Genomic DNA, 57,671 nt, shown 5'->3' on the forward strand with positions numbered 1-57,671 from the left:
AGGAAGTGACGACGACGAAGTGGATTTCGATCCAGCACGAACCTCGAGAGTACCCGTTCTGAAGGGGTTTCTCGCAGGAGCCGGACTGAAGCGCTACTCACGCCCCCGAACGACTCTCGTATTGACCCCGTCCGCCAGCTAGTGATAGCCGACTCCATCGAGTGCGCTTCGGGTCCGTCCCGAATCGTATTCGTTATCTGCTGGTATCTCTGAAGACGACTATGAACTCCCCTGGACCCGTCTCCGACGATGGCCGAGCGTTGCAGAGCCGTGGATACCGCATTACCGTCGACGATGGTCGCGACTCGTTTTTCGCGATTTCTCTCGAGGAACCGAATAGTGAGACGGCGTGGATCATGTCGGACACCGTTCGAACGCTCGAGGACATGCAATAGGCCGTCCGTTCTCGCTCACTTCGGTCGACGGGCTGTGATTTCCTGGTTCGAATCTCGACCACCTCAGTCGCCACTCACGAGTGGATCGCGGCGGCATGCGAGGGTTGGGATTTGAACCACCGCCAGACGGTCGCTCACTCCGTTCGCGCTGCGTCTCGCGTACTTCAAATCCCGCGTCTCGTACTCGTCACTCGCGGATACTCGTGACGAATGCGAGGGTTGGGATTTGAACCCAAGGACCCCTACGGGAGCGGGTCTTAAGCCCACCGCCGTTGGCCTGCTTGGCTACCCTCGCACAGAAGGCAATCGATCGTTGTCCCGGGGTCGGGATGTGCGTTTCGGTGTGGCGACGGTTCGTCGGTGGCCGCGACCAATCGAACTCGAGGCAGCGTCCTTCCTCGTGCTACCAGTCGACGCTCAGTGTGCCGTCACCGTGGGGATCCGGCGCGATCTCTTCGTCGGTTCGACGGTCGACGACGTGGATGCAGCCGTCGTCTTTCTTCGCTGGACAGACCTCCGCGGCGCGGACGTTGTGCTCGAGGTCGTCCTCGTCGAAAAAGTACGTTTTCGGCTGGGCCATGCCGGAAGCGATGGACATCTCCCAGTTGTCGCTGACTTCGGCGCACTTGCCCGCGCCGAAGCACTTGTTCGCCTCGAAGATTATCTTGTAGGGCTTCTCCTTGACCGGCGGGGCGTCGGCCGAACCGACGTCGCTAGCGCGTTGAATGGCGTCGTCGCTCATTGGGTTCTAGTTCGATCGGTTGGTCTTTCGCCTTACGGTTGGCGCGAACGGTGTGAACGCTTTCGTCGGATTCAATCAGGCTGGCACTCCCGCTTTCGGCTCGGGCAGGTCGTACGTGACGCCGGTGAGTTCGCTCGAGACGGCCCACAGTCGACGGGCCGTCTCCTCGTCGTAGGAGCGATCCGAGGACGCCTGACGTTCGGGCGTCCCGCGCATGTTCTGGAATCCGCCGGGGCCATAGTACGCACCGCCCTCGGCGTCCGGATCGGTTGCGGCGTACAGCGTCGGGAGCGCGCCCTTTCCCGCGGACTGGGCCAGAACGGTGTTCATGATCCACATCCCGGTTTTCCGAAGCCGGCTGCCACGCTGCTCGGGGCCGCGAAATTGCAGTTGCGTGTCGGCGTAGCCGGGGTGAACCGCGATGCTCTTTGCGTTCGCGTCCGCCGTGAGCAGCCGTCGCTCGAGTTCGTACGCGAACAGCACGTTCGCGAGCTTCGACTGTGCATACGCGTCCCACTTGTCGTAGGACTGTTCGTGCTGGAGGTCGTCGAAGTTGATTTCTCCGCGTTCGTGGACGCCGCTCGAGACGGTTACGATCCGCGAGTCGGGTTCTTCGTCGATGGAGAGCGTGTCGAGTAACAGGCCGGTGAGCGCGAAGTGGCCGAGGTGGTTGACCCCGAACTGGGTCTCGAAGCCGTCTTCCGTTTCCGAGCGCGGGATCGCCATGACTCCCGCATTGTTGATTAGCACGTCGATTACCTCGTCCTCGAGTCCGTTGGCGAACGTCCGGATCGACTCGAGTGAGCCCAGATCACACTCCTCGACGCGGAGGTCTGCGTCGGTGCCGTCCTCGCGGATGTCCCGCGCCGCGTCCTCGCCGCGCTCGAGACTTCGGCAGGCCATGATCACCGTCGCACCGTTGCGCGCGAGTTCGCGGGTCGCCTCGAAGCCGATCCCGCTGTTCGCGCCCGTAATGACGATTGTCCGCCCGTGCTGGTCCGGGATGTCGTCGGCTGTCCAACCCATACCGGCCTTTCGTGGCCCGTGCCCTAAATAACAGCCCTGCGGGCACCACTCGAGGGGATTCCGCCAGTCGCCATCCGATGTATCGGCAGCGGCCACGACACCCGCGGTTGGGCGTCATCGCTCGCGGTCGTCTGAGACGGGGAGCGTAAACGAGAACGTCGATCCCTCGCCGGGTTCGGAGTCGACCCAGATCTCGCCGCCGTGGCGTTCGATGATCCGTTCACAGAGCGCCAGGCCGATGCCCATCCCGTCGTACTCCTCGCGGCTGTGGAGCCGATCGAAGATGGTGAACACCCGCTCCTGATTGTCCGGGGCGATGCCGATCCCTTCGTCGCGGACCGAGATCACCCACTCCCCGTTGCGTCGGTCGGCACCGACGTGAACCCGCGGCGGCTCGTCGCCGCTGTACGTGATCGCGTTGCTGAGCAGATTCTGGAACACCTGGCGTAGTTGATTCTCGTCACCGTCGACGTGGGGGAGTTCTTCGGTCGTGACTTCGGCGCCGCTCTCCTCGATCTGGAGCTGCAAGTCCTCGAGAACGCTCTCGAGTACCGCGTTCAAGTCCGTCGGTTCGAAGGGGTCACCGCGTGTTTCGATCCGCGAGTACATGAGCAGGGCATCGATCATCTCGCGCATCCGTTCGGCGCCGTCGACGGCGAACTCGAGGAACTCCCGGCCGTCCTCGTCGAAGACGTCTTCGTAGCGCTTCTCGAGCAACGTGAGATAGCTCGTTACCATCCGGAGGGGTTCTTGCAGGTCGTGTGAGGCCGCGTAGGCGAACTGCTCTAAGCGCTCGTTCGATTCCTCGAGCTTTCGCTGGTATTCCCGGCGCTCGGTAACGTCCTGAACGACGATCATGCCGGCGAAGATGTCGTCGTTGGCGTTTCTGACCGGCAGGGTATTAGCGTACAGGCGCCGGTCGTACAACTCGAGTTCGAACGAGTGGTGCTCCCCCTCGAGCGCCGCTTGGAAGTACGGTTCGTATTCCTCGATCAGACGATCCGGATAGATGTCGGAGACGCTGTTTCCGACGCGGTCCGCCGTATCGATGCCGATCTCGTCGAGTAGTTGGCCGCCGACGGCCGTATACGTCAGGTCGTCGTCGAACAGTCCGACCGACCCCTCGGGGAAGTTCTCGACGAGTGTCCGGTACCGACGCTCCGATTCCTCGAGTTCCCGTTCACGCTCCTTTCGATCGGTGATGTTCTGCAACATGATCATCCCCCCGAAGATATCACCCGCGTCGTCGGTCACGGGGAGCGTGTGGGCGAGCCAGTCCCGATCGTGGAACGACACCTCGAACGTGTTCGTCTCGCCAGCGAGGGCACCCTCGAAATTGGGCTCGAGTCGTTCGGCGAGCGCCGTCGGATACCGCTCCCAGATGGTCTGGCCAACGATCTCGGTCGCGTCGGTGCCGAGTTCCTCGAGGGTCTCGCCACCTGCGATCTGATATCGCAGGTCCTCGTCGAATAGGCACACCGCACCGTTCGGGAAGTGTTCGACGAGTGTCCGGTACCGTCGCTCACTTTCGGCGAGTTTTTGCTGGTACTCGCGGCGTTCGGTGATGTCCGTGAATGTGATGACGCCTCGAGTCACGGACCCATCTTCGTCCACCACTGGCCGTCCCTGAACTCTGATGATTCGCCGCTCCCCATCGGCGGCCTCGATTTCGAAGACGTCCGGTTCCCGAACGTCTTCGCCGGCGAGGACTCGGGTCATCGTCATCTCTTCGGGCGCGACCGCGTCCCCGGAGTCCGCCCACCGTATCGAGTATTTCTCGTATTCCGAGACGGAGCCGGCGTCGAACACATCCCCGCCCCAGATCTCTCGTGCGGTGTCGTTGGCATCGATGAGCCGCCCGTCGGCGTCGGCAACCACGACGCCGACCGGGAGGACCTCGAACAGCGTCTCGAGCTGATCCTGGTTGCGCTGGCGCTCGAGTTCGGCGCGTTTGCGGTCGGTGATGTCGGTGAGCGTGCCGGGGAAGGTCATCGGCTCGCCATCGTCGTCGCATTCGACGCGACCGCGAGCGACGACCCAACGGGTTTCGCCCTCGGCGTTTCGGACGCGGTACTCCGATTCGTATTCTCCGCAGGTCTCGACGGCTGCTTCGATCCCGGAAACGACCCGTTCGCGGTCATTCTCGTGGATAGCATCGATAAACCGATCGAGCGACACGCCACGATGAGCCGCTTCCGGGTCGACACCGAACGTCTTGGCGAACGATGGGCCGACGACCATCTCGTCGTTTCGGACGTCCCATTCCCAGGTACCGACGGCGCCGGCTTCGGTCGCCGCCTCGAGCTGCGATTTGGCGTCGCGAAGGTATCGTTCTCGCTCTTTTTGCTCGGTGATGTCCTGGGCCATCGTCATTCCAGCGAGGACGTCGCCGCGCTCGTCCGTAATCGGGGCCGCGTGGACCACCCACTCGCGGCCGGCGTACTCGAGTTCGACCGATCGTTCCTCGCCCGCGAGGGCGGCCTGAAACGCCGGCTGAAGCGCGTCGGCCGTTTCGTCCGGCCAGACCTCGTGGAATGTTCGCCCCTCGAGATCGTCGGGTTCGACGGGGATCCGATCGAAGCCCTGGCCGGCGGCCAGCGTGTACTCGAGGTCGTGATCGAACAGGGTCACGAGCCCGTTCGGGAAGTACTCCGCGAGCGTTCGGTAGCGCTGCTCCGATCGTTCGATTTCCTCTTGGTACGTGCGGCGTTCGGTGATATTCTGGGATATTCCGAGCGCGGCGATCACGTCGCCGTCTTCATCTCGAATCGGGACGATTTGGACGTCGTAGACCTGATCCGCGGTCTGGAGTTCGAACGAATTCGCATCGCCGTCGAGCGCAGCCTCGTAGCCCTGGGCGATTTCCTCGGCCAGCGCCGGCGCCCACGCCTCCCGGACCGGCTCACCCTCGAGTTCCGCGTTCGTCGCTCCGGTCTCGTCTATGGGGGTGCCGCCGATGGTCTCGTACCGGAGTTCGTCGTTGACCAGTGCGACCGCTCCGTTCGGGAAGTGTTCGACGAGCGTCCGGTACCGCTGTTCCGACTCCTCGAGTTTCCGCTCACGCTCGATCCGCTCGGTGACGTCGCGAAAGTAGACCGAAAGCCCCGTCTCGGACGGATAGATACGAATCTCGAACCACGCGTCGAGCGGTTCGGGATAGTATCCCTCGAACGAGACGGCCTCCTGGTCGTACATCGCCTGCTCGTACTTCGATCTGAACTTCCGGCCGATCGCTTCGGGAAACGCCTCCCAGACGTGTTCGTCGACCAGCCGGCGGCCGTCGGGGTTGATCAGCTCGTGTGCACGGTCGTTGAGATACGTGAACCGCCACTCTTCGTCGAGCGCGAAGAATCCGTCCGAGATCCGGCCGTACACCTCGTCGCGGTCCACTCGCGCCTGCCCGGTTTGCGTGACCGACGCGAGGATCTCTGCGACGTTCTGGACGAACTCGCAGTCGGCCTCGCGAAACGTCCGCTCTTCGCTTGTGTACGCTCCCAGAACGCCCCACGGCTCGTCGCTCGAGCCGATACGGACGGTGATGCCGCTGGTAACGCCATGTTCGGCGAGTAATTCGGACCCGTCGAACCGATCGGCGGCCTGTCGATCCTCGACGACGACGGGCTCGTCGGCCCGGAGTGTCGCTCCGATCTGCGACTCCGTTCCCGTCGGTAGCGTTGCAGTTCCGTCATCTCCCGTCTTCCACCCATTTCCCGTTCGCAACACGCACTCGTCTTCGCACGACCGCACCTCGAACAGCCCACAGTACTCGACATCCAGCGATTCGGCGACAGCGGCCACCGCTTTGTGTTGCAGTTGCACGTAATCGTCCGTCTCCAGCGCCTGTTTGCCGAGTTCGATGACCACCTCCTGGTGGCGAAGTCGAACGACGTGTGGTGGATCAGTGGATGAAGACGATCCCATTCTACCCGAGTACATCGGTCCAGAGGGTAAAACACATCGGTCGGTACCTGTTCACCTCAGCCGGCGACCGTTCGACCGACCGCCGGACCAGTGAATCGTCAGTAACGCGGTCGTCGACGATTCGCATCGCCGATCGGCGGCTTACTCGTAGTCGACGGAGACCGACTCGAGGACGACGTCCTCCCGCGGTCGGTCGTTGGTGTCGGTGTCGACGCTGCCGATTTCGCGAACGACGTCCATCCCGTCTACGACCTTGCCAAAGACCGAGTGGCGGTCGTCGAGGTGGGGCTGGGCGTCGAGCGTGATGAAGAACTGCGAGCCGTTGGTGTTTGGTCCGGAGTTTGCCATGCTCAACACGCCTTCGTCGTCGTGGCGCAGTTCATCGTGGAACTCGTCGTCGAACTGATAGCCGGGGCCGCCTCGTCCGGTTTCGGTCGGATCGCCGCCCTGGATCATGAAGTCCTCGATAACGCGGTGGAAGGCCACGTCGTCGTACAGTGGTTCGCCCTCGACTTCCTCTCCCGATTCGGGGTCGGTCCAGGTCTTCCCGCCGGTCGCGAGCCCGACGAAGTTGTCGACGGTCCGCGGCGCGCGTTCGTCGTACAGTTCGACCTCGATATCTCCCTCGGTCGTGTGCAGGGTTGCAGTAACGTCTCCCATACGTCGGCGACGACGGGACGACTGAAAACGATAGTGGTCTCGAGTCGCGGGACAGCGAGCCGACACCACCGGCTCTCGCGTCGGCCGTGATCGGTCCGACGCCCGATGGCCGGCCGCAGCTACATACTTCCGGACGTGAAACGAGGACGTATGGGCGACGGCACACACACGGGGGAACAGGTGACGCTCGCGCGGTTACCGTCGGGCGTGGAACTGACGACCACGGTTCACACCTATCGCGGTGACGAACCTGGGCCGACGCTGTACGTGCAGGCGGCCCAGCACGGCCGCGAAATCAACGGAACGGAGGTGCTCCGACGGTTCCACGAGCGACTCCCGCTCGAGACCCTGTCGGGGACTGTCATCGCCGTCCCCGTCGCGAACCCACTGACGTTCGACCGCGTCTCGTACACGACGCCGGAACAACTCGACAGCGTCAATCCGAACATGAACCGGATCTGGCCGGGAAACGGCGACGGCAGCCTCCACCAGCGGATGGCGGCTCGGCTCTGGGAGTACGTCGCGACGGCCGACGCAATCGTCGACCTCCACACGGGGAGCCCCGATATGCTTCCCCACGTCGTCTACCGGGAGGGCGACGAGCGCTCCAGATCGCTCGCCGAAGCGTTCGGAACCGATCTCCTGCTGTCCGAACAGGCAGACGAGGACGCCTCGGACGAGTGGCACCACCGCGGCTTCGCTGGAAAGCTCCGCGTCGCCGCCGCCGAAGAGGGGATCCCTTCGATCACGCCCGAACTCGCCTACAACAAGCAGATTCTCGAGACGGTCGTCGACGATGGGGTCGAGGGACTGCTCGACGTCTGTCGGTATCTCGACCTTCTCCCCGGACCGGTCCCCCGGCGCGACCAATCCATCGCCCGGAACCACCTGGGGCAGGTTACTGCTGGCGATTCCGGCCTCTTTCGGCCGAATCCCTCGCTCGAGGTCGGTGAGTCCGTCTCGGAGGGACACTCGATCGGCACGGTCTACCATCCGACGACCTACGAAACGTTATACGAGGCGACGGCCGACCGAGGTGGGATCCTCTATGCGCTCACGCAGGAGGCGACCGTGACCGCGGGCGACCAGCTCGCGAGCGTTGCGCTGGTTCGCGAAGCATAACCACTTGCAGGCGGCACGTGAGGCGTCGCATGCGACGGTATTTACAGTCGGTGCGACAGTATTCGCAGGCGGTGCGATGGTGTCAGTTAGCTGAAAGAGAGGGCGCTAAGCCCCTGTCCTCGAGGAGCGAACGGCGTTAGCCGCGAGCGAGTAGGGCGGGGATACAGCGTCCGCACGAGCGCCGACTTACTCTAGCCAGAACAGTTAACTAAACACAACTACTAGCAGAGAATAAGTCGCATGGAGTACAGTCCACGATACCGTCTCTTTCCCACCACCACCCAACGGGAGAGTTTGGATTGGACTCGTGACACCGTGCGACAACTCTACAACCACGCCCTCCACGAATTCAACAAGATACCAGAAGACGAGGGGACGCTTCGACAGCGCGTCTGGCACGTCCGCGACGAACTCCCACAACTCAAGCAACAGTGGACTGACCTCAAACAGGTCTACTCAACCGTCTTGCAGAAAGCTGTCGAGCGTATCCGAACCAACATCAACAACCTCGGCACACTCAAAGCCAAGGGCTACGATGTTGGCTCGCTGAACTGGAAAAAGCCCCGAGAGTACAGGAGTTTCACGTACCGGCAATCAGGCTTCGAACTCGACACGAAGAGTGGTCCGAGAGAGCGAGCGATACTCCGCCTTAAAAAAGTACGCGGCGAAACCCTTGAAATCCCACTCCGCCTTCACCGTGACCTTCCCGACCACGATGCTATCAAAGAAATCACGGTGAAGAAAGAGCCCACAGGAGCGTGGTACGCTTCGTTCTGTATCAGCACCGACACGCCAGAGAAACCAGACTCAGGGGACACCGACGCTGAGGATACCGTAGGAATCGACCTTGGCGTCCTTAACTTTGTCCAGGATTCGGACGGACGCTCCGTCGGACGTCTTGACTTGTCTGTGGAGCGTGAGCGCCTCGAGCGCGAGCAACGCGCTCTTTCTCGCAAACAGTACGAGTCGAACAACTGGGAGACGCAACGGCGTCGAGTCGCGACGGTCCATGCTCGCATGTCGAACAAGAAGCGAGATTATAAACACAAACTCGCACACTATTACACGACCGAGCACGATGCCGTGTTCGTCGAAGACCTGAACGTGACGTCACTGCTTGAAGGCAGTGGCAACGCGCGGAACAAGGCCGAAGTCGGCTGGCGTGACTTCATTTCGATTCTGAAACATCACGGTCGGAAGAACGAATGTCACGTCATCGAAGTCGAACCGAATGGCACGACGAAAGAGTGTGCATCGTGTGGCATGGAGACGGCGAAACCGGTGTGGGTTCGGGAACATTCCTGCCCGTCGTGTGGGTTCGAATTGGACAGGGATTGGAACGCGGCGTTGAACCATCCAGTCGCGTGGTCTGGAGAACCTAGGAGTGGTTCACTCCGAAGCAACGCCTGTGGAGACCGCGACCGCTGTGGATACTTCTGAAGTGTCTGCAAGTCGCGTCGTCGAAGCAGGAAGCCCCGCCCTCAAGGAGTCGCCGAAGGCGACGAGTAGGGCGGGGTAGTTCACTACATCACCTTCCCGGCCGAGACGTTCATGTCCTGCCCGGTAATCCGATCCGCCTGATCGGAACAGAGGAACCCGACGAGCGCGGCGACGTCTTCGCGCTGGACGAGTTCGCCCCGGGGGCTTTCCGCTTGCGCATCACGCTGCACTGCCTCGTACGTTCGATCAGTCGCCTCGGCTTTCCGTTCGAAGACCCGCTTGATACGCGGGCCGTCGACCGACCCCGGGCATACCGCATTGACGTTGATATCGTGGGCGCCCACTTCAGCAGCGAGTGTACGGGTAAAGCCGATCAATCCCATCTTCGACGTGGCATAGGGTGTCCGGTCGGCGAGCGGGCGCTTACCGGTGACCGATGCGACGTTGACGATTCGACCGTAGCCGTCGGCTTTCATGTGCGGTAGTACCGACCGACACATCGCGAACGGCCCCGTGAGGTTGATCGCCATCGTCCGTTCCCAGTCGTCAGTCTCGACCTCTTCGCAGGGCGCCGTCGGTCCGGCGATTCCCGCGTTGTTCACCAGTACGTCGACCGTTTCGAATTCCTCGATGGCAGCGTCGACGGTCGACTCGACCGTAGCGATGTCACTGAGATCGGTGTACTGTAGCCGGCCGATCTGGCCTTCGGATTCGACCAGATCCGCCGTCTCGTCCATCCTCGTCTCGTCGATGTCCGCGATGACGATATCGAAGCCGCGACCAGCCAACTCGAGGCAGATTTCCTGTCCGATTCCGCGACCGCCGCCCGTGACGATCGCGGTGTTGTCATGAGTCACGTCCCCAGCATACTCGGTTCAGTGTAAAACCCTTCGGACGTTCGTCCAGCCGCTACCGCCCGCCCCTCCCGACGTCTTCACCCCTTCGAGGCCTGGTTCCTTCGGCCTCCGGCTCCGACCCTCGTGCCCAAAACGCCGCTCAACAGGTCGAGTACCCGCCGTCGACGACCAGTCCATGGCCGCTGACGAACGACGACTCGTCGCTGGCGAGGAACAGGATCGCGTCGGCGATTTCTTCGGGTTCGCCGAGTCGCTTGAGCGGATACTCTGCCGCCATCGCCTCGCGGGCGGCCGCCGGATCGTCCTGTTGCTCGAGGTACCCCTCGAGCATCTGTGTGTCCGTAAAGCCTGGACAGACGGCGTTCGCGCGGACGCCGTAGGGACCCGCCTCGGCGGCGACGGTTCGTGTCATGTTCAACACCGCGGCTTTGGTCGTCGAGTAGGCCGCCTGCTTGGGGAGTCCGAGGATGCTCGCCAGTGACCCGACGTTGACTATCGCGCCGTCGCCCTGGGCTTTCATGTGCGACAGCGCTGCGCGACAGCCGTTCCAGACGCCCTTGACGTTGATATCGATGACGAAGTCCCGAATCTCGTCGTCGAGGTCCTCTAAGCTACTGCCAGGGTGGCCGGTCCCGGCATTGTTGACCATCACGTCGAGACTGTGGTCCTCGGCGACCGCGTCAACGACCGCGCGAAACTGTTCGCCGTCGGTGACGTCGAGTTCGTGAAACTCGGCCTCGCCGCCAGCTTCCTCGATGCTCTCGGCGACGGCCCGGCCGCCCTCGATGTTGACGTCGGTGACGATGACGCGCGCCCCCTCCTCGGCACACCGTTCGGCTGTTGCTCTCCCGATTCCCGAGGCCGCACCCGTGATAACCGTTGTCTTCCCGTCGAGTCGCATGGGTCGGGCATCGAACGGCATCTATATAAATTCGTTCATCATTTATGAGACAATTACTGACGTTGTTTACACAATGTTCTATACTATTGAACACTGGTAACTCTATGCTGTCGTGGTCGTCCCCGCCGATTCCGCTCGAGCGTCGGTGCCGTAGTCGGGTGTCGATACTGAGCTCGAGCGTCGACGGTGCGGTCGGCCGTCGCCGTACGAGCGAGATTCCTCGTCTGGTCCGCCGATGAAAAATGAGGGAACGTTGCCACATGAGCAGTACCATAATTTAGCTTATAAATAACGCAGCGGACGGGTACGACTCCGTTGGCTGGCTTCCCAACGATGAAACGGCAGCCACGCCCGCTATAGCCGGATGGGCCGTCTCGACGCGTGTGATCTCCGTCGCTTCAGTCGTTCTCGTCCTGATCGTGAACCGGACGAGAAGCGACTGTGAGCCGGAATCGGTTGCGGAACCGTGTGGCATAAACGCCGGATCGCCTCTGTGTTCCGCGATTCGTTCGGAACGGCTCGTTGCAGTCTTTCCCGAGCGACGTACTGAGCTGCTGGCTGTCCGACGAGACGCTGTGCCCCGCGAGATAATATTATGAAAGAGTAACTGTACTCGAAACAGTCACATCTGACAGCGCGTTTCCGCTCACGGTCGGTACCGACACGTTGATCCGACCGATTCTCGTTGCCGAACGATGTATGGCCGATCCCGAGATCCGGGTCCGAGACGTGTGGGTTCGGACCGCCTCACTCTCGTGGCCGATTGCGATCCAACAGACGCTCAATACGTTGATGCGGACGGTCGACGTTCTCGTTACCGGACTCTTTTCGCCGGCGGCGGTCGCCGCGGTCGGGCTCGCGGATCTCTACGCCCAGATTCCCCTGCGAATCGGACTTGGACTCGGGACTGGTGCGATCGCCCTCTCGAGTCAAGATACCGGCCGTGGTGCCGAGGCGACTCGCGACCGGGCGATCACGCAGGCATTCGGTCTCGGGTTTCTGGCTGGGCTGCCGCTCAGCGTCGTCGGTCTGACGTTGTCGGCGCCGTTGATCGCGTTGCTCGGGGCCGACCCCGCGGTCAGCGAGGCAGGGGGACGCTACCTCGCACTGGTCTTCGCCGCTGCACCGATGCGCATCGTCGGCATCGTCGGCGCACGCTCGCTACAGGGAACGGGCGATACGCGGACGCCGATGGTCGTCAACGGCACCGCGAACGTGTTCAACATCACGGCGACGGCCGGACTGGGACTCGGCCTCGGTTCGCTCCCCGAACTGGGTATCGCCGGCGTCGGGCTGGCGACGGCGAGCAGCAGAACGATCGAGGCCGTCTCGATGATGGCTGTGATCGCGAGCGACCGGACGACCATCTCGTTCGCCCAGCCACGCCGCTCGCTCGTCACCCGACAGCTCGTCGCTGTCAGCCTCCCGAACTTTGCCGAGGGAATGAGCACATCGCTCGCGAACTTCCCGTTCAACGCACTGTTACTTACGTTCGGGACTGAAGTGACCGCCGCATACCACATCGGTCGCCGGATCTATCAGCAATTCAGCGGCCCGCTGTACCGCTCTGCCAGCGTCGTCGCGAGCATCGTCGTGGGACAGACGCTCGGCCAGGGCCGACCCGATGCTGCCCGGTTTGCCGGACTGGCTATCACGGCGTTGAGTTTCCTGACGCTCAGCATCGCCGGGACCATCCTCCTCGTCGGCGCCATTCCTATCGCACGAGTGTTCACGAGCGATCCGCTCACGCTTGAGCACGCCGTCGCGTTCACCCGCGTCTTCGGCGTCTCGATGTTCGCCTTCGGCCTGTTTTTCCCGCTGTCGGGATGTCTTCGCGGCGCTGGCGAGACGCGCATTCCCTTCTACGCACGATTCAGTGGGACGTTCGGGTTCTTGCTCGTCTTTTCGTATCTCACCGGTATCACTCTCGGTTACGGCCTGTCCGGGGTGTACGCTGGAATCGTTCTGAACTACGCGTGGTGGGTTCTCGTCGTCGGTATCGGATTCCTGCGGGGCGATTGGGCAGAGACCGCAGCATCGATGATGGCCGAACGCGCTGATGCGTTCCGCTGATTCTCGATCAGTCTCGAGACCGTCTCGACCGAGCGATTACTCCAACGCATCTCGCGCTCTCGTACAACCAACGATACCAGGAAGAATTACCGTATATGTCTGATCACAGAGTATGAATCTAGTTTGGTATATTTTTACTGTTCAGTTTTCAAATCTGAGTAGCCTACTAGATACTGATCGTTTACGTGAATAAAACGGAAATATGCAGGTCGTCCGGACCCAACTATAGGGATTCTGTTCAATGTACATGTGATAGTAACTCAAACAAAACACCGTACAATACAGTAGTATTTGCGTGTGTTCGTGGTCGAATGACCCGAATTTTGCGTCTCAACTGTCAGTCATTGAGCGGGCGGAAACGGGGATCCGGCCTCCTGGCACGCCTCTCTAATTACAATGATAGGATTGTAATTTAACTGGTTCCCCTGGCAGCAAGGATACGTGGCGACCGGGCACGCTGGGAATCGCTCGGGGTACGACTCGCCTGATTCGCCGTGCTTTCGTTCTGCTTTGTTCGATCGATGGTATCGGTACTGTTCACTCTGGCCGAACAGCTACGAGAACATGATGTTCACCTCGATCGTATTCGCCGTCGACAACAATCGGTTGCAGAGATCGTTTTCCTTCTGCTCGTTCTCGAGTCGGTGTTCGGGACCGCCGACGGTGACGGCTCCGTAGACTGTGCCGTCGTTGCCCAGAATCGGCGCGCCGATGGAACTAATTCCGGGCAAATACTCCCCACGACTGTGCGCGACACCGTCGTTGCGAACCGCTTCGAGTTCGTCGAAGAGGACCTCTCGGTCGGTGATCGTCTTGTCAGTGAAAGCGGGCAACCCCCACTTGTCGATGACCTGGTCGACGCGGTCGTCGGAGAAGTGAGCGAGCATGGCCTTGCCGCCGGCCGAGATGTGGTGATAGGTGTGGGTTCCGATGTCAATATTGCTCGTGAACGATTGGCTTCTCCCGCTGACGTTGATGACCGTTCCGAGTCCGTTCTGGTGTGTCGAACAGAAGACTCGTTCCCCCACTTCCTCCGAGAGTTTCGTGATCGGTTCGTCCGACGCGGCGTACAGCGGTTCGGCGTGTTTGACGTATTCTCCGAAAGAAAGGAAGCGAAGGCTCAACCGGTATTCGTCGCCCTCCTGGACGACGTATCCCTTCGAGCGCAGCGTCGACAGGTGGGCGTGGACCGTACTCTTTGCGAGGCCGGTTCGCTCAGTGAGTTCCGTCACTCCCGCTCCTTCGGCCTGCCACAGTGCCTCGAGAATGTCGAGCGTTTTGACCACTGCGTCAATCTGTTTCCCACCGTTCGATTCTGATGCTGTCATACTTTACATTCTATGAAACGAAGTAAAACTGTTCCGCTCTGCTGAACGCGCATACTGATCGAAAAAATCCATCTCTCTTTTCTTCTCGAGGTGCAACCCTCGAATCGACCGATGTGAGCGGAATCGATCTAATCGTGCTCATTGAAAGTTAGTAACACGGTAACGCTTAAGTGATACGTTATATGAGATATGCTATGGACTTCAGCGAACCGTCCGAAGCGGTGCAAATCAAGAAAGCGCTCGACGAGTTCATCGATCAGGAAGTCGCGCCCCTCGAGAACGAGTACGATCAGTTCCTCGGCGCAGACTACGAGAAGAACATCGTCGACGACGACCATCGACAGGTCCCTGAGTACCGCACCATCGTCGAACAGATCAGAAAGAAGTCCGTCGAGGCGGGCTTCTATGGGATGACGATGCCCGAAGAAGTCGGCGGCGGTGACGTCGACATTCTCACCCGAGCGATCGTCGGCGAACACATGTCCAACCGTCCGCCGGGCTTCCACAGCGCCATCTTCGGTGGTGCCGGTGGACCGACGCCGATCCTGCTCGCCTGCGACGAGCGCCAGCGTGAGGAGTATCTCCAACCACTGATGGACGGCGAGATCACGACGTGCTTCGCGCTGACCGAACCGGGCCACGGCAGCGACGCCCACCACATGGACACCAGAGCAGAGAAGGACAGCGACGAGTGGGTGATAAACGGCCAGAAAGTCTACATCACGAACGGTCCCTACGCGGACTTCGCGATGGTGTTCGCTCGCACCAGCGGCGAGGACGGTGACCTCGACGGTATCACGTGCTTCCTCGTCGAGGACGATACCACCGGGTTCGAGGTCGGAACGATCCACCGCGCGATGGGGATGACCCCCGGAACGCATGCCGAACTGCACTTCGACGACTGCCGCGTCGGCGAAGAACAGGTCCTCGGCGAGGTCGACCACGGATTCCAGTCCGCGATGGACTGGATCGGTGGCGGTCGGATCAACATTGCCGCGGGTGCGGTGGGGACCGCTCAGTTCCTCCTCGATATGTCGGTGGAGTACGCCCGCAGCCGGGAGACGTTCGGGAAACCGATCGGCCACCGGCAGGGCATCTCGTTCCAGTTGGCCGAACTCGCGACGGACATCGAACAAGTCCGCCAACTGTACCGCTACGCCGCCTGGAAGATGGACAACGGCGAGCGTGCCCGCAAGGAAGAATCGATGGCGAAACTTCGAGGGGCTCAGCTCGCCAACGACGCGGCGGACATCGCCATGCAGGTTCACGGCGGTGCCGGCTTCATGAAAGACCTCCCCATCGAACGGAACTACAGATCGGCTCGCGTCTTCCGCATCTTCGAGGGGACCGACGAGATTCAGCGACGGACGATCGCCCGCGAACTCATCTGAGTGTCGACGATGGACAATACGACGGAGCAAGGGACGACCGCCGCCACGACACAGGTTTCGCGCCTCGACTTCGACATCGAGTGGCCGCCGAAACACGCCGCAGCGTACCTCGTAGACGGGGCCGCCCCGCTCCTGGTCGACTGCGGCGATCCGCAGGAACGCGCCGAAACGACGATCCAGGACGGTCTAGCCGAGACGGGGAACGCACTCGAGGACGTGGCGGCGGTCGTCGTCACCCACCCGCACAGCGACCACATCGGCCAGGTCCCACTCCTACGGGACGCCGGCGCGACCGTGTACGCTCCCCAACCGGTGCTCGAGCAACTCGAGCGCGACGAGGAGGATCTCGCGGAGGGAGTCCGCGACGTCGGCCGGTCCGCGGGCTACCGCGGTGAGGCGATCGAGCGCGAGGTCGAACGGGCGCAGTCGTCCCTGCGTCGCAACCGTCGCTTGCTCGCGCCCGACGACGCCGTGGCCTTCGAATTCGGCGAGCCGTTTTCCGTCGCGGGCCTCGAGTTCGAGGCCGTCCACACGCCCGGCCATCAGATCCACCACGCGGGTCTGCTCACCGAATTAGACGGCGAGCGCGTCCTGTTCAGCGGCGACGCGCTCATCGAATCGTTCCGGCCCGGCGCGATCCACGTCGGCATCGATTACGGGGCCTACGACGCCGTCGACGCGTTTCACCGCTCGATGGACCGACTCGAGGGCCGCCGCGTCGATCGGGTCTACCCCGGCCACGGACCGGTCTTCACCGGCTACGACGGCGCGATCGAGAGCACCCGATCTGCCCTCGAGGCGCTCACGGGAGAGACCTTCGAAGCGGTCACGGGCATTGGCCCCGCCACGCCGATGGAGATCACTCGCTACCGTTCGGGCGAGGTCCGGTATCCGGCGCAGTTGCTCGACACGCTCGGTGCCCTCGGCACGCTCGAAGGGCGCGGCCGAATCCAGTCCACAGAACGAGACGGTGTCCGCTATTATTCGGTCATGAAAGCCTCGCCGTGAGCTACTGGGAGGACGACGCGGTCGGCGATCCCGCCGTAGACGTCCTCGGCCCGCGCGAGTAATTCGTCCGGCGGCGCCTCGATCGCGAACGCCGATACCATCTCGTCGGTGATCAACTCGGTCATCTCGTCCCAGCGCTGTTCTTTCGAGAGGTCGTGCAGTTCCTCGCCGACGGATCGCCAGCCGTGGTGATCGAGGACGTCGTGGTAGGTCCGAGTACTCCCGTAGAAGGCGATGCGCCGCTCTACCTCCGCGCGAGTCTGCTCGCGCTCTTCGTCCGTTTCTCCCGTCACGACGAACGGACTCGCAGAAAGCGACACGTCCTCGAGCGCTCGATCTTCGTGGTCGGCCCCCTCCGCGACGGTCGGCGCGATGACCTCGTCGGTGTAGTCGGGGGTGTTGAACGCGTGCATCGCCAGCCCGTCGCAGAGTTCGCCCGCGAGCCGGATGTTGTACTCGTTGACGCCCGCGATGTAAATCGGAACGTCGGGATGCTCGATCGGTCCCGGATTGAAGTTCTCGGTCATGAGCGAAAACGAGTAGTGATCGCCCTGGTAGTCGAGGTCCGTCTCACCCCTGAAGACGTCGAAACTGTGGTGGAGCGATTCGACGACCTCGCGAAGTCGCGGTCCGGGTGACTCCCAGTCCACGCTGAACCGGCGCTCGTTGTGGCCCTTGACCTGCGTGCCGAGTCCGAGGACGAAGCGGCCGTCCGAATACCGCGCGAGGTCCCAGGCCGTGTAGGCGAGCGCCATCGGGCTGCGAGTGAACGAGAGGGCGATGCGCGTGCCCTGCTGGATTTCGTCGGTTCGGTCCGCGATCAGCGGATGCGGGAGAAACGCGTCGTTGTCCATCTCTGGCGTCCAGACGCCGTCGAATCCCAGTTCTTCTGCGCGTGCGGCCACCGCGCCGGAGTCGGTCGACAGGCCGGGCACCATCGCGTCGATGCGAAGATCTGACATACGTACTGATCGTCGGGCCGACGCTTCAATCTATGGACGAGTTTCGGGCCGTCGACGAAAAGACAGATTCCGGGTTCGTACCCCCCTCGACGCAGTTCTCGAACGTCCACCTCGCACCGCCCAGCCCCCACGTCTCGCTCACACGACGCGGTTCTCGAGGTCCTCGCCCGCGCGGAATCGATCGTAGTTTCGGCCGAAGACGTCGGCACACCGCTCCCAGTAGTGGGGCGTGCTGCCTGCCATGTGCGGCGTGACGAGGACGTCCTCGCGGTCCCACAGCGACGACCCCTCGGGGAGCGGTTCCTCCGCGAAGACGTCCAGTGCCGCACCGCCTATGTCGTCGGCCTCGAGTGCGTCGACGAGCGCGTCTTGGTCGACGACAGCGCCGCGCGCGACGTTGACCAGCACCGCGTCGTCGGACAGCGTTGCCAGCGCGTCGGCGTCGATCAGACCCCGCGTCTCGTCGGTCAGTGGACAGCTGATCACGAGGTAGTCGCTCTCGGACAGGACGGACTCGAGTCCGTCGGGTCCGCGCACCTCGTCGATCCCGTCGGGTGCGTCGGTCGGATCGCGTTTCGTTCCGACCACGTGGGCGTCGAACGTCTGGCAGTAGTCGGCGACCGTGGAGCCGATCGCCCCGACGCCGACGATCCCGACCGTTCGATCACCGAGCTCGCCGGCCAGGTATCGATCCCACTCCTCGCGGCGTTGCTGTGCGACCGCGCGATCGAACCGTCGCTCGAAGTAGAGGAGATATCCGAGGACTTGCTGGCCGATCGGTTTCGCGTGGATCCCCGAGACGGTCGTCAGCGCCACGCCGCGGTCGGAAAGCGCGGCGTAGTCGTAGCCGTCCGTTCCAGCGCTGAGCGCCTGGACCCACTCGAGGTCGTCGGCGGCCGAGAGGACGTCGTCGGGGAGGCGCTGGGTGAGGAGCACGTCGGCATCGGCGACTACCGCGAGCAGGGCGTCCTCGTCTGCGACGTGTTTGAGATCGATATCTGGCCGCCGGTCACGGATCGCCGCCACCAGTCTCGACCCGCCGCCCTCGATGATGTGCGGGCTGACGACGACCGTCACGTCTCACTCGGCCTCCGACTCGTCGCGGTCCTCGAGTCTGTACTTCTGGATCTTTCCCGAGGTCGTCCGCGGGAGTTCGTCGATGAACTCGACCTCGCGCGGGTGTTTGTAGGACGCGACGTTGTCGAGGAAGTACTCCTGTATTTCGTCTGCGGTGACGTCGACCCCGGGTTCGACGTTCGGGGCAGTGACGACGTAGGCCTTCGGCACCTCGTTTCGCCGCTCGTCGGGAATCCCGACCACCGCGCCCTCCGCGACGGCCTCGTGTTCGGCTAACAGCTCCTCGAGTTCGCTCGGGTAGATGTTGTAGCCAGCGGAGTTGATCATGTGTTTTTTCCGGTCGACGATCTCGTAGTAGTTGTCCTCGTCGCGGCGTGCGATGTCGCCGGTGCGGAAGAAGCCGTCCTCGGTGAACGCCGCCTCGGTGGCCTCTGGCATGTCGTGATAGCCCTTCATGATCTGCGGGCCGCGAACCAGGAGTTCCCCCGCTTCTCCGAGGGTGACCGTCTCACCGCTCTCGTCGACGATCTTCGCCTCGGTCATCCGGAGCGGCTGGCCGATCGTTCCGTGTTTCAGGCCGAACGTCGAACCGCTCTGGGAGTGGGTCGCGCCGTTCGTCTCCGTCAGCCCGTACCCTTCGCTCATTTCGACGCCCGCGGTCTCTTCGAACGTCTCCTGAACGGCGACGGACATCTTGGCACCGCCTTCGCTGGCCGACTCGAGGCTCGTGAGATCGTACTCGCCGAAGCGCTCGCTGTTGATCATGTCGACGTACATCGCGGTGACGCCGACGTAGTGGGTGATTCCTTCGTCTTCGATCAACGCCATCGCGGTGTCACCGTCCCAGTTGGCCGCGCTCCGGAGATAGACGCTGCCGCCGCGAATTAGCGGCTGCCACGCGGTGTGGGTGAAGCCGGTGATGTGGTACAGCGGGAGCCAGACCAGGCTGCGAACCTCCTCGTCGTCGATCGCGTATTCCTGAGAGAGAACTGAGAACGTCTGCGCCCGGAAGTTGCGGTGGGTGAGTTCGACGCCCTTCGGTTTCCCGGTAGTACCCGAGGTGTACGGCAGCAGGGCCACGTCCTCGTCGTCGCGCTCGACGAACGTCGCTTCGCCGCGAACGTCTGCGAACGGACGATTCTCGTCCGAATCGGTGTCGACCGAGATGACGATCGGGTCCCACCCGATCTCGGCGAGCGCCTCCTCGAGGTACGGCTCCAGTGCGACGTGGGTGAGGACGGCCGCTGCCTCGGTGTCCTCGAGTTGGTACGTCAGCTCGCGTTTGCGGTACTGCGGGTTGACCGGAGAGACGATGGCACCGGCTTTGAACGCGCCGAGCGCGCCGATCAGGTACTGCGGGCAGTTCGGCAGGTACTGCAATACGACGTCACCGGGTTCGATCCCGAGATCAGCGAATCCACCGGCGACCCGCGAACTTTCGGTCTGGAGGTCCTCGTGGGTCATCGTTCGCCCGTGATATTCGATCGCCTGTGCATCGCCGTGATGGCGTACCGTCTCGTCGTGTAACCGTGCAACGTTCCCGGCTCTGGTGGCCTCGCTAACACTTGCCAAATCCATGGTCCATGATATCATGGAGTGATATAAAATAGTATCCATATCCCAGGGACGACGCGACATCCTGGCCGAGCCGGGGGTTCCCTGCGGCGGAATCAGTGCGAACGGTACCGTTGTGCGTCGTGATGCGCTGGGCGACGAATCACGCAGTCCGAGATTCCACGGCCTCCGCGTCACCGATCGCCCGATCCGCAAACCGCGCGCCATGATCTCCCTTACCACAACCTATTTGCGTTCAGTCACGATACCGGGAGACGATGACCTGGTTTGCAGGACGGAGGGATATCTGTGGCTGAACCGATCCTGGCGGGCGTCGCCGAGAGCGACCTCGGCGAGACGCCCGACCGGAACTGGCTCGACAACGCGGCGATCGCGACCGTCCGCGCTCTGGACGATGCCGGCTGTACGCTCGCGGAGGTCGACGGCGTCGCCGTCGCCGGCGGTGACGACTACATGCCGGCGCTGATTCTCTCGGAATACCTCGATCTCGACGAGCCCTCGTTCCTCGAGGGTACCGAAATCGGCGGCTCGTCGTTCGAACACTTTTGCGGGCACGTCCGCGGCGCGATGGCCCGCGACGAGGCCGACGTCGTGGTCGTCGCCTACGGATCGACGAGCAAAACGGGCTCCGGTAGGGATCGATCGCTCGAGGTCACGCACCCGGTCGACGGGTTCGTCCGACCGACGGGATTGTTCCGGCCGCCGGGGGCGTACGCGATGGCCGCTCGTCGACACATGCACGAGTACGACACGACCGAAGCACAACTCGCGGAAATTGCCGTCTCGACCCGCGAGTGGGCGTCGATGAACCCGAAGGCGGCACAGCGAGAGTCGATCACCGTCGACGACGTGCTCGAATCCCGGCCGATCGCAGACCCGTTCAATCTGCTCGACTGCTGTCTGGTCTCCGACGGCGGCGGCGCGGTCGTCCTCGTCTCCGAGGAGAGAGCGCGCGAACTCGACGTCCCGCGTGTCTCGGTCGCCGGTGTCGCGTCGACCAGCACGCATCGCCAGGACGTAAGCGAGATGCCGGACATGACGACGACCGGCGCGACGGTGACGGGACCGAAGGCCTTCGAGCAGGCAGGGATCACGCACGACGACGTCGACGTCGCCGAGATTTACGACTCGTTTACTTACACTGCGCTGGTCACGCTCGAGGATCTGGGCTTCTGCGAGAAAGGCGAGGGCGGCGAGTTCGTGTCGGGCGGAACGACCGGTCCTGGCGGCGAGTTGCCGATGAACACCCAGGGCGGTGGCCTCTCGTACTGCCATCCCGGTCACTTCGGCGTGTTCGTTCTCATCGAGGCCGTCTGACAGCTTCGGGGAGACTACACGGGTGAGCGTCAGGTCGACGACGCGGAGGTCGCGGTCGCCCACGGCACTGGCGGACTGCTCTCGTCCAGTAGCACGGTCGTGCTACGGAGGGAAGCATGAACGCGTCCGTCGAGGATCGCCGCCAGGAGTGGGAGGGGCCGATTCCCGTCCCGACCGGCGCGACGGAACCGTTCTGGGCGGCGACGCTCGAGGGAGCGCTGTGCTACCAGGAGTGCGACTGCGGCAACCGCCAGTTGTACCCACGAGCGGTCTGCACCGCCTGTGGCGCCGAGGATCCCCCCTTCGAGGAAAGCGAGGGCGTCGGAACGATCTACACCTACACGAGGTGCCACGTGCCCGGCGAACCTGGCTTCGGCGATCGAACGCCGTACGTCGTGGGTGCGATCGAACTGACGGACGGCCCCCGATTGCTCGCGCTGATCGACGCGAAGCCGTCGGAGTTCGCGGTTGGCTCGTCGGTCGCCGTCACCTTCTGGCGGGTCTCCGACGATGCCGCGATTCCAGTATTCGTGCCCGAGTGAGGGCCACGCTGGTATTCGTCCCCAGGTTAGCGGGTGACGGGATTTGAGTTCTCATTCGAGGTCTGCCGTTGCCGTTCCTGTCAGCAGCGTTTCACCGGCCGCCGTGGTCGCCTCGAGGTCCGTCTCGACCGTTCCAGTCTCGGGGTCGACGGTGGAGACCTCGCCGGTCGCGACGACGGTGTCGCCGGGGAACACCCGCGACTGGAACCGGACGCCAAACGAGGTGACGTCCGCTATGTCGAACCAGTTCGTGACCACGCGGGAGGTGATCCCGGCGGTGAACATCCCCTGACCGAAGACGCTCTCGTTGCCCGCGCCCGTGGCGTACGGCTCGTCGTAATGGATCGGATTGAAGTCGCCGCTGGCCCCGGCGTACTTGACGAAGTGCTGGCGCTCGAGGTCCGCGACGACGACTCTCGGGCCCGCCTCGCCGACCGCGAGGTCGTCAGTCGTCCGAACGCGCTCGAAGTCGTCGGCGGTCGGCGATGGCACGTCCGCCTCGGCCGCGGCGGTGCCGCCGTTCGTGGCGGCATCGGCAGTCTCGCGCTCGTCGTCGGTGTCGTCGTCGACCGCGCCCGAGGTCTCGATCGCGGTCGATCGGTCGGTCAGGACGCGGTCGCCGTCCCGATCCCGGTACTCGGTCTCGAGGACGGCGAAGGTCATCGTTCCCGCGCGGGGACCCTCGCGCTGGAAGACGTCGGCGAGCGTGGTCGTCCCCTCGAGGACGTCGCCGACGGCCATCGGGCGCTCGTACTCGTGGGCCTGCTCGCCGTGGAGGACGTACTCCGGCCGAAAGCCAAGATCGAAGCCCTTGCCCTCGACATCGGCGGGCGTGTACCGCGGGAACCTGCCGACCTGACTGTACGTCAGCGGTGCCGGCACGCGATGGTGTCCCCGATCCGTGGCGACGCCCTCGTCTTGGAAGACCGGGTCGTCGGCGGTGATCGCGCGTGCAAACTCCTCGACCTTGCCGGGTTCGATGCGAAAGCTTTCGACCGTAACCCGCGAGTCGCCGACCATCGCCTCGAGTTCCTCGAGGGGTTTAGTCGGCATATCGTCCCTCCGTGGCAACGCTGGTTGATATCACGTTCGTCGTCGCCGTTCGTTCTGTCGTTCTGTGCCATCGATCGGGACCGTATCCGCCTCTCATCGCCACCACGGTTTGAGCACAACAGGCATAACAGTACCTCTCGCGGAACCGAGTCCCTGGGGATCGAGCGTTCGATCCGTCACGGCTGTCCCCGTCACTTCGAGGTGGCAGAGCGTGCCGCGTACGTGGGAGCGTGGTGTTCTGCACTCCGGGTCTCGAGCCGGTTCGTCCACCCACGTTCACGGACAGACCGACGTATGCTCGTCTCCGCTCCGGTCGAATAGCTTATGTCGTCGGTCGATGAATCGGCACTCGCGAATGTCAGATAATCACACGCTTGGGCCGAGAGTACAGGCGACAGGGAACCGGAACACCGCGACCGCGGAGGGTCACCGATGACGACGGACCAGTTCAGTGTGAACGGGCAGACGGCGATCGTCACGGGTTCCTCGAGCGGAATCGGAAAGTCGATCGTGGAGCGGTTCGCCGACGACGGTGCGAACGTGATCGTCACCTCGCGGGAGATGGACAATGTCGCGCCGGTTGCGGACGAGATCAACGACAGTGAACGACCCGGCCGGGCGCTCGCGATCGAGTGCGACGTGACGGACCGCGAGGCGGTCCAGGACATGGTCGCCGCGACCGTCGACGAGTTCGGTGGGCTCGACATCCTGATCAACAATGCCGGCGCGAGCTTCCAGGCCCCGCCGGCCGAGATCAGCGAGAACGGGTGGAAGACCATCGTCAATATCAACCTTCACGGAACGTTCCATTGCTCGCAGATCGCCCGCGAGCACATGTGCAACAACGGCGGTGGCCGGATCGTCAACATCGCCAGCGTCGCTGGGGTGCGCGGTTCCAGGTCGATGAGCCACTACGGGGCCGCCAAGGCGGGCGTCATAAACTTCACGTCGTCAGCCGCAGCCGACTGGGCCGAAGACGACGTCTGGGTCAACTGCATCGCGCCTGGCCTCGTCGCCACCGAGGGCGTCCGCTCTCAGATGGGCGTCGAGGACGACGCCGGCGGGATCGACCGTACGACGCCCGATCGGACGATCGGAAAACCCGAGGAAGTCGCCGATCTCGCGCAGTTCCTCGCGAGCCCGGCCTCCTCGTACCTGGTCGGCGAGACGGTGACGATCAAGGGTCTGCCGCGCCTCGAGTAGCCGGGCCGTCGCCGCCAGCGAACGGTTGCCGCAGGTTCCGCGGATCGTCCCACGATACTCCCGCGTGGCGTCCGAATAACGTCTACTGTTACCACCACCCGTATGTTTTTCATCTTGAACGACAAACGCGGAGCATATGGAACTCGACATCGTCCCCGCAGAGACGCTCTTAGCGTCGCCCTATGACGGCAACGTCGCACATCTCTTGGAGAGAGCGGTCGCGGAACACCCCGACACCGTCGCGATCGAACACGCCGGCGAGTCGGTCACATACCGCGAATTCAGCGATCGCGTCGCACGGTTCGCCGGAGGGCTCCGGGAACTCGGCATCGGGGCCGGCGACCGGGTCGGCCTGTATATGCCCAACGGGATCCCGTTCTGTACCGCTGTCTGGGGCTGCTGTCACGCCGGCGTTATCGCGAGTCCGCTCAACCCCGAATACCGCCGCCGCGAAATCGAATACCAGCTCGATCACGCCGACGCCGACGCGGTGATCGTCGAAGGCGACGCCGAGGACCACGTGCGCGAGGCCGTCGCGACCCTAGAGACCGAAATCGTAAGCGCGACGGCCGACAGCGACCACCCGCCAGTGCTCGAACTTGGCGAAGGCCGCGCCGATGCGGCGGTCGTCGACCGGGCGGACGACGACGTCCTCCTCCAGCCGTACACGTCGGGAACGACCGGCCGGCCGAAGGGGGTCCTGCTGACCCACCGCAACTTCCGGGTGCAGATCGCTCAGAGCGTCTCGAGTTACAGCGCTGGCCCGATCCAGGGCGACGGGGTCATCGCCCTGCCCATGTACCACATCACCGGGATGCTCGGGATGATGGCCTCGCTGTGTGCCGGCCGGACGCTGCACCTGCTCAGACCGGATCAGTGGGACCCGGAACTGGTCCTCGAGACGCTCGACGAACACGACGTTCCGGCCTTCGTCGGCGTCGCTGCAATGTTTGTGGATTTGCTGGCGGCCTACGATCCAGACGAGTACGATCTCTCGACGCTGGTCCGAGCGGGCCAGGGCGGGGACAAACTACCGAAACCGACGCAGGAACAGTTCGAGGAGACGTTCGACGTCCCGCTCTCGGAGGGATACGGCCTGACGGAGACCACCGCGCCGTCGCATACGGTCCGGTGGTCGTCGCTCGGCAATCGGCCGGGGAGTGTCGGCCAGCCGGTCGGCCACACGCGCTCGAAGGTCGTCGACGAGGAGGGGACCGAACTCGAGGCAGGCGAGGAGGGCGAGATCCTCATCGCCGGGCCGCAGGTGATGAAGGGCTACTACAAGAACCCCGAAGCGAACGAGGCGGCGTTCACCGAGGACGGCTTCTTCCGCACCGGCGACGTCGGCATGCGAGACGAAGACAACTACTACTACATCAAGGGCCGGGAGAAGGAGATGATCCTGACCGCGGGCTACAACGTCTATCCGCGCGAGATCGAAAACGTGCTGTACGAGCATCCGGCCATCCACGAGGCGGCCGTCTTCGGCGTTCCAGACGAGCGCCGCGGCGAGACCGTCGCCACCGCCATCACGCCGAAAGAAGGTGCCGATCTGACCGAAATCGACGTCGAGGAGTACGTCCTCGGTGAACTCGCCCCGTACAAGCACCCGCGGATCGTCGAGATTCGTCGCGACCTTCCCAAGACGGGCAGCGGCAAGATCCGAAAGACGATATTGCGTGACGAGTGTATCGACGAATATGACCTGTGATCGTGCCGGGAGACTCTCCGCTATCCCGGCCCGCACGCCGACGGCCGATCGTGGTACAGGAGTGCCGAGTGGCCCGTTTCGCACGGCCGGACGCGTTGACGTGGTCGAGGCGGACCGGCGAGTCTGCTCCTCATCGACCGCTCAGCCGAAATCCCTCCGTGCCGGTCGGAGCCGATGACTGACGAGTCGTCCTACGCATCGTCGGAGATCAGGACGATCGCCCTCGCGGTCATCGCCGGCGTCTTTTTCGGCGGCGTTGCGACGGGGGTCGCGTTCCCGACGCTGCCGCTACTCGACGAGAAACTCGTGATCAGTGCGATCATGCTTTCCGTGATCCTCTCGGCCAACCGCATCGCGCGGCTGTTCGTCAACACGCCGGCGGGAACAATTATCGATCGCGTGGGCGCGCGAAAACCGATGATCTTCGGGCTGTTCACGCAAGCGTTGGCTCCCTTCGGCTATATCCTCGGCCTGTACACACCCCCGGCCAAGCTGGGGACCGTGGCGCTGCTCGGTGACGTGTCGTTGCCCGGCGTCGTCTTCGTGCTCTCTCGACTGTTCTGGGGTATCGGGAGCGCGTTCGTCTTCCTCGGTGCGTTCGCGACGATCACGCACGTCACGACAGCCGACAACCGCGGTCGGTGGGTCGGGTATATGCGCGGCGGCCAGTCACTCGGCTTTCCGACCGGACTCGTCGTCGGCGGTCTCCTGACAGACATCGCCAGCATGGAAGCGGCGTTTCTCATCGCGGGCGGTCTCGCGCTGCTCGCCGGTATCGTCGCGACGCTCGTCCTGCCGGACGTCCACGCCGGAGCTGAGGGTCGTTCCGCGAGTCTCCGCGAGGTCCCGTCGCTGCTCGCCGGCAATCCCGCCGTCGTCCTGGTCGGATACGGAAACTTCGCGGTACGATTCCTGTGGGGCGGCATTCTCCTCACGACGCTCGCCCGATACGCACACGATTTCGGCCTCAAGCTGTCGGTGCTCGACGCTGCCGGTATCAGCGGGATGGTCATGGGGCTCGGCGTTCTCACGTCGGGTTCGATGACGATCGCGACCGGCAGGGTGTCGGATCTGGTCAGCGACCGGACGCTACTAACCGTCCCGGCGTTTCTGTCGATGGGGGCCGGCTTTCTGATCATCGCGTACGTTCCGACGATCGAAGCGCTACTCGGAGCGATCGTCCTCCTCGGGGTCGGGATGGGCGCTGCCGCGCCGTCGCTACTCGCGATCGTGGGCGATCTTACCCCCGGCGACGAACTCGGCCGAATGGGCGGTGCGTACCAGGTTATGGGCGATATCGGGCTCAGTCTCGGCCCACTGGTCGCGATCCCGGCCGTCGACAGCTGGTTCGGGTATCGATTGACGTACGTTCTCTGTGCCGCACTCGTCTTGAGCTGTCTGACTATCGTGTCGGTCCCACTGCTTCGCAATCCCGACGTCTCGAGAACCGGCATGAAAGCGGACTAGCGGTCGCCTTCGAACGAACCGGTTTCACGGAAACTGACCGATTGGAGCCGTCCAGTACCCGTTCTCTGCTTTTGCCCTACCGAACCGATTCGAGGTGTCGCTATCGTCGGTGTACTCGGAACGACTCGGCGCCGGTCGCGAAGCTTTCATATCCGCTCGGCCACCATTGCTACATAATGTCTCCCATGTCAGATCGCGTGCGCCCGTGGGTTCCCTCGGTCGTCGCGGCGCTCGCTGCGGGACTCGCTGCCGTGGGAGGCTCGTACCTGTCCGTCGGCCGACGGCCCCCCTTCGTCGTGACGCCGATGGATCGAGTCGTCCTCGCGGTCAGCCCCGACGCGCTCGTGGCCTTCGCGATCACCGAACTCGGATCGCTCGGCCACCAGTTGGCATTTTTGACGGCCATCGCGCTGACGTGTGCCCTCCTCGGACTGGCGGCCCTGCCCGGCGTGCTGGCCTGTCAGGGTGGCAGGCCCGCCGTCGGCGTGGTCACTGGGGCGGTCCTTCCGGGCGCGGTCGCGTTCGGGCTGACCGGCTCGGCGGTATCGAGCGTCGGCACCGCCGCTGGTGCCGGACTCGTCGTGCTGGTAACGGCCGGGACGGCTGGACTCGGCGCCGGCGAGGACGCCTCCCGCGGCTCTCTCGGTCGGCGGCGCGTCCTCGGCGCGGTCGGGTCGGCAATCGGCCTGAGCGCGCTCGGGCTCTTCGTCCGTGGATCCGGCGAGGGATCCTCCCAGTCCGGCCTCGACATTCCCGAGGACGCCCGGCCTGAGGTTCGACAGTTGCTTACGCAGGCTAAAACCCGATCGCTCGCCGTCGACGGACTCGAGCCGTTGGTCAGTACGGACTTCTACGAGGTCGATATCAACAACGTCGACCCCAACGTCGATCGCGAGGAGTGGACGCTCTCTATCACGGGTGCCGTCGAGGAGGAGGCGGAGTACGACTTCGCGGACATCGAAGCGATGGACATCGAGGACCGGTTCGTTACGCTACGCTGCGTCGGCGATCAGCTCAACGGCCGACAGATGGATACCGCCCTCTGGAGCGGCGTGCCCGTCGCAGCGCTCCTCGAGGCGGCGAACCCCAATGGCGACCGAGTCGTCCTGCATGGGGCCGACGAATACTACAACGAGTTCCCGCTCGAGGCGCTGCGGCCCGGGCTATTGGCCTACCGAATGAACGGTCGGCCGCTGCCGCGGGCACACGGTGCTCCACTGCGCGCCCTCGTCCCGGGCCACTGGGGCGAGATCAACGTGAAGTGGCTCACCGAGATCGAGGTTCGCGACAAAGACACCAGGGGCTACTGGGAGTACCGTGGCTGGCACGGCACCGGTCCAGTCCACACCGTGGCTAAACTCTGGCAGGTCAACCATCTCGGAAGCGGCCGGCTCGAGGTAGCCGGTCACGCCTACGCCGGGACCAGGGCCATCGAGGCCGTCGAAATCTCGACCGACGGCGGCGACACCTGGGTCGAAGCCGAACTGTCCGACAGCCTCCCGGGTGAGGACGTCTGGCGGCAGTGGCGTTACGAATACGGGGCCGCCGGGACACACGAGGTGATCGTCCGAGCGCGCGACGGCAACGGGACCCTCCAGTCCCCCGACGAGGATGGCCCGAAGCCCGACGGTGCTACCGGCTGGGTTTCCGAAACTGTCGGACCGATGTGAGAACGGTATCCCACCGAGGGTCCGTCATCCGCTCTGTCGCCTCCCCATCGAACGCAATTTCCGGTTCCGGACGCGAGATTTGAGCGCTGTCCACCGAGATATATATCGTTGATTCATTTATTATATAAAAACTGAAAACAACTATCGAAAACGTTTCGAAAAAACGTGATGTTTATATAGTTGTAGCAGGATGCTAGCAGTGGACAATCGAGCTTGAGTACAGATGACACGCGACACTATCAACAGGCGACGGGTGCTTTCGGGAGCTGGGACAGGAATCGCAGCAGCCGCGGCAGGCTGCTTGGGTGGCGGTGGGGGAAACAACAGTGATGCCGTCCACTTCATTACGGACTACTACAACAGTACCTGGGAACAGTTGTGGGGCGAGTTGGAGTCGGAGTTCGTAGAGAACAATGACGTCGAGATGAACATCGAAGAAGGTGGGATGTCCGGTACCCAGGAGGGGCGTCTGGCCCAGTTGATCCAGTCGGGCAACCCGCCGGACGCGAACACGTCCACGTTCGATCAGGTGGCGGACATCTGGGCGACTGACCAACTCAGCCCTGTCGACGACGTCGTCTCGTCTATCGAGGAAGTCAACGGGGAACTGAACGCCGGCGGTGCGTTCCTCGGCGGAGACAATATTTATCAGGTTCCGCACGGCGTGTACGTGTCGAACTTCCAGTACCGGGCTGACGTGTACGAGGAACTCGGACTGTCGGAACCGGAGACGTTTCAGGATGTCCTCGACAACGCCAAGACCATCGACGAGTCGGACATGGACGTCCGCGGGTACGGGCTCGCGGGGATGCCGACCGGCAAGAGCCAGGACGAGTTCCAGGTCCTCTTAGCGAGCGCGGGCATCTCCGGGCTCGGGATCCGCTGGAAGGATCCGAGCGCGAAGGAGGAACTCGAGATCCACTTCCCCGAGGACGTGGTGACGACGGTGCTGCAGTTCATGAAGGACCTCGCACAGTACTCGCCCGACCCGACCAGCATCGGCTGGGCGGAGTCACTCGGCGGGTGGATTCAGGGCCAGTACGCCCAGCAGTACCACCTCAATGCCTGGCCGACTGGTCTCACGGCACTAACAGCCGAGGGCGAAGACAGCGACGCACTGCGCGGACTGGCCGAGGCCACCCAGGTCATGGCGTATCCGACGTGGGGAGAGATCGACAAGAACGAGAACTGGCTGTCCGCCCCGGCGCCCGACGGGTACCACATCTTCGCGAACGGCGGAAACACGGAAGGAGCCAAGCAGTGGTTCGAGTGGCTCTACGCCGACAGCATGGAGAAAACGGTGCAGTTCTACGAGGCGGACCCGGGCCGGTTCTTGCCGACCTACTCCAACATAATTGACTCCGACGCGTTCCAGAACCAGGACATCATGAGCGCTCATCCCCACCTGCTCGAGAAGCTCCAGTACGTCCAGGACGAGATCTGGGGCAACCACTACGGCAGCGTCGACGCGGCCAACATCTCTTCGCCCGTGGCGCTATACATGCAGCGTCAGTGGTTCTACGGCGAGATGGTCAACCGCGTCGTCACCGATTCGATGAGCGTTCAGGAGGCGTACGACTGGGGTTACGGTGAACTCGAGAGCGCCTTCGCGGACGCTCAGGAACAGTTCGGATAACCGAGCGTACATTTATCAGTCTCTCGTCCAGGCGTTCGACACGAGAACGAATCGCGTGTGAGCAACCGTGAGATTAACATACATGGATATCGAGAATCGCGTACGTACAACCATGAGATTAACAGACGCGGATGCAGAGGAAACCTAAACATGGCCGGTGAAACTGGAGAATCGGTTCGACCAGGTAGGGAGTTCATCCCATGGGACGACCTGCCCGTGAGTCGAGAGACTATCGTCGGGGTGGGGACCGTCATTCCGGTCGTCGTCCTGTACGTACTCATCGCGTTGCTCCCGATCGCCTTCGCGTTCTGGGCATCGTTACACGACATTCACACGCTCAACCCCGTGTGGGAGTGGACCGGCGTCTCGAACTACTCGGCGGTCCTCGAACTCTCGCGGTTTTGGGGCTCGCTGTGGCGTGGGATCGTCTACATGGTCGGCAGCACGATCATTCAACTCGCCGTTGGCCTCTGGATGGCGCTCGTGCTCAACCGAATCACCTACGGTCAGAAGCTGCTGACCGCGGTGGTCTTTACGGCCTACCTGATCCCGACGATCATCGTCTCGCTAATCGCGCTTCGGGTGTTCGACCCGCAGGGAGGCGTGTTTCAGATGATCGGCGCCGAGTGGTTCAGCCTGTGGGGGGGCGGTGAGGCACCGCTGGGGTCGCGGACGTGGGCCATGCCGCTTCTAATCCTGATCGGCACATGGAAGTTCTCCGTCTTCATCACCATCTTCACGCTCGCGCAGCTGCGCGCGATTCCCAATCGGTTCTACGAGGCGGCGAAGGTGTGCGGTGCGAACCGCTGGCAGATGTTCCGGGATATCACGCTACCGCGTCTCATGGGAATCATCCTGGTCGTCGTCCTGCTCCGGTCGGTCTTCATGTTCAACAAGTTCGACATCATCTGGCAGCTCACGCAGGGCGGGCCCGGTAACACGACGACGACGCTCCCCGTGTTGGCGTACAAGACCGTCTACACGGATCAGGCGTACGGGCTTGCAAACGCGATTTCCGTCGTCATGTTCCTCTTCCTGCTCGTGGCGGCGATCGGCTACTTCCTGGTCTTCAATCCGAGCGAGGAGGTGGAAACGACAACATGAGTCAGAGCGAACCCCCGGGAGGCGTGTTCGGCCTCTCATACGACCGCGAAACGAAGACCTTCGAGGCGCTAAAGCTCGTCAGCACCGCGATCATCGTCCTCGCCGGTGTCTGGCCGATCTACTGGATGACCCAGCTCGCACTCACCGAGTACAGTGTCGTCGAAGACAGGATCACCGTCTTCCCCACGCCCGACATATTCAGCCTCGGCAATTTCGCGATCCTGACGGATCCGAAGATATACACCTACATCTTCAACACGACTGTGGTGGCCATCGGCACCATCGTCACGGTCATCGTCGTCTCGCTCGTCGCCGGGTACGGTCTCGCACGGCTGGACTTCCCGCAGAAGGAGAACTTCGCGCGGATCCTCCTGATCGGGTACCTCTTCAGCCCCATCGTCATCGGCATCCCGCTCTACCAGATCTGGCGGGCTATCGGACTACTCGGCACTCGCGTCGGGCTCATTATCGCACTGTCGGCCATCTCGATGCCCTTCGCAGTGTGGCTGATGTGGAAGTACATCATGACGATCCCGGAGGCCCACGAGGAGGCTGCGTGGGTCGACGGCGCATCGCGCTGGCGGGGCTTCCGCGACGTCGTCGTGCCCCAGTGCCGACCGGCGATCATCGCCGCGGCCCTGTTCGCCTTCGCGCTCGCCTGGAACGACTTCACGTTCGCACAGATTCTCCTGCCGTCGACCGAAACCACGACGTTCGCCCCCGGCATCCTCCGGGAGATGAGCCAGTCGCAGTTCCTGCCGGACGGCTACCTCATGGCAGTTTCGTTGGCCATGACGCTGCCGCCGCTGCTGTTCGCCTACTTCATGCAGAGCTACCTGCTGAAGGGGTTCCAGGTCAGAGCGCTCTGAAAACGCACAGAACTACGACTACATTCACGATCAACACAACAATCCATGCCAGACATCAAGATTCAGAACCTGACCAAAATATACGAGGAATCGGGCAACGACATCGTCGCAGTAGACGACGTAGACCTGACCATCGGCGACGGCGAGTTCGTGACGTTGGTCGGGCCATCCGGCTGCGGCAAGACCACGACACTGCGGTGCGTCGCGGGGCTGAACAAACCGACGAGCGGCACGATCTACTTCGGCGATCGGGACGTGACTGATAAACCGGTCCAGGAGCGCAACATCGCGTTGCTCTTCCAGGACATCGCGCTGTACCCGCACATGAGCGTCCAAGAGAACATGGCGTACGGCCTCAAAATCGCCGGGTTTTCGCGGGAAGAGCGCATCGCCCGCGTCGAGGAGGCCGCAGAGTTACTCCAGATCACGGATCAACTCGAGAAGATGCCCTCGGAACTCTCCGGCGGGCAACAACAGCGCGTCGCGCTCGGCCGGTCGCTCGTGCGCGACCCGGAAGTCTTCCTGTTCGACGAGCCGATGTCGGACCTCGATGCCAAGCTCAAGGCCGAGCTGCGGCCGGTCATCGAGAAGGTGACCGACGAGATTGGCTGTCCAACGCTGTACGTGACCCACGATCAGGAGGAGGCGATGACCATGTCGGATCGCGTTGCAGTCATCAACGACGGCGAACTCGAGCAGGTCGCCCCGCCGAAGGAGATTTACGACGAACCGGACTCCAGGTTCGTCAGCCAGTTCATCGGCCAGCCGTCGACGCAATTCTTCGACGGCAACATCGGGACGGTCAACGGGACCGCCGAATTGGTCGTCGGCGACTACGAGTACGAGCTCGATCGCGCCGGTCTCGAGGGGTGGGACGGCGACGACGTCCACGTCGGCCTCCGGCCGCAGTACATCTCCGTCAGTGACGATACAGGTGCCGGCATCCCGGCGACGCACCTGCTAGACGAGCCCTTAGGCGATGCGACTCACAGCTTCTTCGAGACCGAGTTCGGTGAGGTCGTCGTCGTCACCGACCCGGACTTCGAGGGCGGCGGCGAGGAGTACGGGCTCGTCTTCCAGGCCGACTACATTCAGCTATTCGACTCCAGTTCCGGCGTTCGGATCGCCTGAATCCCCTCTCGGCCCGTCAGTTCTCGTCTTTTCCATCTGCCCGAGCGCCAGCACTCGTGTCCATGCCGGCCGAAACCGCGTCGTCGCGGTTCGTCGGCGCCCTCGAGCGAACGACGACCGTCCCAGCGACCACGTCGCCGAGGCGACGGCCATCCGTCGCGAGGGCCGATACGAAGCCGATCACGAGCGGCGGAACACCGAGTAGATCGACGTACAGAAAGAGGTTCCGCACGGCGCTGGCGCGGTAAGTACACGGGCGACCGTCCGCCATGACGACCAGCAGGCCGCGGTTGACCATCCCCGGCGTTCGACCGTAGCGCCACTCGAAGACGAACGAGTACGTCGCGTAAATCGGGAGGAGTACGATCAGTGAGAGGACGACGACGTACCCTCCGAGCGCCTCGTAGGTTCCGCCGAACACCTCGCTCAAAACGTAGACCAACGGGAATTCGATCAGGACGTAGCAGACGAACAGGTCGATCATCGCCGCACCGCCACGGGAAAGCAGAACGTCGAAATCACTCGCGGTCTCCAGTACCGGTGCTGGTTGCCTTCGACTCGGGAGAAACCCGTCTAACTTCCAGTCGATCACGGTGTCACCGCCCCGCTGTTCATATCGGGGCTATATATCAGGGCGTACAAAGTACCTCTCCCTCCCCCGCCGGCAGCAGTCGGCGACAACCACGGTCACTCCATGCTGACGTCCGTTCGAAGCGTCGCGAGGAAGTAGATCAGCAGGAAGAGGGTGATTCCGCCGAACACCTGTGCGTCGATCGACAGGTACCCGTCCATCCGGAGTAGCATGACGGTCGTTACCGCCAGCACGATGATGGAGCTAGCAGTCCGCCACCGTTCTCGTACTTTCTCGACGGTTATCGCCGCCGAGGACTTCTCCACCGCATCCGACGCCTCGCGGATTTTTTCCAGGCCGCCATCCTTCGATCCCCGCTGCATCGTGTCTCCGCTCATATGTAACGGGTACTCATGTCCGGGGGTAAATAGTTATGGGTGCCAGAAACAGGCGTCGAAACCCGCCCGGACGGCGGTCGAGAGAACGCTCGTACTACGTTGCGATTTCGACCTCCTCGCGGGACGGGTACGGTCGAAGCATTACTCCTCGAGCGCGTCGATCCGAAGGTCCTCGTCGAACTGCAGGGTGTTCTCGATTTCGGCCTCGTCGACGTCTTCGAAGGCCCAGCGAGCGATCGAGCGCCGGTGAACCTCGTCGGCCCCGTCGACGATGCGGAACGCGCGGACGGCCTCGTAGAAGTGCGCGATCGGCAGGTCCTTGCCGATCCCGTTGCCCCCACAGCACTGCAAGGCGAGGTCGATGGTCTCGTTGGTGACGTTCGCGGTGAACATCTTCGACATCGCGACCTCAATGCGAGCGTCGCTGCGGTCGAGTTCGCGTGCGGCGTGACGGACCATCGTTCGCGCAGCGTGCAGGCGTGTCTCGGCGTCGGCGATGCGGTGGCGTAGCGCCTGCTTGTCCTCGAGTTTCGTGCCGAAGGCCTCACGCTCCTGCAGATAGGCCTTCGCGATGTCGAGCGAGCGCTCGGCCATCCCGGAGTAGCGCATGCAGTGGGTGAGTCGGCCACCGCCGAGTCGCAACTGGGCGATGCGGAACCCTTCCCCTTCTTCGCCGATCGTATTCTCGACGGGGACGCGGACGTTGTCGAACTTCACTTCGGCGTGGCCGCCCTCGCGGTCGGTGATCCCGTGGCCGCCGAGGTGAGGGATGTTTCGGACGACTTCGACGCCGTCAGCGTCTCGCGGTACCAGGATGATCGACGTCCCCTCGTACGGGTGGGCGTCCAGGTCGGTCCGAGCCATCAGCAGATAGAAGTCCGCGCCCAGCCCGTCAGAGGTCCACCACTTGTGTGCGTTGATAACCCACTCGTCGCCGTCCTTGACGGCGGTACTCTGGAGCATCTTGGGGTCGGATCCGGCACCGGCCCTGGGCTCGGTCATCGCGAAGGCCGAAGAAATCTCGCCCTGGACGAGCGGCCGAAGGTACTCCTCTCTCTGTTCTTCGGTCCCGGCGAACTCGAGCGTGTGCATGTTCCCCTCCTGTGGGGCGTTCGCTCGAATTGCGAGCGCACCGATGAGCGAACGGCCGACCTGTTCGAAGGATGGAAGCATGTCGCTGAAATCCAGTTCCTGGCCGCCGTACTCCTCGGGCACCTGCGGCGCGAACAGATCTCGCTCTTTGGACATGTCCCACATGTCCTTGATCTCGTCCATCGAGATGGTCTCGCCCGTGGCGAGCGCCTCGCGCTCCCGCGGGATGACGACTTCGTCCATGAAGTCCGCTACGCGACCTGCAACCTCCTTCGCTTTCTCGGAGTCGTGGTACTCCATATCACATACGATCGTATACAGCATTGTAAAGCTATAGGTAACAGATTTCGTAAATTGGCAACCGAGCGAGAAAAAGGACGACTCTCGGTCCGGCGGTCACGTCGCTATTCTCGGATGGCAGTTTCGAGCATCGCCCGTCGTCTCACCCTGAAAATTCTGAGCAGGAGTGACGACTGGATCGCTCCCGCCCATGGTGACCGACGTCCTCGAGTCGATCGGGCGTCGGTTCGCGTCAGTCGCTTAGACCCGTTCTAGGATCGTCGCGACGCCCTGTCCGAAGCCGATACACATCGTCGACAGCGCGGTGTCCTGGCCGGTTCGATCGAGTTCGTGGGCGAGTTTCGTCAGCAACATCGCGCCAGTCGCTCCAAGCGGGTGCCCGTGGGCGATCGCTCCGCCGTTGACGTTGACGTCTTCCCACGACGCGCCGGTCTCTTCGAGCCAGGCGCCGACGACTGACGCGAACGCCTCGTTGACCTCGAAGAGGTCGATGTCGCCGACCGTCATGTCGGCCTTCTCGAGCACCTGTTCGGTCGCCGGGATCGGTCCCCGAAGCATGGTGACCGGGTCGACGCCGACGACTTCCGTCTGGACGATCCGGGCCATCGGTTCCCAGCCGTATTCCTCGGCGGCCGCCTCGCTCGCGATCAATAACGCAGCCGAGCCGTCGACGATTCCCGAGGAGTTGCCGGGGTGGTGGAACCCCTCGCCTTCTTCGCGGAACGAAAGCGGCAGTTGTGAAAGTGTCTCGACGTCGGTCTCCGGTCGCGGGTGTTCGTCCTGCTCGACGACGACCTCCTCGCCGTCGAGTTCGGTTTCGACGGGTACGATCTGGTCGTCGTAGCGGCCTGCGTCCCAGGCCTCCTTCCAGCGGCGCTGGGAGTCAGCAGCGATCTCGTCGAGTTCCGTCCGCGTGAGGCCGTAGTTCTCGGCGATACGCTCGGCGCCTTCGCCCTGCGTGGTCAATTCGTCGAAGTACTCGAAGTACGTGTCCGTCGGCTTGTCGCCGTCCGACCCCATCGGAACGCGGGTCATGTGCTCGACCCCACCCGCGATCAGGACGTCGTGTTGGTCGGCCATGACGTTCGCCGCCGCGAAATTGGCCGCCTGTTGGCCCGAGCCGCACATCCGGTTGAGCTGGACGCCCGGGACGACGTCTCCCCAGCCGGCGACCATCGGTGCGAGCCGCGCGATGTTGAGACCCTGCTCGCCGACCGGCGTCACGCAGCCGTAGATGACGTCCTCGATCGTTTCGGGCTCGAACCCGTTGCGTTCTCGGAGCGCCTCGAGCGGTTCTGCGGCCAGATCTTGTGGATGCGTGTCTCGGAACGAGCCGTCGCGCTTCCCGAACGGCGTTCGGACGGCGTCGACGATGACTGCTGAGTTCATGACGTACACGTGAGTATTCCATCGTCAATCATAGATGTTGTGCATGGGTTCGGTCTCGTCCTCGTTGGAGCCTGTCCGGTGCTATCCGACCTGGCGATGGCCGCGACCATTGCTATCTCTCCGCAACGATTAAGTCAGATACCGAAGTATTCGCTCGGAAGATGGATTTTGGTATCCAGGACAGGACCGCGGTGGTCACCGGTGGTGCCGGACGTATCGGAAGCGCTGACTGTCGTATTCTCGCGGACGAGGGCGCGAACGTCGTCGTGCTCGACGTCGACGCCGACGGTGCGCGAGCGGTCGCCGACGAGATCGACGACACGGCCGACAGCGGTGAGGCGATGGCCCTCGAGTGTGATCTCACCGACCGGGACGACGTCGCCGACTCGATGGACGAGGTTCGCGACGCGTTCGGCGGCGTCGACATCCTGGTCAACAACGCCGCGATGGTCGACGCGCGGTCGCGTCTCGCCGACTACGACGACGACATCTGGAACCGCGACGTCGAAATCAACCTGACGGGGACGTACAACATCAGCGCGGAGGTGTTTCCGCGAATGTGCGACCGCGGCTGGGGTCGGATCGTGAACATGTCTTCGATGGCCGGTTGGTACGGCGGCTTCGGACAGATTTCGTATTCCGCGACGAAGGCGGCCATGATCGGCGTCGGCCGAACGATGGCCCTCGAGGGGGCCCAGTCGGGGGTCACTTCGAACGTCATCGCCCCGAATATCGTCGTCGGGCCGTGGTCGGAGATGAGCCCGGACGAACTCAGAGAAGACGTCGACGAGTACTACGCTCGGATCGCAGAGGCGACCCCGATGCGCCATCTCGGGACCGAAGAAGACGTCGCCAACATGGTCGCCTATCTCTGCTCCGAGCAGGCCTCCTACGTGACCGGACAGATCGTCGGCGTCACCGGCGGCATCGACCTGTTTAGTTTCTGAACCGGCCTTTTACGAGCAGTATCGGAGAACGCTCCGGTGCGTGACCTCGACAATGCACACCTCCGAGTGGGAGTCAGACGTCAGTGCGATCAGTCCATGATCCCCATCGTCTTCGCGATGGTGTTGAGCTGAATCTCGTCCGTCCCCTCCACGATCCGCAGGATGCGCGCCTGGTGGACGAGGTCCATGTACGGATTCTCCTCGGCGAGCCCGTTGGCCCCGTGGACCTGTACGGCGGCGTCGGCGACTTCCCAGAGGACGTTCGTGGCGTACCACTTCAGCACCGAGGAATCCATGATCGTCCGCTCGTCCTGGGCCACCTTCCAGGCGAGTTTCAGGCCGGCCGCGTCGGCCGCGTAGGTCTTTGCACGCCCCTGTGCGAGCTTCGCGGAGACCTGTTGAAAGTTTCCGATCGTCGTTCCGAATGCTTCGCGTTCGGTGACGTACTCGCTCGCTTTCTCGAGTAAATACTCCGAATAGCCGACCGCCTCGGCTCCCAATTCGAGGCGACCGAGCGAGAGGAACTCCATCGCGGCGTAGAAGGCGTCGTCGACCTCGCCGAGGACACGACTGTCGGGGACGCGGACGCCGTCCAGGATAATTTCCGCCTGCGATCCCTCGGCCCCGACGGCGTTGTTGTACGATCCCAGTTCGTACTCGTCGCGCTCGACGATGAAACACGTGATCCCGCCGTAGCGGCCGGCCTCTTCCTGGGGCGTCGTCCGGGCGAACAGCTGGACGAAATCCGCGTAGGGGGCGTTGGTGATCCACTGCTTCCGACCGTTGATCACCCACTCGTCACCGTCCCGCTCGGCGGTCGTCTCCATGTTGGGCGAGTCAGAGCCGTATCCGGGCTCCGTTTGACCGAACGCCGTCGACTTTTCCGCCTTGACGGTCGGCTCGAGGTAGCGTTCTCGCTGGTCGCTCTCGGCCTGTAACAGGAGGGGTTTCGGCCCTTCGGGGCCGGCGAGTACGTACCGCTCGAGGCCGCCGCCGTGGGATGCGAGGTGTTTTTTCGCTCGATACCAGGTTACCGGGGAGATCCCGTCGCCGCCCGCATCTTCGGGCAAGTTCATCGCGTAGAAGCCGGCCTCGGCCGATTTCCGGCGTATCTCCTCGCGAGCCTCGAGTACTTCGTCGGTGATGCGGCCGTTCTCGTGGCGACCCTTTCTGGGGTTCGTGTAGGTGTCGCCGAGGTCCGCGACAACCGGCTCGACCTCGCGCTCGATGAATTCGTCCAGACTGTCGAGGATGAGTCGCGTTTCCTCGTCGGTGGCGAAGCTCACGCCGCTCGTGGTGTCTGCTCCCATAGTGATATCTCCAAGTGGAGAACCTTACCGTTTGGCCTCCGTTTCGCCGTCCGCCTCGAGGACGACGTCGAACTGGTCGCGCAGCGTTTTCTTGTCGAACTTGCCGGTGGAGGTCTTGGGAATCTCCGAGATGAACCGGTATGCGTCCGGTAACCACCACGAGGGGAACGTTTCCGCGAGATGATCATCGAGTTCCGATTCGGTGAGTTCTGCCCCGTCTCTCTCGACGACGCAGGCCAGGGGCCGTTCCTGCCAGCGCTCGTGGTCGACCGCGATGACCGTCGCCTCGGTTACGTCCTCGTGTGCGATGAGTTCGTTCTCGAGTTGGACCGACGAGATCCACTCGCCGCCGGATTTGATCACGTCTTTGTCGCGGTCGACGATGTCGATGTACCCCAGTTCGTCGTGGGTGGCGATGTCGCCAGTTCGGAGATATCCGTCGTCCGTAAACGCCGTCTCGTTCTCGTCGGGCCGGTCGTGATAGTGATCGGTTACCCAGGGGCTACGGACCTGTAGTTCCCCCATCGTCTCGCCGTCGGCGGGCACCTCCTCGCCGTCGTCGTCGATCACACGGGTCTGCATTCCCGGGACGGGAAGACCCGCTTTCGCGCGGTAGGCGTACTGTTCGTCGCTCGGACGCTCCTCTACTTCCTTGCGGAGCGTGCTGAGCGACCCCAGCGGTGACGTCTCGGTCATCCCCCAGCCCTGGATGATCGGCGCGTCGTATTCCTCGTCGTACTTCCGGATGAGCGACTCCGGCGGCGCGGAGCCGCCGACCGTCAGCCGATCGATGTTCGAAATGTCGACTTCGGGATTTTCGTCCAGATACTCGGCCATCTCGAGCCAGATGGTCGGGACGGCCGCCGAGACGGTCACGTCTTCGTCGGCGATCAGGTGGGCGATCGATTCCGGATCGGTGTGAACCGAGGGAAACACTTGCTTCGCTCCGACGAACGTCGCGGCGTAGGGGACTCCCCAGCCGTTCGCGTGGAACATCGGGACGACAGGGAGCGCTACGTCGCTCTCGCCGAGTTGATTCGCGTCGACGTGTCCGCACATGATGCTGTGCAGGTACATCGCGCGGTGAGAGTACGGGACGCCCTTGGGAAGGCCAGTCGTCCCCGAAGTGTGACACATCCCGTACTCCGCGTCCTCGTCGATATCGGGCCAGTCGTACTCCGTCGACTGTCCCTCGAGCAGCGACTCGTAATCGGTCACTGGCTCGAGACTCGTCTCCGGGACCTCGTCGTCGAGGACGACGTACTGTTCGACGGTCTCGAGGTCGTCTGCGTTCGCTTCGACCTTCTCGATGAGTCCGGGATCGACGAACACCACCCGATCATCCGCGTCGTCGATGGTGTGGACGAAGTGGTGGTCGGGGAGTCGCATGTTACACATGTGAATCGACCGTCCGGAACAGGCCGGCCCGAAGTAGAGTTCGAAGTGGCGGTAGTGGTTCGTCGCGACGACACCGACCCTGTCACCCGCCTCGAGACCGAGGTCGTCGAGCGCACCCGCAAGCTGGCAGATACGCTCGTAGGCGTCTGCGTACGTGTATCGATGCGTACTTCCGTCGGGCAGTTTCGTTACCAGTTCTCGGTCCGGAAACATGGTGACTGCCCGCTCGAGGAGCTTGTCAAGTGTTAACTGAACTCCCATCATGGCCGTATACAATGATTCAGTCCACCGACTTATCAGTTGTGCCGATTGCGCCGGTTCGGGGCGCTGGCTCGTCCGTCTTGTGCGGTCGATTCGGGTCCGGATATCCAGGACCCGCCGTGGGCGCGGATACGGGTCGCGAGTATATTCCTCCCGTAACTCCTGTCAACTCGGGGGAAGAATTATGCCCGGAGTCGTTGAGCACTAATGCGTGACATACGATACCATATATGATGCCGTCTCTGACCGATACGAGGACGGAATGGGGTGGGACGAACACGCACACGTCGGCGACGAGGAATCGTTCAATGTCGCCGACGAAGCGCTTGGCCGCCACGCCGATTCCGACGAGACCGGCCTTCGTATCCGGGACTTCGAACGGGGCGAGACCGAGACGTATACGTTCGCGGAGCTGGCCGCGGCCGCGAATCGAGTCAGCAACTATCTGACCGAACATACCGACCGAGGCGACCGCGTCGGCGCGATGCTCCCGACGCGACTCGAGCTGTACGCCGTCGTCTTCGGGACGATCGCGGCAGGACGGATCTACCTGCCGCTCGCACCGGTGTTCGGCCCCGACGCGTTGAACTACCGGCTCGAGGATTCGGGTGCTGCCGCGCTGTTTACGACGGCCGAGGGCTGTGCGGCCGTCGACGGCGACCTGCCGGCGCTCGAGCGCGTGATTTCGATCGACGGCGGATCGATCGACGGAGACACGACGGTGAACGAGTACGACGACGTCCGTGCTCACGACGACGGCTTCGAAAGCGTCGAGATGCATCCGAACGACCCCTACTCGCTGACCTATACCTCCGGCACGACGGGGCCGCCGAAGGGGGTGCCCACGACCCATCGCGGTCCGATCGAACTGTACGCCTACACGGAGTACGTCGTCGACCTCCGTCCGGACGACGTATACCTCGTCGCGGCATCCCCGTCGTGGTCCTACGGACTCACGATGGGAACGATCATGTCCGGCATCCGGGGGACGGCTATCGGCTGCTATCGCGGCCAGTTCAACCCGTACGCATTCTTCGAGACGCTCGAGGCGTGGGATGTCGACAACGCGATGATCCCGCCGACGGCGCTTCGGCAGTCTCGAGCCGCCGGAATCGATCTCGACGGGTACGACATCGACCTCAGGGTGCTGATCTCGGCGGGCGAGTCACTCGACAAGGAGACCGTCGACTGGTGTGAGGACGGTCTGGGCGCCCCGCCGCAGGACGCCTACGGCCTCACCGAGGCCGGCATGGTCGTCTGCAACTACGCGTTCGACGACTGGGAGGTCCGCCCTGGAAGTATGGGGAAGGTCACGCCCGGCGAAGAGGTGACGTTGCTAGACGACGACGGTACCGACGTCGAGCAGGGCGAGGTCGGCGAGATTGCGATCCGCCGCGACGAGGACGCCCACGGGTCCTACTGGGGGCGTCCGGAAGCGACGCTCGAGACCTTTTCCGGACACTGGCTTCGCACCGGCGACCTGGCGCGCCGCGACGAGGACGGCTATTTCTGGTACGTCAGTCGGGCGGACGACGTCATCATCTCGGCCGGCTACCGGATCGGCCCCGCGGAGGTCGAAGAGACGCTGCTCGATCACGTGGCGGTCGAAGAAGCCGCCGTCGTCGGGGTGGACCACGAGACGCGCGGCCAGATCGTGAAAGCGTACGTCACCCTCGTCGACGATCACGAGCCGTCATCGATACTGGCCGACGAACTGAGCGAGTTCGCCCGCGCGGAACTTTCGAAACACGAGTACCCTCGGGAAATCGAGTTCCTCGAGGCCCTTCCGAAGACAGCCAGCGGAAAAATCAAGCGCTCCGCGCTCGCGGAGTGACTGGGTGGGACCGCCGACTGACGCTCCTCCTGTCGGTCCGCCTGTCGTCGCGCGCCCCGACGGGACGCGGTGCGATCACCGGATCGCGCCGGCGCCTCGGAGGTCGTCGACCTCGTCGTCGTCGTATCCGACCGACGCGAGCAGGTCGGCGGTGTGTTCGCCGTGGGCCGGCACCGATTCGTCGTGAGCGTCGGGGACGTTCGACCCGACTGCGGGGAACCCGATCCGTGGCGGCGCGTCGCCGGACCGTTCGACCAGTCCCCGGGCCTCGAGTTGGGGATGTGCGAGGGCTTCGGCCGGGGTACACACCGGTCCAGTCATCGTCTCGTCGCTCAATTCGTCGAGCCAGTCGTCCCGCGACCGACTCGCGAACAGGTCGGCCAGTTCCTCGCGGACGGCAGCCAGTTCGGCGGGGTCGTCGGTGTCGTGGTGCGCAATGAGATCCTCACGACCGACTTCCTCGCAGAACGCTCGCCAGAACTTCGGCTCGAGTGCGGCGAGAGTGACGTATCGCCCGTCGGCGGTCTCGTACACGTCGTACCAGGGGACCTGACCGGTGAGCCTCGTCTCGCCGGGTCGCGGGCGACCGCCGGTGAGCGCCTCGTACGCAACGGCTTGCGAAAAGGATGCAACCACGTCGGTCATGGCCACGTCGACGTATTCGCCGCCGTTGCCCAGTTCGCGCGACAGAAGTCCGCCAACGATGCTGAACGCCGCGAACAGTCCGCCGCCGAGGTCGCCGATCTGGTAGCCCGGAATCTGCGGGGCCATGGATTCGTCCTCGCGGGTCATATCGAGCAACCCTGCGAGGCCGACGTAATTGAGATCGTGGCCCGCGCGTTCGGCGTACGGGCCGGTTCCCCCGTAACCGGACAGCGAACAGTACACCAGTTCCTCGTTGTACTCGAGCAGCGTCTCGTAGTCTATCCCGAGTCGTTCGGCGACGCCCGGTCGGAACTGTTCGAAGACGACGTCCGCGTCCTCGACGAGTCGGTAGAACGCCGCCGTTCCTTCCTCGGACTTGAGATCGAGCGCCACACTTCGCTTGCCCCGATTGATGCTGTCGAACAGTGCGGCGGTGTCGCGTTCGGTCGTCGGGGACGCGTACCTCGCGTAGTCGCCTGCGTCGGTGTCCTCGACTTTCACTACGTCGGCACCCGCATCGGCGAGCAGTTGCGTCGCATACGGGCCGGGAAGGAGCCGAGACAGATCGAGTATCCGTACCGAATCGAGCTGCATAGTGACAGGTCCCGCCCCGACCGCAAAAACCTACTGTCAGTGGCCAGTCGCTCCCTCCCGCTCGAGTGTCGCTCCGTCGATCACGTACACGGGAGACCATACAGTAACGGTCGCCGCTTACCGCCGGCCGATCGCACACTTCGGCGAGGTGCGTCATACGGACTACTGTAAACCATTGCCGGTGCAACCGCAGGACGGTCGCGATTGCACGGTACATCGGTACAGCAGACCGTATCAGTCGTCACTCTCGAGTTGCACCAGTTCGTCGACGTCGGGAATGTCAGCCGCGGCGTCGGTGATCTGTCGCATCCGGTCGGTGTGCTTGTCGATAGCGTAGGCGGCGAGTTCTCCTTCCTCGAGGCCGACGCGTTCGTCGGGGTCGTCGGGCTGGAACCGATCGTCTTCGGTGATCCCCTGGACGAGCGGAAGGAGTTCGTCGACGGTATCTTCGATGATCGCCGGGTCGACGCCCTCGGCGATGAGCTTCTTGAGCTGATTCATGCCGAAGCCGACGTGGCGGCCCTCGTCGCTGCGGATTTTCGTGAACCCCTCGACCAGTCCCGGCAGGTGCGGGAGTTCTTCGAACTCGCCGCCGTAGGAGGTTTGCATGCCGTAGTAGCCGGTCTGTGCGAGGATCCCCTCGACGGTGAGGTGGTAGTGACAGTACGCCTTTGCCCGGTTCTCGGGGGTGTCCTCCTCGAGCAGCCGGAACTGCGCTTTCCGATTGCGGTCGAACAGCTCGATGTAGGGCTCGTTGAACCAGCGATCGTGGCGGGGATTCGACTGCTCCCACCCCATTTCGTCTTCGACCGTCCAGATGACCTCTCGCCAGTAGCGGTCGAAGAAATCCGCATGTTTCGCCTCCTCGTACAGTTGGGTCGTGATGAACAGTTGATCGTCGATGTTGTCGAGGACGGCACCGAGCGGCGCGAGGTCTTCGGTGACTGCATCCTCGCCCGCGCCGAACTTCGCGATCCCGTTGAGAGTCCCGTACCAGGTCTCCTGATCGTATTCTTCTTCCCCCTCGATGTAGGCCAGTAGCTGCTCGACGTCCTGCTCGATATCGATTTCCCCGGGGTCCCAGTGCCGTTCGACCGCGTTACGGTAATATCGGTTCGACCTGGATTCCCGATCCATCATCTCCGTTGGCGCGTACTCAGTTGCCATATACCAAACACGACGATCCAACTATTAAATGTGTTGTTTGTTTGCCATCCTCTCGGCGGCGGTAACGGAGTCGCCTCGGATCGGGAACGACCTCAATCGCCGCTGTGTTCGCCGCCGTTCCCGTCGACGCGCTCGTGGCCCTCGAGCGAGGTCATCCTCTGGTACGTTTCGATTCGATTGGTCTTTCCGAGTCTGTAGCGGTAGTAGACGTACGCGACGGCGAACCAGCCGATGAGAACGACGCCGACGACGGGGCGCTGGAGGAGCGTGACCACCCAGAAGGCGCCGGTGACGAGCGCACCGCCGAGGACCGCGGCGAGGAGGCCGCGGTAGCGCCGGAGTCGGAACGGGGCGTTGGCGTAGTGATCGGGAAATTCTCGCGGGAGGTTCCAGAGACCGATCGCACAGAAGAAGTACGCGGTGAGGCTGGCGAGTCCGATAAACACGGAGAGACCGACGATTTCGCTCGCGAGTGGGACGAGCAAAAACGGCGGCACGCCGAGGATGGCGACGGCGTAGTGTGGCGTGTCGAACCGCGGGTGAATTCGTGAGAGCGATGCCGGGAGGATGCCGTCGCGACTCGCACGCATGAGCGTTCGGGAGAAGACGAGCAGCGTCGTGTTCACAGTGGTGACGACCGCGAAGATACCACCCGCAGCGACGACGTACTCTCCCCACCACGGGAGGAATCGAGAAGCTGCCAGCGCGAGGTCCGCTTCGGAGCCCAGTTGCGTGTACGGAACGACCCCGACCAGGACGGCGATGAGCGCCACGTAAAACAGCGCCACGATCCCGATGCCGAGTCCGAGCACGAGCGGGATCGTTCGACGAGGCTCGTCGATCTCTTCGCCGAGTTCGACGAGCAACCCGAACCCGAGAAACGGATAGAACAGCGCGACGACGGCGAGACCGAACGCACCGTAGTCCGGGAAAAACGGCGTGTAATTGGCGACGTCGATCGCACCGGCACCGGGCACGATGAACGTCAGCAGGACCGCCACGAGGCCGACGAAGAAGACGAGTTGGACCTGTGCGACCAGCCTGAGCCCAATCACGTTGACGAACAACACGAATCCGAGCAGCACGTAGATGAGCAGCATCGACGGCACGTCGAAGAAGATACGCGTGTACTCGGCGAAGCCGGTCGCCGTCACGAGCAACGATGCCCACGCGACGAGCGGAATCGTAAACGGAACCAGGAACCCCCAGTAGGGCGCAGTGAGACGCGAGATGTAAACGTACAACCCGCCGGCGACCGGCATCGCCGAGCCCAGCAACGCGTTGTACAGGACGACGAAGCTCGCGGGAATCGACGCTAGCACGATCGCCAACACGAGTGCCGGACCGGCTGCTCCCGCCAACGGTCCCGGCAGAACGAATATCGGCACCGAAATCGCGTTGCCGACGAGCAGTGCCAGCACTCCGACGATGCCGATACTCGAGGTGAGCTTGTCAGATTCGCCGCTGGCCCGTCCGCTCATTCCCCTGCTGAGCGCTCGGCGCGCCGGCGACGGATCTCGTAGTCGCGAATGCGGCGACCGAGGACGAACCCTGCGACACCACAGAGGATCGGTGCCAGAACCAACAGCGCCTCGACGGTCACTATCGGGAGAACGATCCCCATACCGAGGCCCAAAACCAGCCCACCTTCGGGGTACTGTGCCGCGGCTACTTCCCGTTCGACGTCGTCCATGTCCGCTGGTACATCTCGGTATCGTCCGATTGCCATGAGATAACTCACCACGATCAGCGCAAAATATCTTTCGAACAGTTGATACCTGGACGGACGTCACTTGAGCGCCCGACTCGATCCGTCCACTGCTCGGCCCGTGACCCCGGTTCGGCCTGGACGTGAGTCGACACCGCCATCGGACCGGTAGCCGCTCCGAGTCGGGAGCACTCTCGAGACGTGGGTGGTCGTAAGTCAGTACCGACCTCGAGACGTACGGCGATTTCCGTCGCCGACCGTCCTACTGCAGCGGTGCGGATTCCCCTCCGCGTTGAGAAGAACTAAGTCGGCTCTCGTGCAGGATGGTGTCATGGCACAACAGAGTGCTGCCGTCGTCGGAGGCGGCATTATGGGCGCCGGTATCGCACAGGTACTCGCACGAAACGGCTACGATGTATCGGTTCGTGAAATTAACGAGGAACTGGTCGACGAGGCCCGGGAACGGTTCGTTTCGGGTAATTACGGACTCGACGATGCCGTCGAAGGCGGTTATCTCTCCCCGGACGAATGCGACGATATCCTCGACCGGGTCACGTTTACGACCGATCTCGATGCCGCGACCGACGGCACCGATTTCGTCGTCGAGGCAGTCACGGAGGACCTCGCTATCAAGGGCCAGGTGTTTCGCAATCTCGACGAGGTCACGGACAGTCAGCCGCTGTACTCGAACACGAGCGGATTCTCGGTGACCTCGATCGCGAACGCCGTCTCCGATCCGTCACGAGTCGCCGTGACCCATTTCTTCAATCCGGTTCCAGTCATGGCCATGGTCGAGATCGTCCGGGCCCCGGAGACGGACGACGCGGTCGTCGAACGCGCCGAGGAACTCGTCGACGAGCTCGGCAAGACGAGCGTTACGATCGACGACGATCCCGGGTCCTACGGGTTCATCGCCAATCGATGCTACGGCGCGATGCGCGAAGAGGCCAAGAAGATCGTCGACGAGGGCATCGCGACCGAAGCACAGGTCGACAAAGCGCTCGAAGACGGATACAATCTCCCCGTCGGCCCGTTCTCGCTACGCGGCATCGGCGAAGAGTGGGACTGAGCGACCGTTCACTCGCGACTCGAGCGAGCGGCCACCGAATACCAGCGGGCGGTCTCCAAAGATCGAAGCCGCGATGTAGCGCTACTTGCCTTCGAATTCGGGATCGCGGTCCTCGGCGAACGCCGCTGCTCCCTCGGCGTGGTCTTCCGTGTTGAGCAGTTCCACGAACAGTTGCCGGTCGTATCGCAGCCCTTCGTTCAGGCCTGTCTGGACCGCCATCTGCGCGGACTTCTTGATCGCCTGGACGGCCAGCGGCGCCTGTCCGGTGAGGCCGGAGACGAATTCGTCGACCTCGTCATCGAACTCGTCCGAGTCGAAGACCCGATCGACGATTCCCTCGTCGGCGGCACGCTGCGCCGGGATGTGGTCGCCGAACATGGCCAGTTCCTTGGCGACGGCGGGACCGGCCAGTTTCGTGACGTACTGGACGCCACCGGCTCCGGGGAGAAGACCGAGGTTGACCTCCGGAAAGCCAAACGTGCTGTCCTCGGTCGCCAGTCGGAAATCACAGGCAAGCGCGGTCTCGAAGCCGCCGCCGAGACAGTAGCCGTCGATTTTCGCGATGACCGGCGTCGGGAAGTCTCGGACGACGTCGTAGTGGATCCGGTCGGACGAGCCGCCCGACGAGTCCGACGAGAAGCCGCCGATGTCCGCGCCGGCGCAGAAAGCCTTCTCGCCGGCGCCCTCGAGCACGACGGCGCGCAGCGCGACGCCGTCGGCGTCCTCGTTTTGCTCCTCGAGGAGCCGTAATCCGGCGACGATGTCCTCTCTGAGTTGGGCGTTCAGCGCATTCAGCGCGTCCGGCCGGTTCATCGTGAGGGTGCCGACGCCAGTTTCTTCATCATACGATACCAGGACAGTGTCCAGTGATTCGTCCATGGAGGACGGTCACGGGCAACGATCAAAAAGGTACGTTCGCCGGTGATTTCGATGCACGTTCGCGGGTGATTTCGCGGGGAATCGGTGCCCTCCGAGCATGGTCTCTCTCTCTCTCTTACAGCGTCTTGTGATGCGACCGTTCACGCACTATCTGTCGTCGTGGGGTACTCAACGTGAATACTAATATAATAAAAATGCCTCTTCCGAGTTTGTATAAACACTATTGTATACATGGCTGCGAGTCGATTACGGCCGAGATGCTAGATCTGGATCGATCCTCCTCACTCCCATTGTTCACAGTTGTCCGTCGAGAGGGGGCTTGGAATGCTGTTACTACGAGTTTGACTGGGGCTAGGGGGAATCCCCTCCAATCGAATCGGCCGAGTCAGTCTCTGGTCGTATCTGTTCGTAGCGTCGAATACAGGGGACCGCTCGGTCGATTCGTTCGATCTGCTCGATCGACAGCCTGTTCGGTAGTTCACGATCCCATTCGGCAGACACCGATCCGCCCCACTTCTTCACTGACCACTATCTAACAACTTCAGTACTATTATGAATGTCTGTCAAATAGGATGCCCTGGACTGGTTTGTACGCTATGCTTTTCTTCTGGGTTCAGTTCGGAGCGGCAGACTGAATCAGCAGCTGGTCGGATCGTCGTCACCGTCATATCGAGCGAAAACACCGCCGCTCCGTTCCGATCGGAACTCGAGTGCCGGGTCAGAACGACTGGAGCTGCTCGAGGACGGCTCGCGCGCTACCGTCAGAAACGACCGCGCGGGCCCGTTCGAGTCCCTCGTCCAGACTGTCGACGTCCTGTCGGGCGTACATCCGGAAGGCGCCGTTGAGCGCGATCGCGTCCGCGAAGTGGTCCTCGCGGGTTCCGGCGAGGACGTCCTCAGTGATCGTCGCCGAGTCGGCGGTCACGTCGTCGACCGCGAGGTCATCGCTTTCCATCTCCATGCCGTAGGTTGCGGTCTCGATCTCGTAGTCTTCCAGCCCGTCCGTCTCCGCTCCCCATTCGGCCACCTTCGTATAGCCCGGGCGGATGTCGTCGTAGCCTTCCATCCCCTGGAAGAAGATGGCACGTGAGAACTCGAGTTCCGCGCTCTCGGAGATCGTGTCTGTCATCTTCTTCGCGAACGCGAGGTGGTAGAACGAGCCGAGGTGGACGTCGGCGTTGGCCGGATTCGCGATCGTTTCGACGGTGTTGACGAACGTCCGGACGCCCATCTCGTCGCGCCGGTCGTAGAGGGCCTGGATTCCGGGATTGAACGCGGGCTGATAGTAGAACCCGAAGCCGGTCTCGTCGACCATCTCGGCGCTCTCTTCGGGCTCGAGGTCGGTTCGAACGTCGAGTTCGTCGAGGACGTGCTTGTACGCGGTGGCTTTCTGGGTGGGGACGCGGTCGCCGGAGTGGACGACGACGGGCGTTCCCGCCGCGGCGGCGACGATGCCGGCCCCGACGCCGAGGACGGCGGAGGTGTGCTTGCCGTCGTAGTTCGCCCCGCAATCGACCGGATCGCACTCCGGCTCGGCAGTGACGACCGACTCCTCCCGCATGACGTCGGTGTACGCCGCCAGCTCTTCGGGGGTGTTTCGCTTCCAGCGGTTAGCCAGCCAGAACGCGCCGAGGGTCGTCGCGTCGGGCTCGCCCGCCAGAATGCGCTGGAACGCCTCTCGAGCCTGTTCGCGGGTCATGTCGTCGGCCGACTTCGGACCGGAGCCGACGACCTCGGTCATCAGCCGCGTGAGCGGCCAGTCGCCGAAATCCTGGGTTGCCTGCGCCATGTCGTACAACCGTTCGCCCGGACCGCGCAAAAGTCTCCCGCTTCCGGCGCACGTGAGACCGTCGAAAGACGGGTTTCGCGTCGACCGGCGGCGGAACTGGAAGCGGTAGATCCGATCGGTGCCTGTCGTCCCGTCGTTCGGGCAGACCCGAAAACGATACGGCCCCCTTCTCCCTAGAGCACGTAATGAGTGGCCCGTCGGTGGACTGGCGCGAGACGATCGACGATGCGGACGTGGCGCTGATAGACGGTTATCAGAGCGGTTTTCCCGTCGTAGAGCGTCCATTCCGTCGCGTCGGTGCCGCTATTGGACTCGAGGAATCGGCTGTAGTCGACCGCGTTCGTGCGCTGAAAGAGGCGGGGATCGTCCGCCGATTCGGTGCCGTTCTCAACCCGCCCGTGATCGGGTCGTCGACGCTCGCTGCCGTTCGGGCTCCGGACGACCGATTCGACGAGATCGCGTCGATAGTCAACGAGTACCGGCAGGTCAACCACAACTACGCCCGCGACCACGAATGGAATATGTGGTTCGTCGTCACGGCCGGTTCGCAGGACAGGCGCGACGAAATCTTGGCGGAGATCGAATCTCGGACCGGTTGTTCGGTCCTCAATTTGCCGATGCTGACTGACTATTACATCGACCTCGAGTTCCCCGTCGTCAACGGCGATCGCTTCGCCCGAGAGAGCGCCGTCCCGCGGTCCGCGGAACCGGCGACCGGGGACCCCGCGAGCGACGACTCCCTCGGTCAGCACACCGATTCCTCGGCGACCAGGATCAGCGAGGAGGCAACGGGCGACCTCTCCGCGCTCGAGGCGGAGTTGCTGCTCGAGATTCAGGACGGGTTCCCGCTGTCGTCGACGCCGTATCGCGACATCGCCGGACGCGTCGGGTACGCCGTCGAGGACGTTCTCACGGCTATCGAGCAGCTCTTCTCGAGCGGTTGTATCAAGCGGATTGGCTGCGTGATCAACCACGTCGTCACCGGGTTCGACGCCAATTGCATGGTCGTCTGGAACGTACCGGACGAGAGGCTCGACGAGTGGGGAGAGCGAGCAGGCGGACTCCCGTACGTGACGCTCTGTTATCACCGTCCCCGCAGACCGGATCTCGACTGGCCGTACAACCTGTTTACGATGATTCACGGTCGGGACCCCGAGGCCGTCGACGAGAAGATCGACGAACTGGCTGCCGACTATCTCCCCGTCGACAACGAACGGCTCTACTCGACTGAGACGCTCAAACAGACGGGCGCGCGGTACGACGAACTGGTGGGCGTGTAGGTGAGAGCTGGTCGGCGTGTAACTACGGGTCGTCTTCGGGGCCAGTCGGTATCGTCGGCTGCTACCTACCCGCCGGCCGTTAGCGGCTCCTCGACCCGCCGGAATCCCCGGATTCGCCCGTTTCGTCGAACTCCCACCGGGTCGCCTCCCTCGGGTAGTCGGTCCACGCGAAGGCGGTCGTCGGCCGAACGGCGAAAAACGGCGCGTCGTGGGGTATCGTACTTGTCCTCGTACGCCGCGTCTAGTTCGTCGAGTACGTCGGCCGGGGCGGTGTCGTGATCGAGCCGTTTCGCTCGCCCCTCGAGAACGACGACGTCCGTCGCGCTCTTCCCGTGGACGACGATCTCTTCGTTCGACTCGAGGTTTCGCACTCACTGCGTCCGTTCGCCGCCACTGCAGTGGAACGTCCCGCGGACCCAGACGCCCCACGTCGGACGAACGTATGGACTGCCGTCTGGCCTGATCGTCGTCACCCAGTAATCGTGCGCCTCTCGCATCCGCTCCGCCACGACCGACCACGGGAGCGCGCCGTCCGTACTCTCCGGAATACCGTAGCTCGCTTCGGTCTACGGTCGTCCGCGGCGCCGCTCGCGGTCGTGAGTCGGCTCGTCGTTCGTCGTTACGAGAAACGACGATTCGTGTAGCGATAGGCCCCCGTCGGTGGATGGGGCCGTGCCGAGACCGTCGACGGTCAGGACGCGCCCTCGTGTGACGTGTCTCGTCGTGGTGAGCCCAGGCTGTGTCGTTGCGGGCCGGTTACTGATGCCGTCGTCCCTCGAGCGCCGCTGCGAGGAGTTCTATCGGCGTCGGCGGCTCCTCGGTCGCACCCGGCCGATTCTCGAGTTGCGTTCGACAGGAGGCTCCAGGGGCGACGACGCGGTCGCCGTCGCTTTCCTCGACTTGCTCGTAGAGAATCTCTCCGATGGCGTCGCTCATCGAGGCGTGTTCGGACTCGTAGCCGAAGCTACCGGCCATGCCACAGCAGCCCGAGTCGAGCGGATCGACGCCGTAGCCGGCCCGCCGGAGGACGCCGACCGCGTGGTGATCCTTCGCGGCCGACTTCTGGTGACAGTGGCCGTGATAGGTGAGCTGGTGCTGGACGGCCGCGGGATCGAAGTCGATTTCCTCGTCCAGCCGGAAGACGTCTATGTATTCGCAGACGCCGTAGGTGGCCCTCGAGAGCGTCTCTGCCGCCTCCGACGAGAGCAGATCGAGATAATCGGACTGGAACATGACCGCGTCGGATGGTTCGATCACGACCACGTCCCAGCCGTCTTTAACCCGTGGCGCGAGCGCGGTCACGTTCTCGCGGGCGGCGTCTCTCGCTTTCTCGAGGAACCCCTTGGAAAACGCCGGGCGGCCGGTGTCACCGAGGCCGTCCGGGACGACGACGTGAACGCCGGCAGCCTCGAGGACGCGAACGGCCGCTTTCCCCGCGTCGGGGTGGTTGTAGTTCGTGTAGGTGTCGGGGTACAGGACGACGGTACGGTCCGCATCCGACCGGCCGGTACGCGCGTCGCCTCGCTCTCCTCGCGCCGCTTCCGCTCGCTTTCTCGAGACGGCCGCGCCGCCTCGCTCCTCGAACCAGTCCCGGAACGTCCTCGCGTGAAACGTCGGCAGCGGTCGAGTAGAATCGATTCCAACGACGACCTCGAGAACTGCCCGTGCGCCCGGCAGTGTGGCGAGCGCGTTCGAGATCGGTGCGAACCGTGACCCCCATTTCGAGAGCGTCGACACGTTGGCGAAGAGCCGGTCGCGGACGGATGCGCCGTTTCGCCGGTGGTATTCGTGGGTCACCTCCGCTTTGAGCTTGGCCATGTCGACCTCGCTCGGACAGTCGATGGCACAGCCCTTGCAGCCGATACAGAGGTCCATCACCTCTTCGACGAACTCGTCTGAAAACGCCTCGTCCGGCTCGAGGTCCCCGCTCATGGCCTGTCGAAGCGCGTTCGCCCGGCCGCGAGTCGCCGTGATCTCCTCACGGCTCGCCCGGTAGGTCGGACACATGACGCCGCCAGTGGTCGACTGCTCGCCCCGACAGCCGCCGCAGCCGTGACAGAGTTCGACCATGCCCCGAAACCCGTTGTCGTTGTCCCACTCGAGGGCCGGTTCGAAGCCGGCCTCGAACTCGTAGTCTGGGTCGAATCGAAGGTGTTCGCGGAGGTCCGTCGGCTCCTCCTCGCGGAAGACGACCTGCCCCGGGTTCAGGATCCAATTGGGGTCGAACGCCGTCTTCAGGTCCTGGAAGGTCTCCCAGAGTTCATCGCCGTAGAGCTTGCGATTCCACTGCGTGCGGGCGCGGCCGTCGCCGTGTTCGCCCGAGACAGATCCGCCGAGGTCGACCACGAGGTCCGTCACGTCGTCTGCGATCCCGTGAAGTTGCTCGAGGCCGATCTCGCTCTTCGTATTCACGAGCGGCCGGACGTGAAGCACGCCCGGGCCGGCGTGGGCGTAGAAGCTCGCCTCCGTGCCGTGAGACTCGAGGATCGATTCGAAGGCGTCGACGAACTCGGGCAGTCGCGCGGGCGGGATCGCCGTGTCCTCGATGAAGGAGATGTGCTTCTCGTCGGTCGTCCGTGAGAGCAGGATCGGGAGCCCCGACTTGCGCAGTTTCCACAGTTTCGCGCGCTCGGCGTCGTCGTAGGCCTCGAGTGCCTCGAGGGCGAGCGTCTCTGCCTCGCTCACGGGAGCGTCCTCGATCGGGTCGCTCGCGGGCGTCGCGGACGGCACGCGGTCGGCGAGCAGCCCGGCGACCTGTTCCCTGCCGTGGTCCGAATCGTCGGCGTAAAATTCCACCAGGAGAACGGCGTTCGTCCCCTCGGGAAGAATTTCGGTGACCGGGCCGAATTCTGCGGTATCGCGCGCGAGGTCGATCAGCACGTCGTCTAAGACCTCGACCGCGGCAGGGTCGTGCTCGAGAACGGGCTCGACGTCCTCCATCGCGTCGTGAAGCGTCCGGTAGCAGAGGAGCGAGACAGCTTTCGTCTCGGGCACCGGTTCGAGCGAGACGGTCGCTTCGGTGACGATGGCCAGCGTTCCCTCGCTGCCGGCCAGCAGTCGCGCGAGGTTGACGGTGCCGGCTTCGCTCGTCTGTTCGTTGCCTGGCAGATCGATCCCGCGGGCTTCCGCGACGAGCCGATCGAGGTTGTATCCGGAGACGTTACGCTTGAGATCGGGGTACGTTTCGACGATTCGGTCTCCCTCCTCCGTCAGCACGCACTCGACTTCGGCGTAGATCCGGCCCTCGAGATCGCCGTCCGGATTGGCCCGTTCGGTCACCTGCTCGAGGCTCACTTCGCCGAACTGGGTGACGGTTCCGTCGGCGAGAACGGCTTCGACCTCCTCGATATACGCGTCGGTCTTGCCGTATTTCAGCGAGTGCGCGCCGGTGGAGTTGTTGCCGATCGCGCCGCCGATCGCGCTCTTGTCGCCCCAGGCGGGGTCGGGAGCGAATTTGAGATCGGACGGCGCGAGGGCTTCGTTCAGCGTCCCGAGAATCGTTCCGGGCTGGACCGTTGCGCTCCGGGCCTCCGGATCGATTTCACGGATGTCATTCATGTGGCGGGTGAAATCGAGGACGACGGCGCGGTTGACCGTCTGGCCGGCCAGACTCGTTCCGCCACCGCGCGGGAGGACGGGAATTTCGCGTGCCGCACAGTACTCGAGGATCCCCGCGACCTGGGCCGTCGATTCCGGGAAGGCGACGGCGATCGGCGTCATCTCGTAGGCACTCGCGTCGGTCGCGTACAGTTCGCGGGAGTACGAGTCGCCGCGGACTTCGCAGGCGACGAGTTCCTCGAGGTCCGCGACCAGCGCCGGGCGATCGACGTCGTCGCTCTGGTAGTCGTAAGTCGCTCTCCGGTCGGCGGCTGGGTCGGCGCTCGGCTCCAGGGACATACCGACCCCTTGCTCAGGGGTGGCAAAAAGTACCCGCATTACCGACGATTCAGCCGAATCGATGACGAGACTCGAGGCGGTTCGTGCCACACGCCGTCCGTTCGGATGGCCGCCGGTCGGCCGCGATACGTTCTCGTTCGCCGGCAACTGCTGCGATACGCATCGGGTCGATGCAGTCACCGCTCACACTCACGAGGGAATAGCCGAGCACGGTCCCTCGAGCCGCCCGGTCGATACGCGGCGGGCCAACACTGGGGGTGATGACCGAGTTCGAAAGGTGCCCCGTTGTTTTCCCACGTGCATCCATTGGGGCTGCCGCCTGACTCGGGCGGTACTGCTATCTAACCGGGCCACCAAAACAAGCGCAATGCCTTACTAGTTGGGTGTCCGGAACGGACGGTGTGTCTGCCGGCGGCCCGAACCTGCTTCCCTCGGTCGGGCGCGACACCGGGGATCGGCAGTGTCTAATCGCGTTCCGCGAATCCTGACGACGTGGCGCCTCCGAGTCAGTGTCGTGGGTCCTGCCGGTTCAGTCGTCGTCGCTATCCCACTGGCCGCTCGTGCCGACGCGCTCGCCGTCCTCCCAGACGTAGAATCCCTTGCCGGTCTTCTTGCCGAGATTCCCGGCTCGAACCTTCCGACGGAGGGTCTGGGGTGGTTTGAATCGCTCGCCGAGTTCCTCGCGGAGGTGTTCGGCGACGTGAAGACGCACGTCGAGTCCGACGTGGTCGGTCAGTTCGAGGGGACCCATCGGATGGCCGTAGCCGATCGACATCCCCGTGTCGATGTCCGCTGGGCTGGCGACGCCCTGTTCGACCATCCGAATCGCCTCGAGACCGAGTGCGAGTCCGAGCCGCGAGGTGGCGAAGCCGGCGGTGTCGCGGACGACGACGTCCTCTTTTTCGATGTCACGCACGTAGTCGACCGCGACTTCCTCGGTTCGCTCGTCCGTCTGTTCGGCG

At 63.3% G+C, this 57,671-nt stretch carries 45 protein-coding genes, 1 tRNA gene and 3 pseudogenes (2 of these 49 running past the window's edge); 21 read left to right on the plus strand and 28 right to left on the minus strand.

Annotation, left to right across the window (positions count from 1 at the left end):
• Window positions 1-62, plus strand: a pseudogene (locus NJU76_RS09180) (aldehyde dehydrogenase family protein) (it extends 1,410 nt beyond the left edge of the window).
• A gap of 159 nt (window positions 63-221) precedes the next feature.
• The gene (locus NJU76_RS09185) at window positions 222-395 is read left to right on the plus strand and encodes a hypothetical protein (protein ID WP_254527774.1); all 174 of its coding nucleotides are present in this window, start codon (window positions 222-224) and stop codon (window positions 393-395) included.
• A gap of 211 nt (window positions 396-606) precedes the next feature.
• Here NJU76_RS09185 and NJU76_RS09190 read toward each other — a convergent pair.
• The 5 genes from NJU76_RS09190 to NJU76_RS09210 form a co-directional block, all read right to left on the minus strand.
• Window positions 607-690 (minus strand) — tRNA-Leu (locus NJU76_RS09190).
• 108 nt (window positions 691-798) lie between these two features.
• Complete coding sequence (locus NJU76_RS09195; RefSeq protein ID WP_254527776.1) at window positions 799-1,137, minus strand: ferredoxin; 339 nt, start codon at window positions 1,135-1,137, stop codon at window positions 799-801.
• A 75-nt stretch (window positions 1,138-1,212) separates the two neighbouring features.
• Window positions 1,213-2,163 carry an oxidoreductase gene (locus tag NJU76_RS09200; protein ID WP_254527778.1) on the minus strand — a complete coding sequence of 317 codons (951 nt, stop codon included), beginning with the start codon at window positions 2,161-2,163 and terminating at the stop codon, window positions 1,213-1,215.
• 114 nt (window positions 2,164-2,277) lie between these two features.
• Window positions 2,278-6,084, minus strand: coding sequence for a PAS domain-containing protein (locus tag NJU76_RS09205; protein WP_254527783.1), 3,807 nt, complete (start codon window positions 6,082-6,084; stop codon window positions 2,278-2,280).
• A gap of 141 nt (window positions 6,085-6,225) precedes the next feature.
• Window positions 6,226-6,744: a peptidylprolyl isomerase gene (locus NJU76_RS09210; protein ID WP_254527784.1), complete on the minus strand. Its 519-nt coding sequence runs from the start codon at window positions 6,742-6,744 to the stop codon at window positions 6,226-6,228.
• A gap of 150 nt (window positions 6,745-6,894) precedes the next feature.
• On the opposite strand from NJU76_RS09210, the gene NJU76_RS09215 reads away from it, so the two are divergent.
• Together NJU76_RS09215 and NJU76_RS09220 are read left to right on the plus strand one after the other, a co-directional pair.
• Window positions 6,895-7,866: a succinylglutamate desuccinylase/aspartoacylase family protein gene (locus NJU76_RS09215; protein WP_254527785.1), complete on the plus strand. Its 972-nt coding sequence runs from the start codon at window positions 6,895-6,897 to the stop codon at window positions 7,864-7,866.
• Between the two features lie 240 nt (window positions 7,867-8,106).
• Window positions 8,107-9,385 (plus strand): annotated as a pseudogene (locus NJU76_RS09220) (RNA-guided endonuclease InsQ/TnpB family protein).
• Between the two features lie 4 nt (window positions 9,386-9,389).
• On the opposite strand, the gene NJU76_RS09225 reads toward NJU76_RS09220, so the two are convergent.
• Both NJU76_RS09225 and NJU76_RS09230 read right to left on the minus strand, forming a co-directional pair.
• On the minus strand, window positions 9,390-10,163 hold the full coding sequence (locus NJU76_RS09225) for an SDR family NAD(P)-dependent oxidoreductase (protein WP_254527786.1): 774 nt from the start codon (window positions 10,161-10,163) through the stop codon (window positions 9,390-9,392).
• A 139-nt stretch (window positions 10,164-10,302) separates the two neighbouring features.
• The gene (locus NJU76_RS09230; protein ID WP_254527788.1) at window positions 10,303-11,064 is read right to left on the minus strand and encodes an SDR family NAD(P)-dependent oxidoreductase; all 762 of its coding nucleotides are present in this window, start codon (window positions 11,062-11,064) and stop codon (window positions 10,303-10,305) included.
• A 699-nt stretch (window positions 11,065-11,763) separates the two neighbouring features.
• Here NJU76_RS09230 and NJU76_RS09235 point away from each other — a divergent pair.
• Window positions 11,764-13,137, plus strand: a complete 1,374-nt coding sequence (locus NJU76_RS09235; protein WP_254527790.1) for an MATE family efflux transporter — start codon at window positions 11,764-11,766, stop codon at window positions 13,135-13,137.
• Window positions 13,138-13,691: 554 nt separating this feature from the next.
• Here NJU76_RS09235 and NJU76_RS09240 read toward each other — a convergent pair.
• The gene (locus NJU76_RS09240; protein WP_254527792.1) at window positions 13,692-14,465 is read right to left on the minus strand and encodes an IclR family transcriptional regulator; all 774 of its coding nucleotides are present in this window, start codon (window positions 14,463-14,465) and stop codon (window positions 13,692-13,694) included.
• Window positions 14,466-14,659: 194 nt separating this feature from the next.
• Here NJU76_RS09240 and NJU76_RS09245 point away from each other — a divergent pair, with 194 nt between their 5' ends.
• Both NJU76_RS09245 and NJU76_RS09250 read left to right on the plus strand, forming a co-directional pair.
• Entirely contained in the window at window positions 14,660-15,856 is a 1,197-nt protein-coding gene (locus NJU76_RS09245) for an acyl-CoA dehydrogenase family protein (RefSeq protein ID WP_254527794.1), read from the plus strand.
• Window positions 15,857-15,865: 9 nt separating this feature from the next.
• Window positions 15,866-16,864, plus strand: a complete 999-nt coding sequence (locus NJU76_RS09250) for an MBL fold metallo-hydrolase (RefSeq protein ID WP_254527799.1) — start codon at window positions 15,866-15,868, stop codon at window positions 16,862-16,864.
• Here NJU76_RS09250 and NJU76_RS09255 read toward each other — a convergent pair.
• From NJU76_RS09255 to NJU76_RS09265, 3 genes are all read right to left on the minus strand, one after another.
• Window positions 16,837-17,826, minus strand: a complete 990-nt coding sequence (locus NJU76_RS09255; protein WP_254527804.1) for a TIGR03617 family F420-dependent LLM class oxidoreductase — start codon at window positions 17,824-17,826, stop codon at window positions 16,837-16,839. The genes NJU76_RS09250 and NJU76_RS09255 overlap by 28 nt on opposite strands.
• Window positions 17,827-17,964: 138 nt before the next feature.
• Entirely contained in the window at window positions 17,965-18,903 is a 939-nt protein-coding gene (locus NJU76_RS09260; protein WP_254527805.1) for a D-2-hydroxyacid dehydrogenase, read from the minus strand.
• A gap of 3 nt (window positions 18,904-18,906) precedes the next feature.
• On the minus strand, window positions 18,907-20,481 hold the full coding sequence (locus NJU76_RS09265; RefSeq protein WP_254527806.1) for a class I adenylate-forming enzyme family protein: 1,575 nt from the start codon (window positions 20,479-20,481) through the stop codon (window positions 18,907-18,909).
• Window positions 20,482-21,045: 564 nt separating this feature from the next.
• Between NJU76_RS09265 and NJU76_RS09270 the strand changes: the two are divergent.
• Both NJU76_RS09270 and NJU76_RS09275 read left to right on the plus strand, forming a co-directional pair.
• Window positions 21,046-21,915 (plus strand): annotated as a pseudogene (locus NJU76_RS09270) (thiolase C-terminal domain-containing protein).
• Window positions 21,912-22,337 (plus strand): Zn-ribbon domain-containing OB-fold protein, encoded by a 426-nt coding sequence (locus tag NJU76_RS09275; RefSeq protein WP_254527813.1) that lies wholly within the window; start codon window positions 21,912-21,914, stop codon window positions 22,335-22,337. Before NJU76_RS09270 ends, NJU76_RS09275 begins: the two are co-directional and overlap by 4 nt.
• A gap of 51 nt (window positions 22,338-22,388) precedes the next feature.
• On the opposite strand, the gene NJU76_RS09280 is transcribed toward NJU76_RS09275, so the two are convergent.
• A complete protein-coding gene (locus NJU76_RS09280; RefSeq protein WP_254527815.1) occupies window positions 22,389-23,390 on the minus strand; it encodes an FAS1-like dehydratase domain-containing protein in 1,002 nt (333 codons plus the stop codon).
• Window positions 23,391-23,822: 432 nt separating this feature from the next.
• Here NJU76_RS09280 and NJU76_RS09285 point away from each other — a divergent pair, with 432 nt between their 5' ends.
• The 8 genes from NJU76_RS09285 to NJU76_RS09320 all read left to right on the plus strand — a co-directional run bounded on the left by NJU76_RS09285 (window position 23,823) and on the right by NJU76_RS09320 (window position 34,181).
• Window positions 23,823-24,593: an SDR family NAD(P)-dependent oxidoreductase gene (locus tag NJU76_RS09285; protein WP_254527817.1), complete on the plus strand. Its 771-nt coding sequence runs from the start codon at window positions 23,823-23,825 to the stop codon at window positions 24,591-24,593.
• A 136-nt stretch (window positions 24,594-24,729) separates the two neighbouring features.
• Window positions 24,730-26,304 (plus strand): class I adenylate-forming enzyme family protein, encoded by a 1,575-nt coding sequence (locus tag NJU76_RS09290; RefSeq protein ID WP_254527819.1) that lies wholly within the window; start codon window positions 24,730-24,732, stop codon window positions 26,302-26,304.
• A 174-nt stretch (window positions 26,305-26,478) separates the two neighbouring features.
• Entirely contained in the window at window positions 26,479-27,771 is a 1,293-nt protein-coding gene (locus NJU76_RS09295; protein ID WP_254527821.1) for an MFS transporter, read from the plus strand.
• Between the two features lie 176 nt (window positions 27,772-27,947).
• Window positions 27,948-29,441 carry a molybdopterin-dependent oxidoreductase gene (locus NJU76_RS09300; protein WP_254527823.1) on the plus strand — a complete coding sequence of 498 codons (1,494 nt, stop codon included), beginning with the start codon at window positions 27,948-27,950 and terminating at the stop codon, window positions 29,439-29,441.
• 223 nt (window positions 29,442-29,664) lie between these two features.
• Entirely contained in the window at window positions 29,665-31,077 is a 1,413-nt protein-coding gene (locus NJU76_RS09305; protein WP_254527824.1) for an ABC transporter substrate-binding protein, read from the plus strand.
• 150 nt (window positions 31,078-31,227) lie between these two features.
• A complete protein-coding gene (locus tag NJU76_RS09310) occupies window positions 31,228-32,181 on the plus strand; it encodes a carbohydrate ABC transporter permease (RefSeq protein WP_340681212.1) in 954 nt (317 codons plus the stop codon).
• On the plus strand, window positions 32,178-33,050 hold the full coding sequence (locus tag NJU76_RS09315; RefSeq protein WP_254527826.1) for a carbohydrate ABC transporter permease: 873 nt from the start codon (window positions 32,178-32,180) through the stop codon (window positions 33,048-33,050). The genes NJU76_RS09310 and NJU76_RS09315 overlap by 4 nt, the downstream gene beginning before the upstream one ends.
• A gap of 45 nt (window positions 33,051-33,095) precedes the next feature.
• Window positions 33,096-34,181 (plus strand): ABC transporter ATP-binding protein, encoded by a 1,086-nt coding sequence (locus NJU76_RS09320; protein ID WP_254527827.1) that lies wholly within the window; start codon window positions 33,096-33,098, stop codon window positions 34,179-34,181.
• Between the two features lie 16 nt (window positions 34,182-34,197).
• Here NJU76_RS09320 and NJU76_RS09325 read toward each other — a convergent pair whose 3' ends face one another.
• From NJU76_RS09325 to NJU76_RS09340, 4 genes are all read right to left on the minus strand, one after another.
• A complete protein-coding gene (locus NJU76_RS09325; protein WP_254527829.1) occupies window positions 34,198-34,773 on the minus strand; it encodes an RDD family protein in 576 nt (191 codons plus the stop codon).
• A 95-nt stretch (window positions 34,774-34,868) separates the two neighbouring features.
• Window positions 34,869-35,150 (minus strand): hypothetical protein, encoded by a 282-nt coding sequence (locus NJU76_RS09330; RefSeq protein WP_254527831.1) that lies wholly within the window; start codon window positions 35,148-35,150, stop codon window positions 34,869-34,871.
• Window positions 35,151-35,291: 141 nt separating this feature from the next.
• The gene (locus NJU76_RS09335; RefSeq protein ID WP_254527833.1) at window positions 35,292-36,542 is read right to left on the minus strand and encodes an acyl-CoA dehydrogenase family protein; all 1,251 of its coding nucleotides are present in this window, start codon (window positions 36,540-36,542) and stop codon (window positions 35,292-35,294) included.
• Window positions 36,543-36,782: 240 nt separating this feature from the next.
• Complete coding sequence (locus NJU76_RS09340; protein WP_254527835.1) at window positions 36,783-37,931, minus strand: thiolase family protein; 1,149 nt, start codon at window positions 37,929-37,931, stop codon at window positions 36,783-36,785.
• 161 nt (window positions 37,932-38,092) lie between these two features.
• Between NJU76_RS09340 and NJU76_RS09345 the strand changes: the two genes are divergently transcribed.
• Window positions 38,093-38,878, plus strand: a complete 786-nt coding sequence (locus NJU76_RS09345) for an SDR family NAD(P)-dependent oxidoreductase (RefSeq protein ID WP_254527836.1) — start codon at window positions 38,093-38,095, stop codon at window positions 38,876-38,878.
• Window positions 38,879-38,967: 89 nt separating this feature from the next.
• On the opposite strand, the gene NJU76_RS09350 is transcribed toward NJU76_RS09345, so the two are convergent.
• On the minus strand, window positions 38,968-40,188 hold the full coding sequence (locus NJU76_RS09350; protein ID WP_254527838.1) for an acyl-CoA dehydrogenase family protein: 1,221 nt from the start codon (window positions 40,186-40,188) through the stop codon (window positions 38,968-38,970).
• Between the two features lie 24 nt (window positions 40,189-40,212).
• Window positions 40,213-41,847 carry a long-chain fatty acid--CoA ligase gene (locus tag NJU76_RS09355; protein WP_254532447.1) on the minus strand — a complete coding sequence of 545 codons (1,635 nt, stop codon included), beginning with the start codon at window positions 41,845-41,847 and terminating at the stop codon, window positions 40,213-40,215.
• Window positions 41,848-42,058: 211 nt separating this feature from the next.
• On the opposite strand from NJU76_RS09355, the gene NJU76_RS09360 reads away from it, so the two are divergent.
• On the plus strand, window positions 42,059-43,681 hold the full coding sequence (locus NJU76_RS09360) for an acetate--CoA ligase (protein WP_254527840.1): 1,623 nt from the start codon (window positions 42,059-42,061) through the stop codon (window positions 43,679-43,681).
• 75 nt (window positions 43,682-43,756) lie between these two features.
• Here NJU76_RS09360 and NJU76_RS09365 read toward each other — a convergent pair whose 3' ends face one another.
• From NJU76_RS09365 to NJU76_RS09380, 4 genes are all read right to left on the minus strand, one after another.
• Window positions 43,757-44,920, minus strand: coding sequence for a CaiB/BaiF CoA transferase family protein (locus NJU76_RS09365; protein ID WP_254527842.1), 1,164 nt, complete (start codon window positions 44,918-44,920; stop codon window positions 43,757-43,759).
• A 234-nt stretch (window positions 44,921-45,154) separates the two neighbouring features.
• Window positions 45,155-46,087 carry a ferritin family protein gene (locus NJU76_RS09370; protein ID WP_254527843.1) on the minus strand — a complete coding sequence of 311 codons (933 nt, stop codon included), beginning with the start codon at window positions 46,085-46,087 and terminating at the stop codon, window positions 45,155-45,157.
• A 92-nt stretch (window positions 46,088-46,179) separates the two neighbouring features.
• Window positions 46,180-47,568 (minus strand): APC family permease, encoded by a 1,389-nt coding sequence (locus NJU76_RS09375; protein WP_254527844.1) that lies wholly within the window; start codon window positions 47,566-47,568, stop codon window positions 46,180-46,182.
• Window positions 47,565-47,816 (minus strand): hypothetical protein, encoded by a 252-nt coding sequence (locus tag NJU76_RS09380; protein WP_254527845.1) that lies wholly within the window; start codon window positions 47,814-47,816, stop codon window positions 47,565-47,567. The genes NJU76_RS09375 and NJU76_RS09380 overlap by 4 nt, the downstream gene beginning before the upstream one ends.
• A 310-nt stretch (window positions 47,817-48,126) precedes the next feature.
• Here NJU76_RS09380 and NJU76_RS09385 point away from each other — a divergent pair, with 310 nt between their 5' ends.
• Window positions 48,127-48,864, plus strand: coding sequence for a 3-hydroxyacyl-CoA dehydrogenase family protein (locus NJU76_RS09385; RefSeq protein ID WP_254527846.1), 738 nt, complete (start codon window positions 48,127-48,129; stop codon window positions 48,862-48,864).
• An 81-nt stretch (window positions 48,865-48,945) separates the two neighbouring features.
• Here the strand turns inward: NJU76_RS09385 and NJU76_RS09390 are convergent, their stop codons facing one another.
• Window positions 48,946-49,743, minus strand: coding sequence for an enoyl-CoA hydratase/isomerase family protein (locus NJU76_RS09390; RefSeq protein WP_254527847.1), 798 nt, complete (start codon window positions 49,741-49,743; stop codon window positions 48,946-48,948).
• A gap of 718 nt (window positions 49,744-50,461) precedes the next feature.
• Window positions 50,462-51,532, minus strand: coding sequence for an anthranilate phosphoribosyltransferase (locus NJU76_RS09395; protein WP_254527848.1), 1,071 nt, complete (start codon window positions 51,530-51,532; stop codon window positions 50,462-50,464).
• A 185-nt stretch (window positions 51,533-51,717) separates the two neighbouring features.
• Here NJU76_RS09395 and ahbB point away from each other — a divergent pair, with 185 nt between their 5' ends.
• A complete protein-coding gene (gene ahbB, locus NJU76_RS09400; protein WP_254527849.1) occupies window positions 51,718-52,812 on the plus strand; it encodes a siroheme decarboxylase subunit beta in 1,095 nt (364 codons plus the stop codon).
• A gap of 65 nt (window positions 52,813-52,877) precedes the next feature.
• On the opposite strand, the gene NJU76_RS09405 is transcribed toward ahbB, so the two are convergent.
• The 4 genes from NJU76_RS09405 to NJU76_RS09420 all read right to left on the minus strand — a co-directional run.
• On the minus strand, window positions 52,878-53,183 hold the full coding sequence (locus NJU76_RS09405; RefSeq protein ID WP_254527851.1) for a hypothetical protein: 306 nt from the start codon (window positions 53,181-53,183) through the stop codon (window positions 52,878-52,880).
• Complete coding sequence (locus tag NJU76_RS09410) at window positions 53,184-53,309, minus strand: pyridoxamine 5'-phosphate oxidase family protein (protein ID WP_254527853.1); 126 nt, start codon at window positions 53,307-53,309, stop codon at window positions 53,184-53,186.
• Between the two features lie 259 nt (window positions 53,310-53,568).
• Window positions 53,569-56,709: an FAD-binding and (Fe-S)-binding domain-containing protein gene (locus tag NJU76_RS09415; RefSeq protein ID WP_254527858.1), complete on the minus strand. Its 3,141-nt coding sequence runs from the start codon at window positions 56,707-56,709 to the stop codon at window positions 53,569-53,571.
• 529 nt (window positions 56,710-57,238) lie between these two features.
• Window positions 57,239-57,671, minus strand: the end of a protein-coding gene (locus tag NJU76_RS09420; RefSeq protein WP_254532449.1) for a 3-hydroxyacyl-CoA dehydrogenase family protein. 458 nt of this gene lie beyond the right edge of the window; only the last 433 of its 891 coding nucleotides appear in the window; its start codon lies beyond the right edge, outside the window — the gene reads right to left on this strand; its stop codon occupies window positions 57,239-57,241.

The sequence above is a fragment of the Natrinema gelatinilyticum genome (assembly GCF_024266705.1).
In the GTDB taxonomy this organism is placed as follows: Archaea; Halobacteriota; Halobacteria; order Halobacteriales; family Natrialbaceae; genus Natrinema; species Natrinema gelatinilyticum.

Excerpts from the sequence above, each read along its gene's own strand:
- NJU76_RS09275 (WP_254527813.1), top strand. The coding sequence starts at position 21,912 with ATGAACGCGTCCGTCGAGGATCGCCGCCAGGAGTGGGAGGGGCCGATT.
- NJU76_RS09300 (WP_254527823.1), top strand. The coding sequence starts at position 27,948 with ATGTCTCCCATGTCAGATCGCGTGCGCCCGTGGGTTCCCTCGGTCGTC.
- NJU76_RS09355 (WP_254532447.1), bottom strand. The coding sequence starts at position 41,847 with ATGGGAGTTCAGTTAACACTTGACAAGCTCCTCGAGCGGGCAGTCACC.
- NJU76_RS09245 (WP_254527794.1), top strand. The coding sequence starts at position 14,660 with ATGGACTTCAGCGAACCGTCCGAAGCGGTGCAAATCAAGAAAGCGCTC.
- NJU76_RS09230 (WP_254527788.1), bottom strand. The coding sequence starts at position 11,064 with ATGCGACTCGACGGGAAGACAACGGTTATCACGGGTGCGGCCTCGGGA.
- NJU76_RS09280 (WP_254527815.1), bottom strand. The coding sequence starts at position 23,390 with ATGCCGACTAAACCCCTCGAGGAACTCGAGGCGATGGTCGGCGACTCG.
- NJU76_RS09315 (WP_254527826.1), top strand. The coding sequence starts at position 32,178 with ATGAGTCAGAGCGAACCCCCGGGAGGCGTGTTCGGCCTCTCATACGAC.
- NJU76_RS09340 (WP_254527835.1), bottom strand. The coding sequence starts at position 37,931 with ATGAACTCAGCAGTCATCGTCGACGCCGTCCGAACGCCGTTCGGGAAG.
- NJU76_RS09185 (WP_254527774.1), top strand. The coding sequence starts at position 222 with ATGAACTCCCCTGGACCCGTCTCCGACGATGGCCGAGCGTTGCAGAGC.
- NJU76_RS09390 (WP_254527847.1), bottom strand. The coding sequence starts at position 49,743 with ATGGACGAATCACTGGACACTGTCCTGGTATCGTATGATGAAGAAACT.
- NJU76_RS09215 (WP_254527785.1), top strand. The coding sequence starts at position 6,895 with ATGGGCGACGGCACACACACGGGGGAACAGGTGACGCTCGCGCGGTTA.
- NJU76_RS09335 (WP_254527833.1), bottom strand. The coding sequence starts at position 36,542 with ATGGAGTACCACGACTCCGAGAAAGCGAAGGAGGTTGCAGGTCGCGTA.
- NJU76_RS09370 (WP_254527843.1), bottom strand. The coding sequence starts at position 46,087 with ATGGCAACTGAGTACGCGCCAACGGAGATGATGGATCGGGAATCCAGG.
- NJU76_RS09265 (WP_254527806.1), bottom strand. The coding sequence starts at position 20,481 with ATGGATTTGGCAAGTGTTAGCGAGGCCACCAGAGCCGGGAACGTTGCA.
- NJU76_RS09320 (WP_254527827.1), top strand. The coding sequence starts at position 33,096 with ATGCCAGACATCAAGATTCAGAACCTGACCAAAATATACGAGGAATCG.
- NJU76_RS09295 (WP_254527821.1), top strand. The coding sequence starts at position 26,479 with ATGACTGACGAGTCGTCCTACGCATCGTCGGAGATCAGGACGATCGCC.
- ahbB (WP_254527849.1), top strand. The coding sequence starts at position 51,718 with ATGAGTGGCCCGTCGGTGGACTGGCGCGAGACGATCGACGATGCGGAC.
- NJU76_RS09310 (WP_340681212.1), top strand. The coding sequence starts at position 31,228 with ATGGCCGGTGAAACTGGAGAATCGGTTCGACCAGGTAGGGAGTTCATC.
- NJU76_RS09395 (WP_254527848.1), bottom strand. The coding sequence starts at position 51,532 with ATGGCGCAGGCAACCCAGGATTTCGGCGACTGGCCGCTCACGCGGCTG.
- NJU76_RS09330 (WP_254527831.1), bottom strand. The coding sequence starts at position 35,150 with ATGAGCGGAGACACGATGCAGCGGGGATCGAAGGATGGCGGCCTGGAA.
- NJU76_RS09285 (WP_254527817.1), top strand. The coding sequence starts at position 23,823 with ATGACGACGGACCAGTTCAGTGTGAACGGGCAGACGGCGATCGTCACG.
- NJU76_RS09290 (WP_254527819.1), top strand. The coding sequence starts at position 24,730 with ATGGAACTCGACATCGTCCCCGCAGAGACGCTCTTAGCGTCGCCCTAT.
- NJU76_RS09255 (WP_254527804.1), bottom strand. The coding sequence starts at position 17,826 with ATGTCAGATCTTCGCATCGACGCGATGGTGCCCGGCCTGTCGACCGAC.
- NJU76_RS09415 (WP_254527858.1), bottom strand. The coding sequence starts at position 56,709 with ATGTCCCTGGAGCCGAGCGCCGACCCAGCCGCCGACCGGAGAGCGACT.
- NJU76_RS09410 (WP_254527853.1), bottom strand. The coding sequence starts at position 53,309 with ATGCGAGAGGCGCACGATTACTGGGTGACGACGATCAGGCCAGACGGC.
- NJU76_RS09205 (WP_254527783.1), bottom strand. The coding sequence starts at position 6,084 with ATGGGATCGTCTTCATCCACTGATCCACCACACGTCGTTCGACTTCGC.
- NJU76_RS09210 (WP_254527784.1), bottom strand. The coding sequence starts at position 6,744 with ATGGGAGACGTTACTGCAACCCTGCACACGACCGAGGGAGATATCGAG.
- NJU76_RS09200 (WP_254527778.1), bottom strand. The coding sequence starts at position 2,163 with ATGGGTTGGACAGCCGACGACATCCCGGACCAGCACGGGCGGACAATC.
- NJU76_RS09350 (WP_254527838.1), bottom strand. The coding sequence starts at position 40,188 with ATGGGAGCAGACACCACGAGCGGCGTGAGCTTCGCCACCGACGAGGAA.
- NJU76_RS09365 (WP_254527842.1), bottom strand. The coding sequence starts at position 44,920 with ATGCAGCTCGATTCGGTACGGATACTCGATCTGTCTCGGCTCCTTCCC.
- NJU76_RS09235 (WP_254527790.1), top strand. The coding sequence starts at position 11,764 with ATGGCCGATCCCGAGATCCGGGTCCGAGACGTGTGGGTTCGGACCGCC.
- NJU76_RS09250 (WP_254527799.1), top strand. The coding sequence starts at position 15,866 with ATGGACAATACGACGGAGCAAGGGACGACCGCCGCCACGACACAGGTT.
- NJU76_RS09240 (WP_254527792.1), bottom strand. The coding sequence starts at position 14,465 with ATGACAGCATCAGAATCGAACGGTGGGAAACAGATTGACGCAGTGGTC.
- NJU76_RS09195 (WP_254527776.1), bottom strand. The coding sequence starts at position 1,137 with ATGAGCGACGACGCCATTCAACGCGCTAGCGACGTCGGTTCGGCCGAC.
- NJU76_RS09380 (WP_254527845.1), bottom strand. The coding sequence starts at position 47,816 with ATGGCAATCGGACGATACCGAGATGTACCAGCGGACATGGACGACGTC.
- NJU76_RS09305 (WP_254527824.1), top strand. The coding sequence starts at position 29,665 with ATGACACGCGACACTATCAACAGGCGACGGGTGCTTTCGGGAGCTGGG.
- NJU76_RS09375 (WP_254527844.1), bottom strand. The coding sequence starts at position 47,568 with ATGAGCGGACGGGCCAGCGGCGAATCTGACAAGCTCACCTCGAGTATC.
- NJU76_RS09345 (WP_254527836.1), top strand. The coding sequence starts at position 38,093 with ATGGATTTTGGTATCCAGGACAGGACCGCGGTGGTCACCGGTGGTGCC.
- NJU76_RS09385 (WP_254527846.1), top strand. The coding sequence starts at position 48,127 with ATGGCACAACAGAGTGCTGCCGTCGTCGGAGGCGGCATTATGGGCGCC.